Here is a 57,671-nt window from a genome sequence, read left to right on the forward strand (position 1 = left end):
CCACCCACCCCGGCGAGCACCCGCAGCCCGGCCACGATGTCGCCGGATCGGGCGGTGAGCGCGCCCTGCTGCTTGCGGTAGACCGATTCGGCCCGTTCCAGTCGGCGCAGCAGCGGGCCGACGACCAGCCCGACGGCGGGCACGCCCACCAGGATGCAGAGCGCGAGCATCGGGGAGATCGACCAGAGGACCACGGCGATGACCGCGTACGCGACGACCGCGCCGACCCCCGGCCCGGTCAGCGTCAGCACCTGGGCCGACCAGTCGATGTCGGAGCCGCCGATGGTGGCCACCTCGCCGGCGGCGACCCGGCGCGGCAGCACCGCGCCGATCCGGGACAGCTGCCGCAGCACGACGGCGGCTGAGCGGGCCTTGGCGTCCTCCCGGATGAAGGTCATCGTGCGGTGCCGCATGATGCCCAGGTAGGACAGGCCGACGCCCGCGACGATGATCGCCGCCACCCAGAGCGCCAGGGCCGGGGTGTCGCCCGCGCGCAGCCCGTCGTCGACGGCGCGCGCGATCAGGTAGGGCCGGACCGACAGCCCGATCATCCAGGCCGTTCCGAGCAGGCTGCCGCGCAGCACCCGCCAGGGCTGGCGGCGGACGAGCCACCAGAGGTACCGCATCGGACCCCCGATATCCGGAGTGCCAGGGTCGGAATGCGGAATCTGCGGGGGCACCCGGCCACGCTACCGAGCCCTTCGCGGGCCCATCGACCCGTTTCCCGGCAGGCGCCGAGATGTAAGCAAGGGCACCTTCCGTTCCTGTCAGAGGGGCGAGGCAGAATCGCATCTGTGCTGGTGGCGGTGGTGGCGGATGAGCGGGGTGGGGGAGAGCTGCGTCCGCTGGATGCCGCCGGCCGGCCCGTCGGCCCGACCGAGAGCGTCAGCGACCTGGCCGTGGCGGTGGCCGCGCGGGAGGCTGCCGAGCATCCACGCTGGGTCTGGCCGACCGCCGGCGCGATCTATCCCGCGTTGCTGCGAGCCGGGGTGCGCGTGGAGCGCTGCCACGACGTGGAGCTGACGGAGGCGCTGCTGCTCGGCCACGCCGGCCGCTGGGGTGAGCCGCGCTCGTTCGCCGCCGCCTGGGCCCGGCTCACCGGCGCGCCGGTGCCGTCGGACCCGCCGCCGCGTCCGGCCGCGCCGCCGGGCCACGGGCAGGGCGCGCTCTTCGACACGATGCCCGGCCCGGCGGGCCCGGGCATCGACGCCCTGACCCGGGTGTACGCGGACCAGCTCACCCGGATCGCCGCCGCCGAGCATCCGGGTCGCTTCCGGTTGCTGGTGGCCGCCGAGTCGGCCGGCGCGCTGATCGGGGTGGAGATGGGCGTCGCCGGGCTGCCGTGGCGGGCCGAGGTGCACGACGCCATCCTCGCCGAGCTGCTGGGCGAGCCGTCCCCGGTCGGCGGCCCACCGCGCCGGCTGGCCGAGCTGGCCGCCCGGATCGCCGACGCGCTCGGCGTCCGCCGGCTGCACGCCGATTCCCCGGCGGAGCTGCTGAAGGCGTTCGCCCGGGTCGGGGTGGAGCTGCCCAACACCCGGGCCTGGGTGCTGCGCGGGGTGGACCATCCGGCGGTGCCGCTGGTGCTGGAATACAAGGAGCTCTACCGGATCTGGACGGCGCACGGCTGGTCCTGGCGTGAGCAGTGGGTCCGCGACGGGCGGTTCCAGCCGGAGTACGTGCCCGGCGGGGTGGTCTCGGGCCGCTGGGCCACCCGGGGCGGTGGCGCGTTGCAGATCCCGAAGGTGATCCGCCGGGCGGTGGTGGCCGACCCGGGCCGGCGATTGGTGGTCGCCGACGCCGGCCAGTTGGAGCCTCGGGTGCTGGCGGCGGTGTCCGGCGACGCCCGGTTGGCGGCGGCGGGCGGGGCCGGTGACCTGTACGCCGCCCTCGCCCGGGACGCTTTCGCCGGTGATCGGGCCCGGGCCAAGGTGGCCCTGCTCGGCGCGATGTACGGGCAGACCGGCGGTGCGGCGGTGCCCGCGCTGGCGGTGCTGCGGCGCAGCTACCCGACGGCGTTCGGCTACGTCGAGGCGGCGGCGCGCACGGGTGAGGCGGGCGGGCTGGTGCGCTCGTGGCTGGGGCGCACCTGCCCGCCCGGCTCAGCCGGGTTCGGCGACCCGGACGAGGCCGCGACCGACCCGGATGGCATGGCTGATCCGCAGAGTCCCCGGGCCCGCGCCGCGCGGTCCCGGGGTCGCTTCACGCGCAACTTCGTCATCCAGGCCACCGCCGCGGAGTGGGCCTCGACGCTGCTGGCCACGCTGCGCACCGAGCTGGCCGGCACCGACGCCGAGCTGGTCTTCTTTCAGCACGACGAGGTGGTCGTGCACTGTCCGGCGGCGCAGGCCGAGGCGGTGGCGGAGGCGGTCGGTCGCAGCGGTGAGCGGGCCACCGCGCTGCTGTTCGGCGACACTCCGGTGCGATTTCCGCTGGATCTGTCCATCGTCGACTGCTACGCCGACGCGGCATAGCGCACGATTTTCCTATTTGCCCCGCTACCCGAGGCCGGCCGTACTCGTTGCATCCGGTGTCCGTAGGACGGGACGGACCGGGCACCGCCGTGCCCGGTCCGCTCCACGGTGGAGGGGGCGCAGCTGAACCGCATCGCAGGAATGATCATCGCCGCTGGCGGGGGGCGCCGCATCGGTGGTCCCGAGGCGCTGCTGCACCAGGGGGAGAAGCCCCTGGTCAACCAGATGATCGACACGATGACCGAGGCGGGCTGCGAGCAGATCGTGGTCGTACTGGGCGCCGCCGCCGAACAGGTCCGCGAGACCGCCGACCTGGGCAGGGCCACGGTGGTCATCAACAAGGCGTGGGGCACCGGGGTCGGCTCGTCCATCCGCGCCGGCCTGGCCGCCATGGACGACGAGGGGATCGAGGCGGTGGTGGTGGTCCCGGTCGACATGCCGGGCCTGACCGCCGCCGCGGTCCGGCGGGTAGCCGCACTGCCGTACCCGGACGTGCTGGTCTGCGCCACCTACGACGGGTTGCGCGGCTACCCGATGCTCTTCGGTCGCCGGCACTGGCCCGGTATCGCTACCCTGGCCAGCGCCGACGTGGGCGCCCGGCCCTACCTGCTGGCGCACAAGGACCAGATCGTCGACATCGGGTGCGACTCCGTCGCCGACGGCAGCCGGGTCGACACCCCGGAGCTGATGGCGCTCTACGGCCTGACCGTCCCGCCGCAGCGGATCGGCGTCTGAGCCACGGACCGCCCCAACCGCTCGCCCGCTGCGACACGTCGGCCGACCGACTGTCCGTTCCGGGTCGTAGGCTCGGCGAGATGGCCCGCCCTCCGCTCGACCTGGTGCCGGCCGACGTGCCGGCCGAGTCGCTGACACACAACACGCTCAACGGGGTGACCGGCGGCATCTGGCGTACCCGCCGCGGCGACCGCCCGGCGGTGCTGAAGCTCGTCGCCCCTCCGGGCCGCCCCGGCCCCACCCACTGGGCGGGCAGCGACGACCCGGGCCACTGGAACTACTGGCGGCGCGAGGTCGAGGCGTACCGCAGTGGTCTGGCTGGCGCGGCGTACCCCGGACTGGCCGCGCCGGCGCCGCTCGCGGTCGACGAGCGGCCGGACGGCACGGTGGCGCTCTGGCTGGCCGAGGCGGTCGGCCGACCCGGCACCACCTGCTCGGCGGCCGACCTCGGGGACGTGGCGGGCCGGCTCGGCGCCGCGCACGCCGGCTGGCTCGGCGACCCGTCGGGGTGGACCTGGCCGGGCGGCGGGCGCACGCCGCAATGGCTTGCTCGGGACTGGCTGCGTGACTACACGCTGAGCCGGCCGGTGCCCGGGCCGGTGCCCTGGGACCATCCGGTCGCCGTCGCCGCGTGGCCGGCGGCGCTGCGGGCCGGGCTGCGGGCGCTCTGGGAGCGCCGGCATGAGGTGGTGGCAGCCACGGACCGGCTGCCCCGCACCCTCTGCCACCACGACCTCTGGCCGATGAACCTGGTGTTCACCGCCGCGGGCCCGGTGCTGCTCGACTGGTCCGGCATCGGGCCGGGCCCGATCGGCGAGGACGCGGCCAACCTGGTGCTGGACACCTTCTTCGACGGGCTGGTCGACGTCGCGCTGCTCGACGAGGTGGCGGCGACCGTGGTGGACCGTTACCGAGCCGGCCTGCGCGGTCGCGTCGACCCGGCGACGGTCGCCCACGCGGTCCGGCTCACCGGGGCGGCGAAGTACGCCTGGCTGGCCCCGCTGATGATCACCCGGCTCGGCGGCGCGACCGGGCAGACGTACGACCGGCGCGACGAGGCGGAGATCATGGTCGGCCGCCGACCGGTGCTGGAGCTGCTGGTCCGCTGGGCCGCCACAGCCCTCGGCTGAGCCGACCGCGTGGTGGCCGGTCGGCGCCGGCAGGTGCCGCGAGCGTGATACCGCAGAGGCATATTGATGACTGTGTGGTATCACGCTCGCGATGGTTGGTGCCGCCCGACCGGGCGGGCACGCGCGGCGCCCGTCAGCCCGGCAGCTGGTCCAGCCGGCCGGTCTCGACCAGACGCCGGTACCAGTGCGCGCTGTCCTTCCAGGTGCGCTCCTGGGTGTCGTAGTCGACCCGGATGATCCCGAACCGCCGGTCGTAGCCGTAGCCCCACTCGAAGTTGTCCAGCAGCGACCAGACGAAGTAGCCCCGGACGTCCGCGCCCTGCTCGCGGGCATCCGCGATGGCGGCGATGTGCCGGCGCAGGTAGTCGACGCGCCGCTCGTCGTGCACCCGGCCGTCGGCGGACACGACGTCGTCGAACGCCGCGCCGTTCTCGGTGATCATCAAGGGTTGGCCCGGGTACTCCTGGCGCAGCCGCAGCAGCAGCCCGGTCAGCGCGGCCGGGTCGATGTTCCAGCCCATCGCCGTGTGCGGGCCGGGCTGGGGCAGGAAGTCGACGTCGTCGGCGCCGACCCACGGTGAGTGCGCCGAGGCGCCGTGACCGTCGGCGTCCGAGCGGGCCGACTGCCCGTCCCAGGCCCGGACCAGGGTGCTGGAGTAGTAGTTGACGCCGAGCACGTCCAGCGGCACGCCGGCCACCTTCTCGTCACCGTCCCGGACGAACGACCAGTCGGTGACGCTCGCCGTGTCGGCCAGCAGGTCAGCCGGGTACGCCCCGCCGAGCATCGGCCCGAGGAACGACCGGTTGGCCAACGCGTCGATCCGCCGCACCGCGTCGGCGTCCGCCGGCGAGTCCGACTCCGGCCGGATCACGTGCAGGTTCAGCGTCACCGAGAGCTCGGCGGTCGGCGCCAGCTCCCGGACCACCCGGCCGGCCAGGCCGTGCGCCAGGTTGAGGTGGTGCACCGCGGCCAGTGCGGCCGCCGGTTCGGTACGCCCCGGCGCGTGCACGCCGGAGGCGTAGCCCAGGTACGCCGAGCACCACGGCTCGTTCAGCGTCGTCCACGTGTGCACCCGGTCGCCGAGCGCGGCGACGATGCCGGCGGCGTACTCCTCGAAGCGCAGCGCGGTCTCCCGCACCGGCCATCCGCCGGCGTCCTCCAGCTCCTGCGGCAGGTCCCAGTGGTACATCGTGGCGACCGGGCGGACCCCGCGCTCCAGCAGGCCGTCCACGAGCCGGGAGTAGAAGTCCAGGCCCGCCTGGTTGAAGCGACCGGCGCCGCCCGGCTGCACGCGCGGCCAGGAGATGGAGAACCGGTACGCGCCCAGGCCCAGCTCGGCGACGTGGTCCAGGTCCTGCGACCAGCGGTGGTAGTGATCGGCGGCCACGTCACCGGTGTCACCGTTGTAGGTCCGGCCCGGAGTGTGGCTGTAGGTGTCCCAGATGGACGGACCCCGGCCGTCCTCGCGGGCCGCGCCCTCGATCTGGTACGCCGCCGTGGCCGAGCCCCAGACGAAGCTCTCCGGGAAGATGCGGGACGTCATCGCGCCGCCACCTCCGCCCCGGCCACCACGCACTGGTACGTCGACGAGACGCCCGCCACCAGTTCGGCGGTGGCGACCCCGTCGCGGAAACGCACCTCGAACTCCGCGCCGGGCCCGTTCCCGGGCGCCGGTATCCGTACCCGTTGACGTTGCCCCTCGGCCGGTGTGTAGAGCCGCAGCTGCACGCCGTCGGCCCAGTCGTAGTCGGGCCGGTCCGAGCGCGAACCGAACGGGATGACCGCGCCCGGCCGGGCGAGCACCGGCACGCTGTCGAACCCGTGCTTCTCGGTGACCCACGCCGGGCCGGTGAGCTGCGCGCCGGTGACCAGGTGCGTCCAGGTGCCGGCGGGCACGTAGAAGGTGACCTCCCCGTCGGCGCTGAGCACGGGCGCGACCAGCACGTCGGAGCCGAGCATGTACTGCCGGTCCAGGTGCGCGACGGCCGGGTCGTCCGGGAACTCCAGGATCATCGGCCGCATCATCGGAATGCCGTCGCGGTGCGCCTCCTGCGCCGCGGCCGCCAGGTACGGCATCAGGCTGAGCTTGAGCCGCGTGAAGTGCCGCAGCACGTCGACCGCCTCGTCGTCGTACGCCCACGGCACCCGGTACGAGCCGGAGCCGTGCAGCCGGGAGTGCGAGGAGAGCAGCCCGAAGGCGATCCACCGCTTGAACACCGCCGGGTCGGGGGTGCCCTCGAAGCCGCCGATGTCGTGGCTCCAGTAGCCGAAGCCGGACGCGGCCAGGGACAGCCCGCCGCGCAGCGACTCGGCCATCGCGACGAACGTCGACTCGCAGTCGCCGCCCCAGTGCACCGGGAACTGCTGCCCTCCGGTGGTGGCCGAGCGGGCGAACAGCACCGCCTCGCCCTCCCCGCGTTCGGTCTCCAGCAGCTCGAAGACCGCCTTGTTGTAGAGGTACGAGTAGTAGTTGTGCATCCGCTGCGGGTCCGAGCCGTCGTGCCACACCACGTCGGTCGGGATGCGCTCACCAAAGTCGGTCTTGAAGCAGTCGACGCCCATGTCCAGCAGCGCCTTGAGCTTGCCGGTGAACCAGCGGACCGCGTCCGGGTTGGTGAAGTCGACCAGCGCCATGCCGGCCTGCCACTTGTCCCACTGCCAGATGGACCCGTCCGGGTTGCGGACCAGGTAACCGGCCTGCCGGCCCTCCTCGAACAGGTACGAGCGCTGCGCGATGTACGGGTTGATCCAGACACAGACCTTCAGGTCACGCTCGTGCAGCCGGCGCAGCATCCCCTCCGGGTCGGGGAAGGTCGCCGGGTCCCAGACGAAGTCGACCCAGTGGAACTGGCGCATCCAGAAGCAGTCGAAGTGGAACACCGACAGCGGCAGGTCCCGCTCGGCCATCCCGTCGACGAACTCCGTCACCGTCTTCTCGTCGTACGAGGTGGTGAACGACGTGGACAGCCACAGCCCGTACGACCAGGCGGGAACCCGGGCCGGGCGGCCGGTCAGCGCGGTGTAGCGGCGCAGCACGTCCTTCAGGGTGGGCCCGTCGATGACGTAGTAGGTGAGCGACTGCCCCTCGACGCTGAACTGGGTCTGCGTGACGACCTCCGAACCGACCTCGAACGACACGTGCTCGGGGTGGTCCACGAAGACGCCGTAGCCGGCGCTGCTGAGGTAGAACGGCACGTTCTTGTACGCCTGCTCGCTGGCGGTACCGCCGTCGGCGTTCCAGATGTCCACGGTCTGGCCGTTCTTCACGAACGGGCCGAACCGCTCGCCCAGCCCGTACACGGTTTCGCCGACACCCAGCGCGAGCCGGTCGTGCACGTGCCGGCGGCCCTCACCGTCGGTGACGATGCCGACGCTGCGCCCGGTGGACGCGGTGATGAGCCGGTCGCCGTGCCGGAAGTCGACCCGCCATCCGTCGACGAGCGCGACGCGGGCGGTCAACTCGCCGGTGGTCAGCGAGGCGCTGATTCCGCTGATGTCGACGGCGACCGGGTGCTCCTCGTCGGTGCTCAGCCCGAAGTGGGGCTCGCGGGGCAGCCCGCCGCTGTGGTGGCCGATGGTCACGCCGACGACGCCGGGGGCGGGGGAGAAGAACCGGGCGGTGACGACGGGCCGGTTGAGGGTGTCGCCCCGTCCGTTGATCTGGCCGGCGGGCGCGAAGACGGTGAAGCCGCGCTCGTCCGGCTCGACCGATTCCACCGTGCCGGGTCGCAGCACGGTGACCCCCGGGCGCAGTTGCCAGTACCCGTCGGTGAACTTCACTTCTCGGCTCCTGCCGTGATGCCGCGCGCCAGAGTGCGCTGGAAGATGAGGAAGAAGATGATGGCCGGCACGAGGCTGATCAGGGCGCCGGCGTTGGTGGTCGGGGCGTCCATCAGTCGGTCGCCCTGCAACGACGCAAGCGCGACCGGGATGGTCTGCGTCTGGTTGTCGATGAGCATGACCAGCGGGATCAGGAACTCGTTCCAGGTCCAGATGAAGAAGAAGATGAGCAGGACCGCGAGGGTGGGCCGCAGGTTGGGGAAGACCACCCGCCACAGCACGGTCCACTTGCCCGCCCCGTCCAGCGCGGCGGCTTCGAGCAGCGACCGGGGGAACGTGCTCAGCACCGAGGCGAGCAGGTAGGTGCCGAACGCGCTCTGGATCACGGTGAAGATGATGATCACCGAGAGTCGGGTGTTGTAGAGGCCGATCTCCTTGGCCACGTAGTAGAGCGGGTAGATCAGCGCCTCCTGCGGCAACATGTTGGCCAGCAGGAAGAGCCCGACGATCCAGAGCCGGCCGCGGACCCGTCCGATGCCGAGCGCGTACGCGTTGAGCAGCGAGACGACGACGCCGAGCACCGCCACGGACCCGGCGATGAGCGCCGAGTTCCACAGCTTCAGCGGAAAGTTCACCGTGGTCCAGTACGTCCGCAGACCCTTGGTGTAGAACTCCGTCGGCCAGCTCAACGGACCACCCGACGAGTAGTCGGTCGGCGACTTGAACGCGTTGAGCAGCATGAACGCGAACGGCACCAGCATGGCGAGCGCGGCGAGCGTGACCAGGGCGAGCACCACCCAGCGGGCGGCGCCGCGGCGGTGCCGGTCGCGGCCCGGCCTGTTCCGCAGCGGAGTCACCACCGCGCCCTCGGTCGGGATGAGCGTGACGGCCATCTCAGAACCCCCGGTCCCGGCGCTCGCTGCGGGCCTGCATCCAGATGAAGACCACGGCCACCACCACGATGATCAGGGTGAGCACGGTGGAGATCGCGGAGCCGTAGCCGACCTGGAGCTTCTTGAAGAACGTGTAGTACGCGAAGTAGGACGGCACGTTGGTGGCGTTCTCCGGGCCGCCCCGGGTCAGGGCGAAGATCGGCCCGAACACCTTCAACGCGGCGATGGTGCAGGTCAGGGCCACCACGAAGGTCTCCGGCCGGATCTGTGGAAGGGTGATCGCCCGGAACCGGTGGACCCAGTTCGCGCCGTCGACCTCGGCCGCCTCGTACAACTCCGGGTCGACGCGTTGCAGCGCCGCCATGAAGACGACCACCGGGTAGCCGATCTGCACCCAGATCATCACCGCCATCACGGCGGGCAGCGCGGTGTCCGGGTCGCCGAGCCAGTCGTGGCGCAACGCGCCGAGACCGACCGCGTCGAGCAGGCTGTTGAACGCGCCGTCGGGGCGCAGGATCCAACCCCAGACGATGCCGGCCACCACGACGGGCAGCACCTGCGGGAGGTAGAACGCGGCCCGCAGCGCGGCGGCGGTACGCGGCCGGAACCGGCGGCCGATGACGTCGAAGAGCACCGAGGCGAGCACCAGCCCGAGCAGGGTGGGCACCACCACCATCGCGACGAGCATCGCGACGGTGTTCCGGAACGACGCCCAGAACACCTCGTCGTGCAGCAACTGCTGGTAGTTGTCCAGGCCGATGAAGGTGGGGTCGCCGACCCCGGACCACTTCGTCAGCGACAGGTAGCCGGTGCCGACCAGCGGCGCGCCGATGACCAGGATGAAGAGCACCGCTCCGGGGAGCAGGTAGAGCCAGTACGCCGCGTTGCGGCCGCGGCGACGTCCACGGGCGGGCGGCGGTTGGGTCGGGGTCGCCGCCGGGACGGCGACGGTCTCGGAGACTGCCATGGAGGATCCTTCCCGGTGGAGCGGGCGGGCGCCCCGGTCGTGCCGGTCGCGCCCGCCGCTCGCCGTGTCACTTGCCGGTGATCTCCTTGACGCCGTCGGCGTACGGCTTGGCGATCGAGTCGAGGACCTGGTCGGGCGACTTGGAGCCGTTGATCAGGCCCTGGAAGCCGGAGACCAGCACGTCGTAGTAGCCGGGAACCGGCCAGTCCGGGTAGAACGCCAGGCCGTCCTGCTTGCTCACCGTGTTGAAGTCCTCGATCAGCTTCCGGTCCTTGGGGTCGCTGATCTTCGTCGGGTCACCGGCGACCGGCACACCGCCGTTGTTGCCGATCAGGTCCTGGATCTCCGGACGCAGGGTGATGTCGATGAAGTCGTACGCCAGGCCCTTGGCCTTGCTGGTCTCCGGGACCACCCACAGGTTGCCGGACGAGCCGGCCTGCAACGTGTTGCCGGGGAAGAGGAAGGTGTCCCAGTTGGCCTTCATCTCGGCCTTGAACCGGCCGTACCACCAGCTACCGGAGACGATCATCGGGGTCTTGCCGCCGATGAAGGCGGTGCCCATGTCCTCGGCCTTCAGGCTCGCCGAGTTCTTCGCGATGTAGCCCTTCTGCACCCAGTCCGCGAAGGTGTCCGCCCCGTACTTCAGCGGGTCGGACGTGAAGTCCACCGGGTTCTTGTAGAGCTGGTAGTTGTCGACGAACTGCCGGTCCGCCTTGGCGAGCGCCAGTTGGTAGAAGAGCTGACCGGCCGGGTATTCGGCGCCGGCCATGCCCAGCGGGGCGACACCCTTGCCGACGAAGGTGTCCATCGCGGCGGTCATCTCCGCCATGCTGGTCGGCACCTTGACGCCGTACTTGTCGAAGAGGTCCTTGTTGTAGTAGACGGTGACGTACTCGCCGTAGTTCGGCACGCCGAACCAGTTGCCCGAGCCCATCACGCCCTTGTCGCTGTAGCGGGCGGTGGTCTGCAGGCTGGGGCTGAGCTTGCCGGCCCAGCCGCGCTTGTCGGCCTCGGCGCTCAGGTCGCTGAGCAGGCCCTGGGAGGAGAGCAGGCCGGCGGTCGCGTTGCCCTTGTTGTACTCCATGATGTCCGGGCCTTCGGACGAGTTGATGATCATGCCGGCGTTCTGCTGGATCTGCTCGAACGCCTTGCGCTCGAAGCGCACCTCGACGCCCGGGTGCTCCGCCTTGAAGATCTCGATCGCCCGGTCCCAGGCGACCCCCATCGCGCTGTTGGCGCTCTCGTAGTGCCAGAGCTTGAGGGTCTTGGCCCCGCTGTCGTCCCCGCTGTCACCACCGCCGCACGCGGCCACGGTGGTCGTCGCGGTCGCCGCCAGGGCGATCGCGGCGACGATCCGGCGGAATCGCTGCATTGCTATCCTCCTCGTTGAGTATCTAGCCGGTACTTCACTGGGCCCGTCGTCGCGTTGCAGCGCGGCGGCGGGCCGTTTTGGCAGGTCAGCCCCCACCGATCGGCGGTCGACCGGGTGCGTCCGGTGCTGGTCGTCGTGGCACGGCCGTCGATCCCCGGGTCTCCAACGCGCACGGCAGCAGTTGCTGGTGGCGCTCGTCGCCGGCACCGTCCAGGTGGCGCAGCAGCGCCTCGATCGCGATCCGCCCCAGGGCCGAACCGGGCGAGGTCATCGCGGTCAGCGCCGGGGTGGCCAGTTCGGCGACCTGCGGCGAGGTGACCATCGAGACGACCGAGACGTCGTCCGGCACGGAGAGCCCCCGGCCGGTCAGCTCGCCGAGGATGCCGAAGATCGCGGTCTCGTTCATGGCCAGCACGGCGGTCAGCTCCGGGGCCTGCGCGAACGCGGCGGCCAGGGCGGCCCGCCCACCGGCGGCGCTGTCCTCGGCCGGGATCATCACCGGCTCCAGGCCGTGCGCGGTCATCGCCGCGACGAAGGCGTCCCGGGTGCGCAGCGCGGGGCCGTAGCCGCTGGCCAGGGTGGCGGCCGAGTGGTTGACGTAGACGATGCTCCGGTGACCCAGGCCGACCAGGTGGGCGACGGCCTCGCGCACGGTCTGCTCGAAGTCGATGTCGACGTAGGAGAGCCCGCTGGTGTCGCCGGTGCGGCCGATCAGCACCAGCGGGACGCCGGCCTCCCGCAGGACGGTGACCCGCTGGTCGGCGAGCTGCACCTCCATCAGCACGACGCCGTCGAGCATCCGCTGGCTGGCCAGCCGGCGCAGGTCGTCGAGGTCGCCGCCACCGACGGGGGAGAGCACCAGGTGGTAGCCGGCCGCGCTGGCCGCGGCGGCGGCGCCGGTCACGAAGGCGGTCTCGGTCGCGCCCAGGCCGCGCTCGTCCATCGGCATCAGCAGACCGAGGATCCGGCTGCGCCGGCTGGCCAGGCCGCGGGCCATCGCGTTGGGCTGGTAGTCGAGCTCGGCCATCGCGGCGAGCACCTTGTCCCGGGTGGCCTGGGAGATCGGGCGGGTGCCGGTGAGCACGTACGACACGGTGCTGACCGAGACCCGGGCGAGGCGGGCGACGTCGTGCATGGTGGCCACCGCGCACCTCCTCCGGCCTGGCGTGGGATCGCTCCCGCGGAATCGTCGAAGCGTTTCGACGAAGCGTTTCGACAGACGCTAGGCCACCTGTTACGGCGACGTCAATAGCCGATGTCGCTCAGCCGCGGCCGTTCCGGCAGGGGCTCAGGGAAGGTCGAACAGGGTGGCGGCGCTGTCCCAGCACACCGCGCGCAGCCAGTCGTCGCCGAGGTCCAGTCGGGCCAGCCCGGTCAACTGGTCGGCGTACGGGTAGGGGATGTTCGGGAAGTCGCTGCCCAGCAGCACCTTGCCGGCCAGCCCCAGCTCGCGCAGCCGGGGCAGCTCGTCGGCGGGGAACGGCACGAACCGGTCGAAGAACGGGGTGAACGCCATCGTGGTGTCCAGCCGGACCCGCTCGTACCTCTCGGCGAGGTCGAGGAAGTCCCGGTAGTCGGGGGCGCCGAGATGCGCCACCACGGCGGTCAGCCGGGGGTGACGGGCGAGCAGGGCGGCGAACGGATCCGGCCCGGTGTGCGTGGTCCCCACCGGGGCGTGCCCGGCGTGCACCACCACCGGCACACCCGCGTCGGACAGCATCCCCCACACCCGGTCCAGTGCCGGGTCGGTCGGCGCGAACCCGCCGACCTGCACGTGCACCTTGAACAGCCGGGCCCCGCCGGCGAGCGCCTCCTCGACGTAGCCGGGAGCGTCCGGCTCTGGGAAGAAGGTGGCCGAGGGCAGGCAACCCGGGGTGGCGCGGGCGAACTCCAGCGTCCAGCGGTTCAACTCCGCGGCCATGCCCGGCCGGTGCGGGTACGCCAGCGCGCTGAACGCCCGCACCCCGAGCCGGCGCAGGTGCGCAACCCGGTCCGCGTCGCTCCACCGGTAGCGGATCGGCCACTTCGTGCCGACCAGAGGCCCGGCCGCGTCGAAGTACGCCCACACCCGGCGCAGCAGCCGCGGCGGCAGGAAGTGGACGTGCACGTCGGCCAACCCGGGCAGCCCCAGCGCGCGCCAGAACTCCGGCACCCGCTCGTCGGCCACCGGCGGTGACTGCGGCGCCGGGTCGGTCATACGTCGATGTTGAACCGGTGCAACACCGACGGGGCGATCAGGCCGGCGGTGGCCAGCACCGACACCACGGTCAGAACGGCACGCAGGACGATCACCTCGGTCTTGCTGCCGGTGCGCAGGGCGATGCTGTTCGGTAGGCCGATCATCGTCCACATGCGTCGGCGGATCGGGATCGGCCAGAGGATCGGCACCCCGGCTTTGGTGATCATGTCCCCGAGGATGTGCACGAAGCAGCCCACCCCCATGGCCACGCCGATCAGGGGGTACCCGCGTCCGCCCGGAAGGTTGGCGAAGGTGAACCACGCCGCTCCGGCCGACGCGAGGGTCACGATCACCCAGCCGGCCCGCTCCGCCCACTCGTCGAACAGCCCGCGCAGAGCCAGGCCGAACATGAAGAAGAGGATGGTGATCACCGCCCATTTGCCGTACGCGGTGCAGAGCGCGGTCGTGCCCCAACCGACGAGCAGCGTGAACGGGATGGTGTGGGTCAGTGTGCGGTGCCCGTTGTTGCGGCGGGGGTCCCTGCTGAGCTTCGTCGCGTAGTAGACCCCGAGGGAGATCTTCTCCATCACCTCGGCGACGAAGAGCGAGAAGACCCCGAAGGTACGGGCCACCGTGGCGCCGCCCTGGTTGCGGGTCACCTTGCCCGAGAGGTCGAGGTCGGGAAAGAGCGCCCCGCCCGCGCACACCGCCGTGCCCACCGCCAACGCGAGTGGCGACTGCTGGTAGTCGGCGAACTGGTCCAACGCCCAGGACCCGGCCAGCCATACCGCCGCGCCGGACAGCGCGTGCGACGGTCCCATCATGTCGGCTCACCCTCCCCAGGGATCTTGAGCGCCAAAACTACGCCACTGTAGTTAGCGTCGACGCCGCAGGGGCACCACCCGAACGGTCCACAACGGACGGTGTCAGAGCGCGGGGGTGAAGCTCTGCCGGATCATCGGCAAGTATGTCGCGTTGACCTGCCAGTCGAACTCTTTTGTCAACCACGAGACGGTGAAGGCGCGCCCGGCCGAGGTGTTGGCCAGCAACCGGAAACTGTGCACCCGCTCGCCGGCGGCGTTCTCCCAGCCGCACTCCCAGATCGCGCCGCCCTCGAAGAAGTCCAGCGCCGAGATGTCCACCTTGCGGTAGCCCGGTAGCGACCCGCCGCCGGTGAGCCGGGCCTCCTCGGCCTTCCAGTACGCCACCGGGTCGGGTCGGGACGGCCCCGCCTCGACGCTGAGCACCCGGGCTCCGTCGGACTCCCGGAAGCAGGTCGCCGCCCCGTCGGTCCAGCGCAGCCAGCCCACCGGCGCGGCGATCCGGAACCCGGCCGGATCGTCGTGCCACGTCCAGCCCTTCACGAGCCGGTACCGCGCGTCGGCCGGCGGCGGCACCGACGGCACCGGCGTGGCGGTCGGTGGCGGGGGCGCCGCGCAGGCGAAGGCGGCCGGTCGGGGAGTGGTCTCGCCGCCCCCGGCGCCGGACGGTGGCGTCCGCCCGTCGTTGCGGTTGACCAGCGCCAACGCGACACCGCCGGCGGCGACCAGCGCGGTGACCGCGCCGCACAGGGCCAGCAGCCGCCGACGCCGTCGACCCGGTCGCGCCGCCGGGTGGTCGGTCGGCGCCGCCAAGTGGTCGGTCGGCGCCGCCGGGTCGCCGGGCGGGGACGGCACCTCGACCGGTGCGGCCGGCGCGGCCGCGCGGCCCGCGTCGCGTACGGCTGCCACCGCCGCGGAGCGGGCCGGCCAGGTGGGCTGGTCACCGCCGGCCGCCGCGCTCCGCAGCAGCGGCTCCGCCTCGGCGGCGGTCAACCGCCGCCAGGGGTCGCGCTGCAACAGTCCGTTGAGCACGGGGCGCAACGGGCCGGCCCGCCGCATCGGGTCCGGCGGTTCGGTGGCCAGGGCGCTGAGCGTCGCCATCGCGCTGGAGCGGGCGTACGGCGAACGCCCCTCGACCATCGCGTAGAGCGTCGCGCCCAGCGACCACAGGTCGGTACGGGGGTTCGACACCCCTTCGCGGGCGCGTTCCGGGGCGACGAACTGCGGCGAGCCGAGCACGGTGCCCGGCCCGGTCATGGCCCCGTCGCCACCGTCGAACGTGGCCAGCCCGAAGTCGGTGAGCACCACCCGACCGTCGTCGGCGACCAGCACGTTGTGCGGCTTCACGTCACGGTGCAGCACACCCGCGGTGTGCGCGGCCCGCAGCGCGGCGAGCACGGCCAGCCCGATCCGGGCGGTGCGCTGCGGGCTCAGCGGCCCCTCCGCGCCGATGATCTGCTGCACCGACCGGGACGGCACGTACTCCATCACGATCCAGGGGCTGTCCCGGTCGTGCACCACGTCGTAGATGCGGACCACGTTGGAGTGGTTGAGCCGGGCCGCCGTACGCGCTTCACGCAGCGTCCGCAGTCGCAGCTCGGCTCGCTCGGTCTCAGCCAGCCAGGACGGTGGCACGACCTCCTTCACCGCGACGTCACGGTGCAACATCTCGTCGCGGGCCAGCCACACCCGGCCCATGCCGCCGGTGCCGACCAGGTCGAGCAGCCGGTACCGACCCGCGATCAGCAACTGCTGCACAGTCGCTCCCCCTCGGTCACCCCGTGTTACACGATAGCCACCGGTACGGCTTTCCTCATCCACTGAGTGGCCTCGATCCACGCCGGACGGCGGTCCGAGTCGGACCTGACGTGCAGGTCAGGGGGGTGGTCGGAAACTTGTTCGCACCGTCGTCCAGTCGGCGGCGGCTGCCGCCCAGTCCCGGTCGTCGGTGATCCAGCCCAGCGTCCAGCGGGCGCTCCCGACGGGTGTGCCGGCGACCTGTTGTCGGGCGTGCAGCCGGACGTCGTGGGGCGCCGACCACCGGGACTCCCACTCCGCCCCGCCGCCGCCCGCGGCGAGCCGGACCTCGTCGTACCCCGGTAGTGCCCCGGCCCTGGCCGCGGCGTCGCGGAGAGCCTTCAGCCGGGCCAGCGGATCGGTGGCGCCGCCCTCGGCGACGCTGAACGCCCGGCCGGTCGCCGGGTCCTGGAAGCAGGTCACCGCGCCGTCGCGCGAGTAATGCCAGGTCGCCGGCACGGAGACCCGGAAGCCGCTGGTGTCGGCGTGCCAGACCCAGCCGGGCGGCGGTCGGAACCGTTCGCCGCGAGGTGCCGACGCGGCCGGCACCGGCGCACCGACGGCATCCGGGCGGACACAGGGAAACGGTGGCGGGGGAACGGCGCCTCCGCCCCTGGGCGGGCCCCGCCGGTCGCGGTCGCGGTCGAACGGTCCGCCCGGGCCGCCGTCGGGTGGACGGTCGGGCGGCGGCGTGCTGGTGGACGGCCCGGCGGTGTCCGCCGGCTCGTCGTCGGTGACGGCCAGCGCGGCGCCGACGCCGGCGGCCGCCGCCACCAGCAACGCCGTGACGACCAGCGCCGCCCGGCGCGCTGTCCGCCCGCCCGGTCGTCCGACTGCCCGGGCGGGCGCGCCGGGGGCGACATCGCCGGTCGCCTGCCTGCCCGGGGCGTCGGCCCGCTCGGCGGCCTCTGCGGCGGCGGACTTCCCCGGGGCGTCGGCCCGACCGGCGGTGTCTGCGGCGGGCGGAGGCCCCGGGGCGCCGGCCCGATCGGCGGTGGTCTGGTCGGGCCCGGGCAGCGGGATGGTGGAATCCTGAGCGGCCAGGTCGGTTGACGCGTCGGGACGGTCGGCCGGATCCGCCGCCGGTTCTGTCCGTTCCGGCTCCGGGGGCGGGCCGGCGTGGCCGGTCGCGGCGGCGGTGAGCAGCCGGTGGGCCGCCTCGTGGTCGAGGCGGTCGCGCGGGTCGCGGCGCAGCAGCCCGTCGAGCACCGGCGCGAGCGCCCCGGCGTGCGGTGCCGGGTCCGGTGGCCCGGCCGCGAGCGCGCTCAACGTCGCCATCGCGGTGCTGCGGGCGTACGGGGAGCGTCCCTCCACGACGGTGTGCAGGGTGGCACCGAGCGACCACAGGTCGGCGGCCACCGTGGACACCCCCTCGGCGGCCCGCTCCGGGGCGACGTACTGCGGGGAGCCGAACACCATGCCGGGGCGGGTCATCAAACCGTCGCCGCCGTCGAACGTGGCCAGCCCGAAGTCGGCGAGCATCACCCGGCCGTCGTGTGCCATGAGCACGTTCTGCGGTTTCACGTCGCGGTGCAGCACTCCGGCCGTGTGCGCCGCCCGCAGCGCGTCGAGCAGGGCCAGGCCGATCCGGGCCGCCTCGGCCGGAGCCAGCGGCCCCCCGGCGTCCAGCACGTCCTGCAGGGTGCGGGACGGGACGTACTCCATCACGATCCACGGGCTGCCCTCGACGGGGACGACGTCGTAGAGCCGGACCACGGCGGGGTGGTTGAGCCGGGCCGCGGCGCGCGCCTCCCGCAGGGTGCGCGAGCGCAGCTCGGCCCGCTCGTGGTCGGCCAGCCAGCTCGGCGGCACGACCTCCTTGACCGCGACCTCTCGGTGCAACATCTCGTCGCGGGCCCGCCACACCCGGCCCATGCCTCCGCGACCCACCAGGTCGAGCAGCCGGTACCGACCGGCGATCAGCACCTGCGCACGCTCCTTCTCCGCCGCTGTCCGGGATACACCCTAACCAGCGGATCGGAAGCCACCTATCGGTCGTCCGCTTCGGCTCAGCAGGCGGCGTGGTCGGCCGCGGCGAGCAGATTGCCCTCCGGAATGGCGATCCGGGTACGTCCGCCCGCCAGTCGGGCGGCGGCCCGGTGGGCCTGAAGTGGGCCGTGCTCGCGTCGGGCGGTGGTGTAGCTGGCAGCGGTGCGGGCGGCGATGCTGGACCAGCCGTACCGTTCGACGACCATGGTCCGTGCCCGGCGGGCCACCCGCCGGGCGAAGACCTCGTCGCCGAGAAGGTGGCCCACCGCGCCGGCGAGGGCGTCCGGGTCGCTGTGCGGGAACGTCACGCCGGTCACGCCGCTCTCGACGATCTCGGCGAGCCCACCGGTGTGGGCCACCGCGAGCGGCGCACCGGCGGCGGCCGCCTCCAGGGCCACCATGCCGAACGGCTCGTAGAGGCTGGGCACCACGGTGGCGTCGGTGGCGCCGAGCACCGCCGGCAGCTGGGTGGCGTCGAGGAAGCCGGTGAAGCGGACGGTCGCGCAGAGCGCCAGCCGGCGGGCCTCCTCCTCCAGTTCGGGGCGGTACGGGCCGTCGCCGGCGATCACCACGCGCAGCCCGGGGTGCTGCTCGCGCAGGCGGGGCACCGCGTGCACCAGGTGCTGCACGCCCTTCTCGTAGACGAGGCGGCCGGCGTACCCGATCAGTGGGCCGTCCGCGGCGAACCGGGCCCGGGCCGAGGCGACCGCGCGCGGTCGGGCCCGCCAGGCCCGGTCGTCGACGCCGTTGGGCACCACGTCGACCTGGCCGGCTGGAAGGCCGAACAACGCGGTCACCTGGTCGCGCATGTACCCCGAGCAGGTGATCACCCGGGCGGACTCGGTGGTGAGCCACTGCTCGACGCCGTGGATGGTGCGGTTCATCTCCTCGGGCAGCCAGCCCTGGTGCCGGCCGGCCTCGGTGGCGTGGATGGTGGTCACCAGGGGGAGGTCCAGGTGTTCGGCGAGGGTGATCGCGGTGTGGGCGACGAGCCAGTCGTGGGCGTGGATGACGTCGTACGAGCCGGCTTCGGTGGCGCGTAGCGCGGTGCGGGTGAGGGTGTGGTTGAAGGCCATGGTCCAGGCCAGTAGTGAGCCGGTGGCCAGGGGGAAGGTGACGGGGTCTTCGGGGGCGCGCAGGATGCGCACGCCGTCGGCGTACTCCTCCAGGGGTGCGCCTTCGGCGTGGCGGGTGACGACGGTGACCTCGTGGCCGGCGGCGGCGAGGGCGACGGAGAGGGCGTGGACGTGTCGGCCGAGCCCGCCGACGAGCACCGGCGGATATTCCCAGGAGAGCATGAGCACCCGCAGGTGCCGGCTGGGGTGGATGTCGATCACGTGGGCGTCGGGTGACATGCGGCCCCCTTTGAATTGTCCCCGGGCGCGCGCCGACCGCACCGGAGCCGGTGCCCGCCGTCGCGTCTGGATCTCGAACCAATCCTGCCGGGGTCGAGATAACCAGCGGAGACGCCGCCGTTGCGGTCGTGTAAAGCGCTACTGGCCCTTTCGGCGCACCCGCAGCAGCTCGGCCACCGACCACGCCTGGAACGGGCAGCCGGTCGCGGCGTGCGGCGCGAGGCCGTCGGCCGTCTCGCTTACTGAGCCTAGCCCGAACTCGGTCAGATGTGTCTCAATACCGACTATAACGTCATCGACCGACATCTTGCCGCGGCGGCAGGCGTCCACGTATGGGCCGAGCAGCCACGGCCAGACGGTGCCCTGGTGGTAGCCGCCGTCCCGCTCGGCCGGGCCACCCCGGTGCCGGCCCACGAACTCCGGCGAATCCGGGGCGAGACTGCGCGGCCCGAGCGGGGTGAGCAGCCCGGCCGCGACCCGACGCAGCGTCGCCTCGTCCGGCTCCAGGGGCGCGAACGGAAGCGACCAGGCCAGCAGCTGGTTGGGGCGCAGCGAGTCGTCGTCGTGCAGGGCGGCCCCGCCCAGCGGGTACGCCGGCGCGGGAGCGTCCAGCACGTCGTGCAGCCAGCCGCTCGGCGCCGGGTAGCGGGCCCGGAACGAGGCGGTGGCCTGGTCATGCCGTCGCCGCAGCTCCGTCGCGTCCTGACCGGCCAGCTCGGCCAGCTCGGCGAGCCCGGCCAGTCCGTTGATCCACAGCGCGTTGACCTCGACCGGCTTGCCGGTGCGCGGGGTGACCGGCACCCCGTACACCCGGGCGTCCATCCAGGTCAGCGCGGTGCCGGGCGCGCCCTGGGTGAGCAACCCGTCGGCCGGGTCGACGGCGATGCCGTAGCGGGTGCCGGCCACGTGCGCGTCGATCACCGAGCGCAGCGCGGGCAGCAGCTCGTCGCCGAGGTCGGTGTCACCGGTGACGGTGACGTGCCGGTTCACCGCGTGCAGGAACCACAGCGTGCCGTCGACGGTGTTGTACTCCACCCGCCCGGTGTCGGCCGTGTTGGCCAGCATCCCCTCGGACAGCGTCGCCGCGTACGCCCGCAGCAGCTCCCGACCCTCGTCCGCGCGGCCGGTGCAGAGGAACAGCCCCTCGTACGAGATCATCGTGTCCCGCGACCAGGCCCCGAACCACGGGTACCCGGCCACCACGTCGACCGCCGTGCCACCGGTGCGCACCACGAACGCGTCGGCGGCCAGCGCGAGCGTCGCCTCCACCGGGTCCGCCGGCTTCGCCGTCGCCACCACCTGGCGGTTACGCCTCCGGGCGGTCGCCACGATCTCCGCGGCGGGCGGCGGCTCGTCGTCGAGCCGACCGGCCCAGGCCCGCACCGACACCGTGTCACCGGGGCGCTCCAGCTCGCCGGCGAAGCGGCCCGCGTACCAGACGTCCTCGTCGGGGTGCAGGCCCCGGCTCGCCTCCTCGCGGTGGTGCACGCCCAGCCACCACTGACCCTCCGGCGTCCAGCCCGGGCCGGCCAGCCGGTACGCCCCCTCCACCACCGCGCCGTCGGCCACCGCCTCGACCTGCGGCGTCGGGCCGTCGGCGCGCCGCTCGCCGTGCGCGTCGCGCCAGGTGCAGGCGGCGGAGAGTTCCAACCGGACCGGTCCGCCGGCCACCAGCCGGTGCACCACCGCCACGCAGGAGCGGCCGGGCAGCATCGCCAGCTCCCGCTCGATCACCACCGCGCCGATCCGCCACCGCCACCGGGGCAGCCCGTCGACCAGGTCGAAGCGTTCCAGCAGCTCGAAGCCGCGCGGGTCGACGTCGCCGGAGGACCACTGGTGCGCGCCGAGCCGGACCCGCGCGCCGGACGGCAGGGTGAGCGCCGGATCGAGGCTGACCAGTCCCACCCGGCGGGACGCCGGCGTCTCGCCGGGGACCACCAGCAGGCCGTGGTAGCGCCGGGTCCGCAGCCCGGCGACGGTGCCCATCGCGTACCCGCCGACGCCGTCGGGCACCAGCCACTCCCGGCTGGCCGCGCTGGCCAACTCGCCGCAGACCTGCGGACCGAAGTGAATGTCGATCAACTTTCCTCCACCGGCGGCGGGGTGTAACACGCCACGACGAGAATGGCCGCTGTGGTCAAGTACCCCGGGGGCGTCAAAGATGTGCACGTGATCACTGACGGTTCGTCCTCCGACGCCTCGCCACCCGACGCCGAGCGGCTCCGGCTCGCCCAGGCCGACTCGGGGGAGCAGGACTGGCGCGCATGGGGTCCCTATCTGTCCGAACGGGCGTGGGGGACGGTGCGGGAGGACTACAGCGAGCACGGTACGGCCTGGGACTACTTCCCGCACGACCACGCGCGGTCCAGAGCCTACCGCTGGAATGAGGACGGGATGGCCGGTGTCTGCGACGACCGGCAGACGTTCGCCTTCGCCCTGGCGCTGTGGAACGGCAAGGATCCGATCCTCAAGGAGCGGATGTTCGGCCTCGGCGGTGACGGCGGCAACCACGGCGAGGACGTCAAGGAGTACTGGTGGTACGAGGACTCCACGCCCACCCACTCCTGGATGCGCTGGCGTTACCACTACCCGCAGGCGGCCTTCCCCTACGACGAGTTGGTCGCGGTGAACGCGCTGCGCGGCCGGGACGACACCGAGTACGAGCTGGTGGACACCGGGATCTTCGACGACGACCGGTACTGGGCGGTGAGCGTCGACTACGCCAAGGCGTCCCCGACCGACCTGTGCATGGTGGTGACCGTGGCCAATCGGGGCGACCGGGCGGCCACCCTGCACGTGCTGCCCACCCTGTGGTTCCGCAACACCTGGGCCTGGGGCCTGCCCGGCGGCGACCGGATTCCCCGGCTGACCGGCGAGGGCGCCCGGCTGGTCGGCGAGCACCGGGTGCTCGGCCAACTGCTGCTGGAGGGCGACGGCGACCCGGTGCCGCTGCTCTGCGACAACGACACCAACGCCGAGCGGCTCTGGGACCTGCCCGGCCGGTCCCGCTATCCGAAGGACGGCATCAACGACCACGTGGTCAACGGCGCCGCCACGGTCAACCCGGCGCGGGAGGGCACCAAGGGCGCCCTGCACTACGTGCTCGACGTGCCGGCCGGCGGGCAGCGCCAGATCCGGCTGCGGCTGACCCGCACCGCGTCGCCGCCGGCCGCCGCCCCGCCGCCCCGGGCGGACCTCGGCGACGGCTTCGAGGCGGTGGTGTGGGCTCGGCGCGCCGAGGCGAACCGCTTCTTCGCCGGCGTGATCCCGGAGGCCGCCACGCCGGACGAGGCGCTGGTGGCCCGGCAGGCCATCGCCGGGCTGATGTGGGGCAAGCAGTTCTACCACTTCGACGTCAAGCGCTGGCTGGACGGCGACCCGGGGTCGACGCCGCCGGCCGGGCGTCGCCACGGGCGCAACAGCGCCTGGTGGCACATGACGAGCTTCGACGTCATCTCCATGCCCGATCCCTGGGAGTACCCCTGGTACGCGGCGTGGGACCTGGCCTTTCACTGCGTGAGCATCGCCCGGGTCGACCCGGGCTTCGCCAAGGCGCAACTGCTGCTCCTGCTGCGCGAGTGGTACCTGCACCCCAACGGCCAGATCCCGGCGTACGAGTGGGCGTTCGGTGACGTGAACCCGCCGGTGCACGCGTGGGCGGCGCTGAAGGTGTTCGAGATCGACGGCGGCCGGGACCACGACTTCCTGGCCCGGGTGATGCACAAACTGCTGCTCAACTTCACCTGGTGGGTCAACCGGAAGGACACCGGCGGCAACAACGTCTTCGAGGGCGGCTTCCTCGGGCTGGACAACGTCGGGCCGTTCGACCGGTCGGCGGCGCTTCCGGTGGCCGGTGTGCTGGAGCAGTCCGACGGCACCGGCTGGATGGCCATGTACGCGCTGAACATGCTGGACATGGCGATCGTGCTGGCCGAACACGACCGCACCTGGGTGGACACCGCCACCAAGTTCTTCGAGCACTTCGCGTACATCGCCGCCGCCGCGTACGAGCAGGGGCTGTGGGACGACGAGGACGCCTTCTTCTACGACGTGCTGCGGCTCGCCGACGGGACGAAGGTGCCGCTGAAGGTCCGGTCGGTGGTCGGGCTGCTGCCGCTGGCCGCCACCACCCGGCTCACCGCCCGGACCCTGCACCACCTGCCGGAGCTGGGCGCCCGGTTGCGCTGGTTCCTCGCCAACCGCCCGGAGTACGCCGAGGTGATCGGCACCCGCCGGCTGGGCCCGGACGGCCGCCAGCAGCGGCTGCTGTCCATGGTCGGGCCGGAGCAGGTGGTGCGGCTGCTCGCCCGGATGCTCGACCCCGACGAGTTCCTGTCCGACTTCGGCCTGCGGACGCTGTCCCGCGCGCACCTGGACAAGCCGTTCTCGGTCACCCTCGGCGGGCAGGAGTTCTGCGTCGGGTACGAGCCGGCGGAGTCGACCAGCGGGCTGTTCGGCGGCAACTCGAACTGGCGTGGGCCGATCTGGATGCCGACGAACTTCCTGCTGATCAGCGCGCTGCGCGACTACGCGGCCTTCTTCGGCGACGACCTCCAGGTGGAGTACCCGACCCGCTCCGGGGTGAAGCGGACCCTGGACGAGATCGCCGACGACCTCTCCGCCCGGCTGATCTCGCTCTTCACCCAGGACGACTGGGGCCGGCGGCCGATCTACGGCGCGTGCCGGATCTTCCAGACCCACCCGGACTGGCGGGACCTGATCGCCTTCCCGGAGTACTTCCACGGCGACAACGGGGCCGGGCTGGGCGCCTGGCACCAGACCGGCTGGACGGCCCTGATCGCCGACCTGATCCTCACGTTGCGCCGCTGACGTCCCCGCCGCCGCGCGACCGGTGGCGGCCTCGGCGCCGGCATGATCGTGCTCGATCGATGGTGTAGTGGCGTCCCGGGCTCCGGAGGGCACTCGATCCTGGTACGAGCACGATCATGCGGCCAAGGCAACAGCGAAGTGCAACCAAAGGTTGCGCCTCGCGTCGTGGTTGTTGTAGCTTTACGCAACCAAAGGTTGCGAAAGGTTGGAGTGGCATGGAGCAGGGATCGATCGAGCGGGACATTCATGTCGACGCGTCGCCCGAGGTGGTCTTCGAGGTGATCAGTCGGCCGGAGCACATGCGGGAGTGGTGGCCCGACGACGCGCGGTTCGAGCCCCTCGCGGGCGCACCCGGTGAGCTCGTGTGGCGTAACGATGAGACGGGGGAGACGACGACCGTCGCGTTCGCCGTCGTCGAGGTCGACCCTCCGAAGCGATTCTCCTTCCGGTGGTGCTACCCGGAACCGGACCGGAGCGGACCCTCGCTGCTGGTCACCTTCGAGCTGGTCCCGACCGGTGCGGGGACACGGATCCGCATGACCGAGACCGGGTTCCGCGAGATGGGCTGGGAGGTCGCTCTTCTGGAGCAGCAGTACCAGGACCACGTGAGCGGATGGGACCACTACATTCCCGCGCTGGGCACGTACGTCGCGCGGCTGGTCTCCACCCCATGAGCACCGCGGTCGACGACGACCTCTGGTCGGCCATCGGCGACCCCATCCGGCGCACGATGATCGACCTGCTGCTCACCGGGGGGCCTGGCACCGCCACATCACTGAGCGAACGACTACCCGTCACCCGCCAGGCCGTCTCGAAGCACCTGGCCGTCCTGGACCGGGTCGGTCTGGTGCACGCCGCGCCGGCCGGGCGCGAGCGGCACTACCAGGTCGACGAGGCGCAGCTCGCCCGGGCTGCCGCCCAGATGTCAGCGGTCGGTGCCACCTGGGACGCCCGACTCCGCCGGATCAAGCGGATCGCCGAGGCGATCGACCGCAACCGCACCGACAACAAGGGAGAGTGAAATGGTCGACATCCTGCACCGGGTCGGCGTCGTCGCTCCGCTCGACGACGTGTACCGAGCAGTGGCAACTCCGGAGGGCATCGCCGGCTGGTGGACGACCGACACCGTCGGCAAGGGCGAGGTCGGCGGACGCCTGGCCTTCCGGTTCGGCGACGTCGGCGGCTTCGACATGGAGGTCCTGGAGCTCGATCCCTCCGGCCGCGTGCGGTGGCGGGTCACCGACGGCCCCGAGGAATGGATCGGCACCGAGATCGGCTGGCGCCTCGACCAGCGCGGCGAGTACACGATCGTCCAGTTCACCCACGCGGGCTGGCGCGAGCCGGTCGAGTTCATGCACCACTGCAGCACCAAGTGGGCGACGTTCCTCCTGAGTCTCAAGGAGCTTGTGGAGACCGGGCGTGGCAGGCCGGCGCCGAACGACGTCCGGATCAGCGACTGGCACTGAGCCTCCGGCTCGGCAAGACGGGCACGTGCAGTCACCAATCTGTCATGGTGCGACTGCGGACGGTGTCTTCGACTTACGCTCGTGGGCGTGTCCGGACCTGCCGAGGGAGCCACCGAAGAGGACCGACGTGACCTCATCGTCACGGTCGCCCGGGAGTTGGCCGAGGTCGAGGGCTGGACGGGGGTGAGCCCTCGGCGGTTGGCCGAGCGTGCCGAGGTCGACGTGGGTGACCTCTACCGGTACTTCGCGGATCAGGAGGCGCTGCTCGCCGCCGTGGCGGTGTGCGCCTTCGCCGACCTGGCCGCCGACCTGGCCGAGGCCCACGCGGAGGCGACCGGCGGTCCGGAGCGGGTCTGGCCGGCGGTGGCGGGCGCGTACCTCGACTTCGCGTACGCGAATCCGGAGGTCTACGACGCGATGCTCGCGCTGACCCCCGACCTGGCCCTCGGCGTCGACGGCGTGCCGGCCGCGCCGCGCGGCGTGTTCGCCGAGCTGCGGGCGGCCCTGACCCCGTTGGCCGAGGGGCGTGACCCGGACACCCTGGCCGAGCTGGGCTGGAGCCTGCTGCACGGCATGGTGATGCTCACCCGGGGCGGCCGGCTGCGCCCGGAGGCGCAGGAGGAGCGGGAGACGATGATCGCCGAACGGCTGTTCCACTGGCCCTGCCCGCAGGCGGCCGAGTCGGACGGAAACCCGTTGGGTGCACCGCGCGTCATGCCCTAGGGTCCCGGACCGTCAGGGGCGTTGATCACGAAGGGGGCGGCATGACGGTGGACCAGGCGGCGCGTCGGCAGGCGCAGGTGCTGATCTTCGACGCGGACGACACGTTGTGGGAGAACAACGTCGTCTTCGAGCGGGTGATCGACGACTTCCTGGCCTGGCTCGACCATCCCACCCTGGACCGGGTGGAGCTGCGGGCCGTCCTCGACGACATCGAGCGGGCCAACACGGTGGCGCACGGCTACGGCAGCAAGGTCTTCCTGCGCAGCCTGGCGGAGTGCCTGGAGCGGCTGCGTGAACGACCGGCCACCGACGCCGAGCGCCAGGAGATCGAGCGGCTGGCGGTGGCCCTGGTCGAGCACCAGGTGGAGCTGATGCCCGGCGTGGCCGACGCGCTCGACGAACTGGCCGGCCGGCACGAGTTGCTGCTGCTGACCAAGGGGGACCAGGTGGAGCAGCAGCGCAAGCTGGACGCGTGCGGGCTGCTGCACCATTTCGGAGCAGCGCACATCGTCGCGGAGAAGAACGTCGACACCTACCGGTGGTTGGTGCGGGAGCACGGGTTCGAACCCACCGCAGCCTGGATGATCGGCAACTCTCCGAGGTCGGACATCCTGCCGGCCCGGGCGGCGGGGTTGAACGCGGTGTTCATTCCGAATGAGAACACCTGGGTGCTGGAGGACGACGAGCTGGACCCGACCGACGCAGGCGTGTTGCGGCTGGCCGCGTTCCGCGACCTGCTGGCGCACTTCTGACCGTTCCGAGCCCGAACAGCGTCTGACCGCTTCGAGCCCGAACAGCGTCGGCGATCATGGTCGCGTTACGCCGACATGCCGCTTTTTCCCCTTGAGATCAGTCACGCCGCCAGCGGTCCTGCCCCGCTTGTCCAGCCCCCGTGACCCGCCTAGCCTGGGTCGGCGCCCACGGTCGTTCGGGGTGTGCCGGGGGCGCACCGGCGTCCAGCGGGTGGGCACCGTGGAGCTGAGTGCAGGGCGGCCGGCCTTCCAGCCGAGTCGCGTGGGCGTCGAGCCACGCCCGCACGCGGCGGGGGCCGAAGCTGTCCGCTCCCATGCCGGACGACCGGGGGTCAGGGCCGGGTAGTTGCGGACCCGGTTCTGACCCGGCCCACGAAACGACGACCCGGGCGAGCGGGGCAGACCGCGCGCCCGCTCGACTGCCAGGATGGTGGAATGAAGCGCAGATCTCTCCTGTTCGGCGCCGCGGCGGGCCTGGCCGCGCCGACGCTGCTCAGCCCGGCGGCGCCGGCGCTCGGCGCGCCCAGGCCGGCGCCGGCCCGGGGGGTCGCGACCGTCTCCGCATCCACCGGCTCGGTCTGGCCGCGCCGCAACCTGGCCGCGCGGTTGACGACCCTGCCGGCGCAGACGAAGCAGGTGCTCATCGTCGGCACCACCAGCAGCACGACCACCTACGCGACCCTGGAGGCGTACGAGCGGGGTCGGAGCGGCTGGACGCCCGCCTCGGCGTTGGTGCCCGCCCGGATCGGCTCCAAGGGGTTCAGCGACAACCACGTGGAGGGTGTGCCGACCACGCCCACCGGCGTCTACTCGATCGGCGCCACCATGTACGGCATCGACGCGAACCCGGGCGTGCGGTACCCGTACCACCGGCTCGTCAGCGGCGACTGGTGGAACGAGAACCCGTCATCGCCGGGGTACAACACCTTCCAGCACAGCTCGACCAACCCCGGCGGGGCCAGCGAGGCGCTGTGGCAGGAGGTGCCCGCGTACACACACTTCGCGGTGATCACCTACAACATGCCGCCGAACGTGTCGAAGCCGGTGCCGAACGCGGGCAGCGGAATCTTCCTGCACCAGTTCAGCACCAGCGCCGGCAACGCCACCGCCGGCTGTGTGTCCCTCGCACACGATGACCTGGTCGACGTGCTGACCTGGCTGGACCCGGCGCTGTCGCCGCGCATCGTGCTCAGCCCGTACGCCGAGATGCGCCGCTACTGAGCCGAGCCCGGCGCCGGCCGGTGGATCAGGAGACCTCGCCGCCGCGGACGATCGCCACCGCCACCCGGCAGAACTCGTCCATGTCGGGGTTGAAGCCGGCCGCGATGTCGGGATGGAGCCCGGAGCGTGTCTCGTCCAACAGGCGCTGGCAGACCTGCTCGACCGGCTCGCCGGCGTAACCGGCGCGGACCCGGTCGGTGGCGGCCTGGAGCGCCGAGGTCAGCTGGTCCTCCAACGGGCCGCGCAGCTTCTGCTGCACCGGATCCAGCCCGCGCGGGTCGAGCGTGACGTGTGGCTCCGACATGGTGCTCCCTTCGTCGGCGTCGGCGGTACCCCACCGCGTCCGTCGGTCAAACCTCAGCCGGTACGGCGGCGACCCGCACCTGGTACGAGAAGTCCTCCGCCGGCTCCTCGTGGTACGACAACCGGCGGATCTGCCGGTCGTCGTCGAAGAGAGCGACGTCCACCAGGACGCCGAGGTGGGCCAGGCCGATGCTGGTCACCCGCTTCTTGTCCTGCAACACCGCACAGACGCCGCCGAGCAGGGTGCTGGCGTCGGCCGTACGGTGCCCGGGTGGGCAGCGCAGGACCAGGTCGACCTCGATCGGGCCTTGCAGCGGCGTCCAGCCGGTGTGCTGGGCCGCCGCCAGGGCGGCCTGGAGCAGGGTGCGGACCCTCGTCGCCTGCCGGTGCCCGGCGGCGAAGATGGACAACGCTTCGGTCTTGACCGGTGGCAGGCCGCTCACCTCGAACGTCAGGGCGAGAGCGCGGGTGTCCTGCACGACGGCACCTCCTCGTTGGGACGATCCTGCCGAACCGGGGAAATGGCGGTGGGACTTCCCGCGATTACCAACCGAACGGGCAGGCCGGGGTCGGCCGGAGGCGTGTCGACGTCGGCGGCGAACGCGCTGGCTGTGGCGCTAGGGAGACGCTAGCCGACCGCGCCCGCGCTGGGTAGTCGGTCGCTCACCCGATGGGACGCGGCGCGAAGGCGCAGAACTCGTTGCCCTCCGGGTCGGCCAGGACCCACCAACGGCTCTCCTCCTCCGGCTCGCGCAGCAGCGTCGCGCCCGCCGCGATCAGCGCCGTCGGCTCCGGGTCGACCAGGTCGACGTCCCAGTGCATCCGGTTCTTGACCGTCTTGGGCTCGGGCACCGCGTCGAACACCCAGTGCTCCCAGGGGAATCCGGAGGCGCCCACCACCGACGCGGTACCGGAGCCGTACTCGGCGGTGCCACCGACCACACCGGCCCACCAGGCTGCCTGGGCCGCCGGGTCGGCAGAGTCCACGACCAGTTCGAACGGGCCCGGCCGGGTGCCCTCGCGGGCCGGAAACCCGCAGAACGGGTTGCCCTCCGGGTCGGCGAGCACCCACCAGGTCACGTCCGCGGACGGTGCGCGGACCAGCCGGGCGCCGGCCGCGAGCAGCGCCGACGGCTCCGCGCCGGCCAGCCGCAGATCCAGGTGTACGCGAGTCTTGCCGGTACGCGGCTCGGGCACCTGGTTCACCCAGATCGATTCGGCGCCCGAGCGGGCGGCACGAGGATCGACGCGGGTGTCCTCGCCGCCGGCGTCGGCCACGTCCGCGTCGAGGATCCGGGCCCAGAAGGCACCCAGCATGCGGGCGTCGGAGGCGTCCAGGCAGAGGTCCTTGAAGCGTGCGATCACCGGCACAGCATGCCCGGTCTCCGGCCGTCGGGTGCGCCGCTGCGGCCGCCGTGCCGAAAGTGACGTCGCGCACACCGGGCCGCTCGTCGGGGTCCGCGTCGGCGTCAGGTTTCGCGACTTCGCAGCTCGGGCAGTGTGAAGGCCACGAAACGTCCGGGGTGGCCGTGCCGTTGGTCCTGAGCCCCGGCCGTCTCGCCGTGCGCCGGGGCGCGGTGCCCTTCCCCGGCTGCTGGCCGACAAGAGGGGAGGGGTGATGAGCGACCCTGACGAGGCCCGACGTCGACGGCGACCACGGGTACGCGCGGTGGCGGCAGCCGCCGCGCTGACGCTGGTGGCGCCCATGGCTGCCTGCGGTTCCGGTGACGCTGGTGGCCCACCGACGATCAACCTGTACTACCCGCCGGAGCAGAACCTGCAGAAGGTCGTGGACGACTGCAACGCGCAGGCCCAGGGGCGGTACGAGATCGCCTACCGGGTGCTGCCGCGACAGGCCGACGACCAGCGGGTGCAGATGGTGCGCCGGCTGGCTGCCGAGGACACCGGAATGGATGTGCTCGGCCTGGACGTCACCTGGACCCAGGAGTTCGCCAGCGCCGACTGGATCCGCGAGTGGACCGGCCAGGACAAGGCCGAGGTCGAGCAGGGCACCCTCGCCGGGCCGCTGGACACCGCCCGCTACGAGGACAAGCTCTTCGCGGCGCCGAAGAACACCAACGTCCAGCTGCTCTGGTACCGCAAGGACCTGGTGCCGCAGCCGCCGAAGAGCTGGGATCAGATGATCACCGCCGCCCAGCAGCTCAAGGACCAGGGCAAGCCGTACCAGGTGCTCACCATGGGCGCCCAGTACGAGGGCCTCGTCGTCCTCTACAACACCCTGGCCGAGAGCGCCGGCGGAAAGATCCTCAACGACGACGGCACGCAGGCCGTGATGGACGACGGCACCGTCCGGGCGCTGGAGCAGTTGCAACGCTTCGCCACGTCGGGCGTGACCTCGCCGTCGTTCACCAACGCCACCGAGGACCCGGTCCGGCTGGAGTTCCAGTCCGGTGCGGGCGCCTTCCAGGTGAACTGGCCGTTCGTCTATCCCGCCCTTCAGGAGGCGAACCCCGAGCTGGCGAAGCAGGTCGGCTGGGCCCGGATCCCGGGTGTCGACGAGAACACCCCCAGCAAGGTCACCATCGGTGGCGTGAACCTGGCGGTCAGCTCCTACTCCAGGCACCCGGAGCTGTCCTTCGAGGCGGCCCGGTGCATCCGCGACGCCGAGCACCAGAAGTTCTCCGCCATCAACGACGGCGTCCCGCCCACCATCGAGGCGGTCTACGACGAGCCGGAGATGACCGAGGCGTACCCGATGAAGGACACCATCCTGGAGGAGCTGAAGGAACCGGCGACCCGTCCGCTGACCCCGGCCTACCAGAGCATCTCCACCGTGCTGTCGGCGATCCTGTCGCCGCCGTCGGAGATTCGTCCGCAGCAGACCGCCGACGAGCTGCGCTCGGCCATCGCCGACGCCCTCCAGTCCAAGGGGGTCCTTCCGTGAGCGCGAGGAGTGCGCCGGTCCTGCGAGCCCCGCAGTCGCGAAAGAAGGTGGCACCGTGAGCATCAACGCCACGCCAACAGGTGCGGACACCGCCGTCGAGGAGACCGAACGGCACGCCACCGTCCCCGCCCAGCGCGGCAGCCGCCGCAAGGCGCCGCTGAGCGAGAACAAGAAGGCCGAACGGAAGCTCGGTTGGCTGCTCTGCGCGCCCGCCGCGCTGGTCATGGTCGCGGTGACCGCGTACCCGATCATCTATTCGGTCTGGTTGTCGTTGCAGCGCTTCGACCTGCGCTTCCCCGACGAACGCCAGTTCATCGGGCTGGAGAACTACGTCACCGTGCTCACCAACGAGTTCTGGTGGACCGCGTTCGGGGTGACCATGCTGATCACGGTGGTCACCGTGGCCGTCGAGCTGGTGCTCGGCATGGGCCTGGCGATCATCATGCACCGCACCCTGGTCGGGCGCGGCCTGGTCCGGACCTCGGCGCTCATCCCGTACGGGATCGTCACGGTGGTCGCCGCGTTCTCCTGGCGGTACGCCTGGACGCCCGGCACCGGCTACCTGGCCGACCTGTTCAGCGACGGCGCACCGCTCACCGAGCGGGCCAGCTCCCTGGCGATCATCATGCTCGCAGAGATCTGGAAGACCACCCCGTTCATGGCGTTGCTGCTGATGGCCGGGCTGGCGCTGGTCCCTGAGGACCTGCTCAAGGCCGCCTCCACCGACGGTGCCACCGCGTGGCAGAAGTTCACCAAGGTGATGCTGCCGGTGATGAAGCCGGCGATCCTCGTCGCGCTGCTGTTCCGCACCCTGGACGCGTTCCGCGTCTTCGACAACATCTTCGTGCTGACCGCCGGTGGCAACGAGACGTCGTCGGTGTCGATGCTCGCCTACAACAACCTGATCCGGGGTCTGAACCTCGGCATCGGCTCGACGATGTCGGTGCTGATCTTCATCACCGTGGCGATCATCGCCTTCGTCTTCGTGAAGTTGTTCGGCACCGCTGCTCCCGGCAGCGACGACGGGGAGAGGCGCTGACATGGCAACCGGTACCGAAACCACCACCCGCGCCCGGCTGCGCTGGGGCCTGCTGGACGTTCTCGTGGTCGTCTTCGCGCTGGTCCCCGTCCTGTGGATCGCGTCGCTGTCGTTCAAGACGCCGGCCACCATCACCGACGGGAACTTCATCCCGCAGGAGTGGACGCTGGACAACTACCGGACGATCTTCGACACCGACCAGTTCGTCCGGGCGCTGATCAACTCGATCGGCATCGCCCTGATCGCCACGCTCATCGCGGTGGTGCTCGGCGCGATGGCCGCGTACGCGATCAGCCGGCTGGACTTCCCCGGCAAGGGGCTGCTCGTCGGCGTATCCCTGCTGATCGCGATGTTCCCGCAGGTGTCGCTGGTGTCACCGCTGTTCGAGATCGAGCGGCAGCTCGGCCTCTTCGACACCTGGCCCGGCCTGATCCTGCCGTACATCACCTTCGCGCTGCCGCTGGCGATCTACACGCTGTCGGCGTTCTTCAAGCAGATCCCGTGGGACCTGGAGAAGGCGGCGAAGATGGACGGCGCCACCCAGGGGCAGGCGTTCCGCCGGGTCATCGCCCCGCTGGCCGCGCCCGGGCTGTTCACCACGGCGATCCTGGTCTTCATCTTCTGCTGGAACGACTTCCTGTTCGCCATCTCGCTGACCTCCACCGAGCGGTCCCGCACGGTGCCGGCCGCGCTGTCGTTCTTCACCGGCGCGTCGCAGTTCGAGGACCCCACCGGGGCGATCTGCGCCGCCGCCGTGGTGATCACCGTTCCGATCATCCTGTTCGTCCTCTTCTTCCAGCGCCGCATCGTGTCCGGCCTGACCTCCGGCGCAGTCAAGGGATAGGTGAGTAGTCATGGCTGACATCGTGCTCGACAAGGTGAGCAAGAAGTTCCCGGACGGGACCGTCGCCGTGCAGGACGTCGACCTGGAGATCGCCGACGGCGAGTTCGTGATCCTGGTCGGCCCCTCGGGCTGCGGCAAGTCCACCACCCTCAACATGATCGCCGGTCTGGAGGACATCAGCTCCGGCGAGCTGCGCATCGGCGGCCAGCGGGTCAACGACAAGGCGCCCCGGGACCGGGACATCGCCATGGTGTTCCAGTCGTACGCCCTTTACCCGAACATGACCGTGCGGGAGAACATGGCGTTCCCCCTGCGGCTGGCCAAGCTGGACAAGGAGACCATCAACTCCAAGGTCGACGAGGCGGCGAAGGTCCTGGAGCTGACGTCCCTGCTGGACCGCAAGCCGGCCAACCTGTCCGGCGGGCAGCGGCAGCGGGTGGCGATGGGCCGGGCGATCGTCCGGCAGCCGAAGGCGTTCCTGATGGACGAGCCGTTGTCCAACCTGGACGCCAAGCTGCGGGTGCAGATGCGCACGGTGGTGTCCCGGTTGCAGAAGCAGCTCGGCACCACCACCGTCTACGTCACCCACGACCAGACCGAGGCGATGACCCTCGGCGACCGGGTCGTGATCATGCGCGGCGGCGCGGTGCAGCAGGTCGGTCCGCCGCAGGAGCTGTATGACCACCCGCGCAACCTCTTCGTGGCCGGCTTCATCGGCTCGCCGTCGATGAACTTCCTGCACGCGGCCGTCCAGGACGGCAGCCTGCGGACCGCACTCGGCGACGTGCCACTCGGCGACCGGATCCGCCGTGAGCTGGAGGCGGCCGACGCGCCGCGCGAGCTGATCCTCGGCATCCGTCCCGAGCACTTCGAGGACGCGGAGCTCGTCGACGAGGACACCCGCCGCCGGGGCCTGGAGTTCGAGGCGCCGGTGGAGATCGTCGAGTCGATGGGTTCGGACAAGTACGTGTACTTCACCGTCGAGGGGGAGCGGGCCAGCGCCGCCGAGCTGGAGGAGTTGGCCGCCGACGCCGGCGCGTCCGACTTCAGCGGCGCGGGCAGCAACCTGGTCACCCGGCTGTCGGCCGAGTCGGCGGTGGCCGAGGGGCAGTCGCGCCGGGTCTGGTTCAACCTGGAGAAGATCCACCTGTTCGACCCGACCAACGGCCGCAACCTCACCCTGCACGAGGGCCGCGCGGCCGGCGCGCTCGCCGACTGAGCGGCGTCCATCGTGGTGGGGCCGGCGGGTTCGCCCGCCGGCCCCGTCATGTCCTGCGCCGCGTGCGCGGCCGTGGCAAGGTGGTCGAAGGTCGCGTCGTGAAGCGGGGTACGGATGAACCGACGACTGGCCGCGCTGGCCAACGCGCACGGCGTGTCCACCTGGTACGAGGACTGGCGGCACCGCCGCGTCGAGGTCGCGCCGGAGACCGTCGTCGGCGTGCTCGGGTTGCTCGGCGTCGACGCCACCAGCCCGGCGGCTGTCGCCGACGCGCTCACCGCCGCCCGCGCCGTCGACCGGGCCGCTCTGCCGGCGACCGTGGTGCTCACCCACGGCACCCGTCGGGCGCTGCCCGGCTCGGGCGTGGTGACCCTGGAGGACGGTGGTCGCCGCCCGGTCGACGGCGAGCTTCCGGCGGACCTGCCGCTGGGCTGGCACCGGTTGGCCTGCGCCGACCGGGAGGTGACGCTGGTGGTGGTGCCCCGCCGGCTGCCCGTGCCGCCGCGCGCCTGGGGCTGGATGCTCCAGCTCTACGCGCTCACGTCGGAACGCTCCTGGGGCATGGGCGATCTCGGCGACCTCGCCGAGCTCACCGGCTGGGCCGGTGCCACCGGCGCGGGCCTGGTGCTCCTCAACCCGCTGCACGCGGTCGGGCCGGCGCGCCCGGTGGCCGCATCGCCGTACTCGCCGGCCAGCCGGCGCTTCGTCAACCCGCTCTACCTGCGGGTCAGCGACACCGCCGCGTACCGGGCAGCCGATCCGGCGACCCGGGCGGTGGTCGACGCGCTGCGCCCCGACCGCGGCGACCTGATCGACTACGACGAGGTGTGGACCGCCAAGCGGCACGCGCTGGAGCTGCTGCACCCGTACGCCAACCCGGTGGACCTCGCCGCGGACCCGGCGCTGACCACGTTCGCCACCTGGTGCGCGCTGGCCGAGCGGCACGGCAACGACTGGCGGGCCTGGCCGCCGGAGCTGCACCAGCCGGACGCCCCGGCGGTCGCCGAGCAGCGCCGCCAGCTGGCCGACCGGGTGGCGTTCCACGCCTGGCTGCAACACCTCTGCGACGAGCAGCTCGACGCGGTCACGGCGGCGGCCCGGGCGGCCGGGATGCCGGTCGGGGTGGTGCACGACCTTGCCGTCGGCATCGACCCGGGCGGTGCGGACGGCTGGCAGCTCGCCGACGTGCTGGCCCAGGGGGTCCGGGTCGGCGCCCCGCCGGACGACTTCAACCAGCTCGGCCAGGACTGGGGCCTCGCCGCGTGGCGGCCGGACCGGCTCGCCGACACCGGGTACGCGGCCTACCGGGACATGCTGCGGCGAACCCTGCGGCACGCCGGTGGGCTGCGGGTCGACCATGTCGCGGGGCTGTGGCGACTGTGGTGGGTGCCGCCGGGCGCCGGCGCCGCCGAGGGCACCTACGTCCGCTACGACGCCGAAGCGATGCTGGGCATCCTCGCCCTGGAGGCGCACCGGGCCGCGGCGGTGGTCATCGGCGAGGACCTCGGCACGGTCCAGCCGGCGGTCACCCGGGGGCTGCGCGGGCGCAACATGCTCGGTTCGACCGTGCTGTGGTTCGCCCGGGACGACGACGGCGGCTTCGTCCCGCCGGCGCGCTGGCCACGCAACGCGCTGGCCACCATCTCCACCCATGACCTGCCGACCGCGCCCGGGTTCCTGACCGGTGAGCACGTCCGGGCGCGTGACGAGCTGAAGCTGCTCACCACCGACGTGGCGGAGGAGCGGGCACGCGCCGCCACGGAGCGGGAGCGCCTGCTGGGGATGCTGCGCGCCGAGGCGCTGCTGCCCGACGCGGGCGAGTCGGCCCGGCCGGATGACGACGAGGTGGTGGTCGCGATGCACGCCGCCCTCGCGGGCAGCCCGACCCGGTTGCTCGGCGTCTCCCTCTACGACGTGCTGGGCGAGGTGCGCCAGCCGAACATGCCGGGCACGGTGGACGAGTATCCGAACTGGCGGCTGCCGCTGCCGGCCACCGTGGCGGAGATCCGTTCGGATCCCCGGGTGGCCCGGATCGTCGAGTTGCTCACCGCGGCTCGCCCGCGACCGGCCAGTCGAACCGGGGTGCCAGACCGAGGAACTCCGCGTACCGATCCAGGGACTGCTCCACCCGGGCGCGTTCACCGGCGTTCAGCGGCGTCAGCGGCTGGATCGTCACCGTGACCGCGGCGCGGGCGATGCGCCGCTTCCACAGGCCCACGACCCGGCCGGCCCGCACCACGGTGGCCTGGAAGATGCCGTTGTTGCCGGGCACGACGGCCGCCTGGTGCGCGGGGTCGAGCATCAGGGCCCGGTCCCGGTAGCCGAGCAGGTATTCGTCGAAGCCGGGCAGCACCAGCACGTCGTCGATCGGCGTGCGCGGCGCGTCGGCCAACGCCGCGTCGACGTACATCTCCTCGCCGTCGACCCGCACCACGGTCAGCGTGTCGCCGGCGGCGGCCAACCCGCGCCGCGCGTCGGTCAGGGTGAGGCCGGTCCAGCCGGCGAACTCGCGGGCGGTGACCGGCCCGTGCCCCCGCACGTAGCGGTGGGCGAGCAGGGCCAGCGCCTCCTCCCGATCCAGCCGGCGGGGCCCGGGCGCCCACTCGTCGAGCAGCGCGAAGGTCTGCTCGGTACCGACGTTCGGCGCCAGGCAGGTCACCCCGCGCACGCTGGCGTACCACAGCAGGTGGTATCCGCGCTGGCTGTCGGTGTCCAGACCGGCGGTCCGCAGGGTGGCCAGGCACTGCGCCCGGGTGAGCCGGCCGCCGCCGGCCAGCGCCGTGCCGAGCACGTCCACCGCGCGGTCCGCGTCGGCGTCGGTGAGGCCGAGCTGCGCCCGGCGGGTCGCCGCGCTGGCCAGCGACCGGACGCCGGTCACCTCCAGCATCCAGCGCGCGTCGGCGGGCGGAACGAGATGCACGGTGCCGCGCATGGGCCACGTGCGCAGCGCCTCGCGCCGCTCCAGCGCCGCCTGCACGTCGGCCATGGTCCGCCCGGGCAGCCGCGCGCCGAGCGACCACAGCCCGCTGGCCAGGTCCTGCGCCTGCATCGCGCCGAACCACTCGACCACCTCGGCGACGGTGCCGGGTCGCGTGCTCGGGTGCGGGCGCAGCAGCAGGCTGGTCATCCGCAGCGCGAGCGCGTCGGCGGCGCCGAGGTCGGCAGGCATCGGTGCGGGCTCCTTCCGGTTGCCGGGCCGCCAGCCTAGGACCACCCACCGACGCCGGGGTCGGCGTGACACCCCGCAGCCCGCAGCCGCCCGGTCGCGGTTGGGGGCATAACGGCCGTGGCAGTGGGAAGGCGGCCGGCCGGAAGTGCGCGCGCCGCGCGTGCGGAAGGGAGTGTCATGACTGCCGCAAGCGAACCGGCCCGAGGCGCCGGGTCCCAGACTCACCGGGGGGCCACCGGTGCCAAGACCAGCGCGGCTGCGACCTTCGCCCTGGTCTTCGGGGTGTCCGGTCTGATCAGCGTATTGACCGCGATTCTGGCCTGGCTCGGCCTGGTGCTCGGGATCATCGGGATCATTCTGGGCATCGTCGGGCTGAAGATGGCCGCCCGACCAGGGGTGACCGGCCGGGGCGTGGCGATCGGCGGCCTCGTGCTGAGCATCCTGGCGGTGCTGATCGGCCTGGGCCTGGCCGCGGGCATCACCACCTTCATCAACAATGAGGGCGCGGTGGACCGCCTCCAGCAGCAGGTCGACGACCTGCGCGACAAGCTCGACTGACACCGGTGGCGGGCGCGGCGCCCACCGCGCGTGCGGTGGGCGAGGCGTCCTCCGCGAGCCTGCGGGGTACCTCGGCCCGTCACATCGGGTGACCTGAGGCGCGCTCCCAACCACGGCCCCATTCCCCTTTGCTCTGCTTACCCGGGCGCACCAGTTACTCAGGGTTCGGCCCTGTCGAGCACCTCCGCGACGTCATCCCTGCTCAACGGGGGTGTCGCGTCCGGGTAAGCAGAGCAAAGGACGAGCGTCATGGGTGGGGAGCCGTCCCGGACTTCACGGATTGTGACACCGCCTTCGGTAACAGGATGTGTCCGGCGGCGGGCGCGGCCGGAGATCACAGTAGGGTGGGCGAGTGCTCCGCCAGGTCACCGCGATCCGCTACGTCACCCCGCTCCGCGAGGGTGGCTCGCTGCCCGGCGTGGTCGAAGCCGACGACCTGGGCACGTACGTGGCGAAGTTCCGAGGCGCGGGGCAGGGGCCCAAGGCGCTGGTCGCCGAGGTGATCTGCGGTGAGCTGGCCCGCCGGCTGGAGCTGCGGGTGCCGCCGCTGGTGGTGCTCGACATCGACCCGGTGATAGGGCGGGCCGAGCCCGACCAGGAGGTGCAGGAGCTGCTGCGCAACAGCGGCGGGGCCAACCTCGGCATGGACTTCCTGCCGGGTGCGTTGGGCTTCGACCCGGTCGCGCACCCCGTCGACCCGATGCTGGCCTCCCGGGTGCTGTGGTTCGACGCTTACGTGGAGAACGTGGACCGGAGCTGGCGCAACCCGAACCTGCTGGTCTGGCACCGGGAGCTGTGGCTCATCGACCACGGTGCCTGCCTGTACTTCCACCACAACTGGCCGCGCGCCGCCGCTGCCGTGCACCGGGCGTACCGGGCCGAGGACCACGTGCTGGCGCCGTACGCCTCCCGACTGGCCGAGGCCGACGCCGAGCTGGCACCGCAGGTCACCCCGGAGCTGCTCACCGAGGTGCTGGCGCTGGTGCCCGAGGAGTGGCTGACCGCCGCCGACTTCGACTCGGCCGACGCGGCGCGGGAGGCGTACCTCGCGCACCTGTCCGCCCGGGTCGCCCGCCGCGCCGACTGGCTGCCGCAGGTGAGCGCGACATGAGGCAGCCATTCGAGTACGCCGTCATCCGGCTGGTGCCCCGCATCGAGCGCGGCGAGCAGATCAACGTCGGGGTGCTGCTCTACTGCCAGCAGCGCGACTTCCTGGCCGCGCGGACACACCTGGACACCGACCGGGTCCGCGCGCTGGCGCCCGACCTCGACCTGCCGGCGGTGGCCGCGGTGCTGGAATCCTGGGACCGGACCTGCGCCGGTGACGGACCGGCGACCCGGATGCGGCTCGGCGAGCGGTTCCACTGGCTGGCCGCGCCGCGCAGCACGATGATCCAGACCGGGCCAGTGCACACCGGGCTCACCGCCGACCCGGCGGCGGAACTGGAGCGACTGATGGCGGCCCTGGTCCGCTGAACGGGGCGTGACCGGCAGCGACCCCTGACCGCGCTACGCCAGCCCCGTTGCCGGCGGAGCGCGATCCCCCGTTCAGGCGCCCGGCGCGGGGCGGCGGATGGGCTTCCCGTCGGCGCCGGTGACATCAGGATCGCGGTCCGTGGCGGCCGGGGGACCGCGACGTTCGTGAACTTGCGCAGAATTTGAGCCGGGCGGTCGGCCCGTTGGCGGCAGCCGGCGCGCGCCGGCTGCCGTTTGGCGAGGCAGGCACGGGGTAGTCGCGGGCGCTGACTCAGACGAGAAGGGGAACATCTGATGGCTGCCCAGACGAAGGTAGCGGTGATCTACTACAGCGCCACCGGCACCACGTACCAGTTGGCGCAGGCCGTGTGCGAGGCCGCCGGGGACGCCGGCGCCGAGGTCCGTCTGCGCAAGGTGCGCGAGCTGGCGCCGGACGAGGCGATCCGCTCCAACTCCGGTTGGCACGCGCACCAACTGGAGACCCAGGACGTGCCCGAGGCAATGGTCGACGACCTGGCCTGGGCCGACGTGGCGATCTTCGGCGCGCCCACCCGGTACGGCATGATCGCCGCCCAGCTGAAGCAGTTCATCGACACCACCGGCCCGCTCTGGGGCCAGGGCGCGCTGGTGAACAAGGTCTACTCGGGCTTCACCTCGACGGGGACCGCGCACGGCGGGCACGAGACGACCCTGACCTCGCTCTTCAACGTCTTCTACCACTGGGGCGGGATCGTGGTCACCCCCGGCTACACCGACACCAGCCAGTTCATCGCGGGTAACCCCTACGGCGCCTCGCACACCAGCAACAACGGCGAGATCGCCCCGGACGACGTGGCGCTCACCGCCGCCGCGCTCACCGCTCGGCGGGCGGTGCAGATCGGCGCCGCGGTGAAGAAGGGCATGGCCGGCTGACCCAAGCCGGGGACCGGCTGATCGTGGCGGAGACCAGCTGACCGCGGCGGGGACCGGCGGCGCGGGCGGGGGCTCTCGGCCCGTCCGCGCCGCCGGTCGACTCAGCCGTACCCCTCTGGTGGGGTGACTATGCCCGCCCGCCGGCCGCGGACAGCTCGTCCGGGTGCGGCGCCGGCAGCAGGTCGCCCAACAGCTCGGTCAGCACGGCGACCCCGTCCGGGCTGAGCACCGACTCCGGATGGAACTGCACCCCGGCGAAGCGACGTCCGCGCAGGGCGTGCACGGCGCCGTCGTGCACGTCCCGGGCCAGCTCCACCGGCCCGTACGCGGTCTCCAGCCGGTCCGCTGCCGCGCGAGCGGTGAACGTGGAGTAGAAACCCACCCGGCGGGCTCGCCCGAACAGCGGCACCTCGCGTTGCAGACCCTGGTAGGGCAGCTCCCGACGGTGCAGCGGCAGCCCCAGCAGCCCGGCCAGCACCTGATGGCCGAGGCACACCGCGAGGGTCGGCCGGCCGCTCGCCAGCAGCCCGGTCAGCAGCCCCCGCAGCGCCACGATCTTCGGCTCGTCCGGGCTGCCCGGGTCGCCCGGTCCGGGCCCGGCCACCACCAGGTCGTAGGCGTCGACCGGGCCTTCGGCGTGCCACGGCCGCAGCGTGACCGCCAGACCCAACGCGCCCAGCTGGTGGGCCAGCATCCCGGTGAAGGTGTCCTCGGCGTCCACGATCAGCGCCCGGCGGCCGACCAGCCCGGGCAGCCCCGGCGCGTCCGGCGCGCGCTGATCCAGCCAGAACCGCGCCAGCGGGGCGTTGCGCGCGGCCAGCGCGTCGCGTACCGCCGGGTCGTCGGCCAGGCGCGCGACCGGCCCGCTGCCGCCACCGGGCGCCGCCGGGCCGAGACCGAGCGCGGCCAGCACCCCGGCGGCCTTGGCGTGCGTCTCAGCCACCTCGCCGGCCGCCGTCGAGTGCCGGACCAGGGTGGCGCCCACCGGCACCCGCAGCCGGCCGGTGGGGGAGATCTCGGCGGTACGGATCAGGATCGGCGCGTCCAGCGTCTGCCGACCGGCCTCGTCGTGACCGAGCAGGGCCAGCACACCCGCGTAGTACCCCCGGCCGACACGCTCGTGCCGCGCGATCACCCGGCAGGCGTTCTCCATCGGGCTCCCCGTGACGGTCGGAGCGAACATGGTCTCCCGCAGCACCTCCCGCACGTCCCGGGTGCCCCGACCGGCAAGCAGGTACTCGGTGTGCGCCAGGTGCGACATCTCCTTGAGGTACGGGCCGATCACCTGGCCGCCGTGCTCCGCGACGGTGGCCATCATCTTCAGCTCCTCGTCGAGCACCATGTACAGCTCCTCGACCTCCTTGGGGTCGGCGAGGAAGCGCAGCAGCGCCTCCCGGTCCGGCGTGCCCGCGACGGGCCGGAAGGTGCCGCTGATCGGGTTCATCATCACGAGCCCGTCGTCGACGCTGACGTGCCGCTCCGGGCTGGCACCGACCAGGGTCCGGGTGCCGGTGTGCACCACGAACGTCCAGTACGCGCCGCGCTCGGCGACCAGCAGCCGACGCAGCGCCGCCAGGGCGGCCACCAGCGGCGGACCCTGCACGGTGGCGTTCAGGGTGCGGTGGATGACGAAGTTGGCGCCCTCGCCGCGCCCGATCTCCTCCGCCAGCACCCGCTGCACCGTCCGCGCGTACTCCTCGTCGGTGACGTCGAACGCGGCGTCGACGGCGCGTACCGGCTCGTCGGGCAGGGCGGCCAGCGCGTCGGCCAGGGCGATCCGGTGCTGCTCGCGGACCTGGAGGCACTCCAGCGGGGCGCCGTCGTCGACGCAGGCGAAGCCGCGCTCGGTGATCTGCCGGTACGGCACGACGGCCAGCGTCCGCGCCCCCGGCGGACCCGGCGGCAGCGGGATGTCCGCCAGCCGGTCCACGGCGTCCATCGGGCCGGTGAACAGCTCCAGATCGTCGGCGCCGTCGCGGCGCAGCAGCGCGAAGGGACCGGGGTCGACGCCGCGGGCGACGGCGGCGAGCAGGTCGGTCAGGTGGGTCATCGGATTCTCCGTCGGGCCGGGCGCCGCCGGTGGGGCGGCCATCGGAGCCGGGAGATCCGGCGGCCGCCTCGAGGCGGCCGCGTGGATGGAGCTACGCGCGGTGGATGGCCGCCGGGTTGGCGGGCCACCAGCAGGTCAGGTGCGCGAGCATGCGACCCACCCTACGCGCCCGACGGCCGGCCGGGTAGCCGATCGGGCGTACGGGTGCGCCCGGCCCGACCAGCGTTCCGGCACGCCCGGTACCGGGTAACTTGACCGGCGATGAACATTCTCGCGCTCGATCTGGGCACCTCCTCGGTACGTGGGCTGGTGCTGGACGAGGACACCCAACCGCTGCCCGGCGCCCTGGCCCGGCGGAAGGTCAACCTCGCCCTTGGCGACGACGGCACCGGCACCCTCTCCGGTCCCGTCTACCTCGCGTGCCTGATCGAGTGCCTGGACGAGCTGGCCGAGGGCGGCCACCTGCGCGACGTCGAGCTGGTGGCCGTCTCCGCGCAGTGGCACTCGGTGGTCCCGCTGGACCGTGACGGCACCCCGTTGGGCCCGGTGATCACCTGGCTGGACACCCGGCCGGCGCCGCTCGACGGGGCGTCCGGGCCGGCCGACCCGGACGACTTCCACCAACGCACCGGCTGCTGGTGGCACCGCTCCTACTGGTCGATACGGCTGCCCTGGCTGCGCGAGATGTCCGGCACCCCGATCAACCGGTTCGTCGGCCTGCCCGAGTACGTGCTGGGCGAGCTGCTCGAGGCCGCGCCGATGTCGGTCTCCCAGGCCTCCGGCACCGGCCTGCTCGATCTGGGCAGCCTGCGCTGGGACGAGGAGGCGCTGGCGCTGGCCGGTACGCGACCGTCGGAGCTGCCGCCCCTGGGCGAGCTGGAATGGCACGGCCGGCTACGGCCCGACCGCGCCCGCCGCTGGCCGCAGCTGGCCGAGGCTCGGTGGTCGCCGCCGGTGGGCGACGGCGCGGCCTCGAACGTCGGCTCGGGCTGCGTCGATCCGAGCCGCGCCGCGGTCACCGTCGGCACCTCCGCCGCCGTACGCCTCATGCAGCGCGTCCCGGCCGGCGGGCCGCTGCCCCGGCTGCCCGAACGGTTGTGGCGTTACCGGGTCGACCACGACCACGTGGTGACCGGTGCGGCGTACTCCAGCGGCGGCAGCCTCTTCGCCTGGGCCGACCGGGAGCTGCGGCTGCCCCGGGGCGCCGAGCTGGACGCGGCCCTGGCGCTGGTGCCGGCGGGCGGTGGGCGACCGGCGGACCCCCGCTTCGGGGGTGACCGGGCGCCGGGGCTGGCCCCGGCGGGCACCGGCGAGGTACGCGGGCTCAGCTTCGGCACCACCGCCGTGGACATCCTGGCCGGGCTGATGCAGGGGCTCTGTGAGCTGGTCGCCGAGGACCTGACGGTGCTGGAGTCCACCGTCGACAAACCGGTCGAGGTGGTGCTGGGCGGCGGCGCGGTGGCCGCCTCGGTGTGGTGGCGGCAGGCGTTCGCGTCCGCGCTCGCGCCGCGACCGGTGTCGCACCAACGCAACCCGGAGATCGGCGCCACCGGCGCCGCACTGGTGGCGTTGGGCCGTTTCGGTGACGCGGTCGAGCTCGCCGACATCGGCCGGACGGACGAGCTGGTCTTGCCGACCACGACAGGACGTTCCCACCCGCAGTATCCTTCGTGAACTTCCTCCCCGTCCGGGCCGTTGACAGCGCTCCCGAGCCTGGTTGGATGGACTGCGCTCCCCGGACCGCGGTGGACGCGGCAGGACGGAGGAGGCAGGGTGGCGGTAGGTCCCGACCCGGTGAACGGCGCGGTGTCGAACCATCGCCGGAGTCGCTTCGATGTCCGGGTCGTTCCGCACCGGCGACGCTCGCCGTTCCGGCTGCGGGACTGGCGGATGAGCACCAAGCTGGCCACCGTGCTGGTGGTGCCGTCGGTGGCGTTCCTGGTGCTCGCCGGCGTGCAGACCAGCGCGCTGGTGGGGCGGACGACGGCGCTGAACGACTTCGCGCGGCAGGTCGGCATCGGTCGGCAGATCACCGCGGCCGTGCACCAGCTTCAGCAGGAGCGGGACCGCTCGGCGGGGGAGCTGGGCGAGCTGCGCAGGGGCGGGGACCGGGAGATCGCGTCCACCGCCCTGAAGCCGTTGCAGGCGGCCACCGATCGGGCCATCGTGGACCTGCGACGGGCGGCCGAGCCACTGGCCGACGCCGACGCGTCCTGGCGGGTCGCCTTCTCGGAGGTGCTGGAGGCGTACGACCAGGTGGTCGACATCCGGCCGTCGATTCCGCCCGCGGTGCTCAGCAGCGACACCATCCTGAGCAACTACCACCGAGCCGTCGACACGCTGCTCGACCTGCTCGCCGAGCCGACGCCGGGCCAGGAGCGGCCGGCGTTGAGCGACGCTGTCCTGCGCTACGTCCAGATCGCCCGGGTCAAGGAACTCTCCTCGCGGGTCCGGGGCCAGCTCTACGCCGCCGCCCGCGCCGGTCGGTACGGCACAGAGGACCGGGTGCTCCTCACCGACCTGCGGGCCCAGCAGTTGACCGCGCTGGGCGCGTTCCGGGTGGCCGCCACCACCGACCAGATCCGCCGGTACGACGAGACCTCGGTGGACCCGGTGTTCCTGGTCGCCACCCAACTGGAGGAGCGCAGCCTGCCCGTCGGCGACGCGACGCCCGAGGTGCTGCCCTCGGAGCAGTGGTGGGCGGCCAGCCAGCAGCGCCAGGAGCTGCTGCGCCAGGTTGAGGCGGGGGTGCTCGACGACGCTGTCCGGCAGGCCGACGGCGCCAGCAGCGGCCAGTTGAGGACCACCCTGCTGGTGGCCGGTGGGGTCGTCGCCGTGCTGCTGGTCGCCCTGCTGATCTCGCTGCTCGTCGGTCGTTCGGTCGCCCGGTCGATGCGGTTGCTGCGTAGCCAGGCGTTGCGAATCGCGCAGGTCGAGCTGCCGGACGCGCTGGACCGGCTGCGGACCGTCACCGGCGGGGTGCCGGGCATCGAGGTCGCGCCGGCGGTGGTCCGTTCGCTCGACGAGATCGGTGAGCTGGCGGAGGCGTTCGTCGCGGTGCACCGTAGCGCGGTCACCGTGGCCGTCGAGCAGGCGACGATGCGGCGCAACGTCAACGCGATGTTCGTCAACCTGGCCCGGCGCAGCCAGGTGCTCGTGGAGCGCCAGCTGGAGCTGTTGGACGACCTGGAGCGCGAGGAGAGCGACCCGGATCAGCTGGAGAACCTGTTCAAGCTCGATCATCTGGCCGCCCGGATGCGCCGTAACGACGAGAGTCTGCTGGTGCTCGCCGGCACCGAGTCGACCCGCCGGTGGAACCGGCCGGTCGGCCTCGGCCCGGTGCTGCTGGCGGCCGCGGCCGAGATCGAGCAGTACCAGCGGGTCCGCATCGAGTCGGTGGGCGACGTGCACGTGGTGGGGCATGCCGTCGGTGAGCTGGTGCACATGCTGGCCGAGCTGTTGGAGAACGCCACCGCCTTCTCCCGCCCGGACACCGTCGTGTCGGTGACCGCCCGGATCGAGGCCGCGGGCGCGCTGATCGAGATCACGGACCGTGGCCTGGGCATGAGCCCGGCGGCGCTGTCCGAGGCGAACGGGGTGCTGGCCAGCCCGCCGGCTGCGGACGTCGCGACGGTCGAGCGGATGGGCCTGTTCGTGGTCAGCCACCTGGCGGCCCGGCTCGGCGTGCGGGTGCGGTTGGAGGGCGGCGACAACGGCCTGGTCGCCCGGCTGGCGCTGCCCGCGGCGTTGCTGGCTCCGGCCGGCGCGGTGGAGCTGAATCCGCCGGCCTCGGCCCGGATGCTGGCGGCGGGCGCCGCGCGGGGCGTCGGTGTGCAGCGGATGTCCGGTGCCGCCCGGTCCGCGGGCTCGTCCGAGCCGGCCGTCGCGCCGCTGGACCTGCCGGTTGCGGGCCGCCCGCCCACGACCACCGTGCCGCGTCAGGCCCGCCCGGTGCCGGTCCGGGCCGAGGACGTGCTCGCCCCGGCGCCGTCGGGCGTCGGCGGCGGTTGGTGGTCGCGGGAGGGTCCGGCCGGACCGGCGGTGCCGGGGCCGGTCGTGCCGCCGGCCACCCCGGTGACGGCCGGCACGAACGAGCGGGGCCTGCCGATGCGGGTGCCGATGGCGCAGCTCTCCGCGGTCACGCGTTCGGCCCAACCGGGGTCGGCGCCCGCGCGTGACGACCTGGACCCGGAGGCGGTCGGTGGCATGCTTTCCCGGCTCTACAACGGGGTACGGCGTGCTGAGGCCGAGGACACCACCGAGATACCCGTGCCACCGTCCGGGGGGCACGATGAAGGGGGACGACGACAGTGACGACGTTGAGCCAGGAGGCACGGGACCTGAGCTGGCTGGTGAGCGCGTTCGCGGAGCGGGTGCCGGGTGTGGCGCACGCGGTGGTGGTCTCGTCCGACGGGCTGCTGGTGGCGATCTCCGACAACCTGCCCCGCGACCACGCGGACAAGCTCGCCGCGGTGACCTCCGGGCTGATGAGCATCACCGCCGGCGCGGCCCAGATGTTCGACGGTGACGTCGTCAAGCAGACGGTGGTCGAGATGGGCCGGGGCTACTTCCTGGTGATGCAGGTGCGGGACGGGTCGATCCTGGCCACGTTGGCCGCCGGGGACGCGGACATCGGCGTGGTGGGCTACGAGATGGCTCGGTTGGCGAAGCAGGCGGGGGAGATGCTCACTCCGGCGCTGCGGGCGGAGTTGCAGCAGGCGTTGCCCCGCTGACCGGGCCGGCCGTGCCCCGGACGGTCAGCGGCTCGTCGGAGCCGCGCGCCGGGGCCCGGCTGTCCGGGCGGGCGGTTTCAGAAGCCGCCGTCGGCGATGACCGCGCGGTACCAGTGTGCGCTGCTCTTGAGCACCCGGCGCTGGGTCGGATAGTCCACGTAGACCAGTCCCCACCGCTGGTCGTACCCCTCGGCCCATTCGAAGTTGTCCAGCAGTGACCAGACGTGGAAGCTCTCCAGCGGCACCCCGGCGGCGATGGCCCGGTGCGCGGCGGCCAGGTGGTCGCGCAGGAAGCTGATCCGGCCGGCGTCGTCGACGCTGCCGTCCGTGGCGAGGGCGTCCGGCGTGGGTAGGCCGTTCTCGGTGACGGTGAGCGGGATCGGGCCGTACTCGCGGGTGACCCGGGTCAGGATGTCGTACATCCCGTCGGGGTAGATCTGCTGCCACTCGGCCTCAGAGGTCGGCCAGCGGCGTTCGGTGCCGCCGTCGGCGGTGACGTAGATCGGCGTGTAGTACTGGACGGCGAGCAGGTCGACCGGCGAGGAGATGACGGCCAGGTCGCCGTCGCGGATGCCGCGGGCCATCCGGCTCTGCGGGCCCAGGTCGGCCAGTACGTCCTGCGGGTAGCTGCCCTTGAGCAGTGAGTCGAGGTAGAGGCGGTTCTCGTAGCCGTCGTAGAGCCGGGTCGCCGCGGCGGCCTGCGGGGAATCGTCGGCGGGGTAGCAGGGGTGCAGGTTGAGGGCGGGGCCGATCCGGCCGGTGCCGCCCGCGGCGCGCAGCGCGCGGACCGCGAGCCCGTGGGCGAGTTGCAGGTGGTGGGCGACGAGGTAGGCCGCGTCCGGGTCCTGGCGTCCGGGGGCGTGGTGGCCGCCGAGGTAGCCGTTCTGCACGACGGTCTTGGGCTCGTTGATGGTCAGCCAGGCCGGGACGCGGTCGCCGAGGGCGCGGAAGACCGCGTCGGCGTAGTCGGCGAAGCGGTGGGCGGTGTCGCGGGACTCCCAGCCGTCGGCGTCCTGCAGGGCCTGCGGCAAGTCCCAGTGGAACAGGGTGGCCATGGGGGCGATGCCGCGTTCGTGCAGGCCGTCCAGGAGCCGGCGGTAGAAGTCGAGCCCGCGCTGGTTGGGCTTGCCGCTGCCGTCGGGTTGGATCCGTGGCCAGGAGATGGAGAAGCGGTAGCTGCGCAGCCCGAGGTCGCGCATGAGGTCGAGGTCCTCGACGTACCGGTGGTAGTGGTCGGCGGCGACGTCGCCGGTGTCGCCGTTGCGGGTGCGCCCGGGGGTGCGGCTGAACGTGTCCCAGACCGACTCGCCGCGGCCGTCCTCCTTGGCGGCGCCCTCGATCTGGTACGCGGAGGTGGCCGCGCCCCAACCGAAGTCGCGGGGGAAGCGCAGCGGGCCGGCGGGCCCGGTAGGTATCGACATGGATTCTCCTCGTGGATACAGGGCAACCGCCGAAATTCGGGAGCGCTCCCAGGATAGGGCAGGGGCGGCCGCCCCGGTGAGCCGGCCGTCGTGCCGGCCGGCTGTGGCGGGTTGCGGCGGTGGGGGCCCCGGACAGCGAACGAGGCCGACCGGGCGGCGCGCAGCGCCTGTCCCGTCGGCCTCTTTTCCCATCGTGAACGGGGGTTTAGTGTGGGGACGGGGGAGGGCAACCCCCGTCCCCACCGTAACTGCACACACACGGGCGGATTGGGTCCTGCCGTGCGTGTCGCGCGGGAGCCGGGCCACGCGAGTGGCTCTGGTTCCACCTCCCTCCATGTGGCGGGATGATGGCTGACGGCGGCGTCCGGGCTGGCCCGTCGTCAGCCCTCGGGCTGGTTCCCCGGGCCCGTCAGAGGCGGTCCCGGTGATCTTCTAGTTGGAACCATCATCGATGGAAGCGCTCCCATCGATGATGCTGCGACTGTAACGCCCGTCACGGCTTTGTGAAAGCCCCAAAACGAGATCGAAACACGGCGTCGACGCGACCTGCCGTGCGCTTGTTGTGGGAGCGCTTCCATGGCACACTGTCGATTCGACGCGACAGGAGCCAGATCGCGCGAACGCGGGTCCGCCGAGGGCAACCGGTAGCACGACCTCCGGTCACGGCCACCCCACCGCAGCCGGCGGGACCTCCCGTGCGGGCCGCACCGCCGTACCCCCGGCCCGGGCCCGGGAGACCACCTTCCCGGCGCCTCGAATTCCCCGCGCACCACCACCCTCGCGGGCGGGCGCCCCGCCGGGCACACCCCCGGCCTGGTCCGAGGAGACACCGCGCTCATGAGACATCTGGCACGACGCCGTCGAGTGGCGATCATCGCCGCCGCCGCGCTCGCCGTCGGCGGGGTGACCCTGCCCGCCGGCGCCGCGCAGGCCGCACCGGCCTGCGACGTGGTCTACGCGACCAACGACTGGAACAACGGCTTCAGCGCCAACGTGACCATCAAGAACCTCGGCGACCCGCTCACCGGCTGGACGCTCACGTTCGCCTTCCCCGGCAACCAGCGGGTCACCCAGGGCTGGTCGGCACGATGGAGCCAGACCGGCAACCAGGTCACCGCCACCAACGAGTCGTGGAACGGCAACCTCGGCACCGGCGCCAGCACCAACATCGGCTTCAACGGTTCCTACACCGGCACCAACGCGAAGCCCACCTCGTTCGCGGTCAACGGGGTCACCTGCGGCGGCGCGCCGCAGCAGCCACCGACCGTCGGGCTCACCGTGCCGGCCGGCCCGTTCGAGGCGCCGGCCGACGTGCCGCTGACCGCCACCGCCAGCGACCCGGACGGGACCATCAGCAAGGTCGAGTTCTACCGCAACGGCCTGCTCGTCAACACCGACACCACGGCCCCGTACGGCTACACCCTCGAAGACCTGCCGGCGGGCGTCTACACCGTGCAGGCCAGGGCGTACGACAACGCCAACCTCAGCGCCATCGCCGAGCGGTCGTTCACCGTGACCGCAGCCTCCGGCCCGACGCTGATCGCCACGCCGTCCGCGGTCACCGTCGCCGAGGGCGGCAGCTCCACCGTCAACGTCAAGCTCAGCGCCGCTCCGACGGGGACGGTGCCGGTCAGCCTGGCCCGCACCGGCGACGCCGACATCACCGTCTCGCCCGCGACGGTCAGCCTCACCCCGAGCAACTGGAACACCGGGGCCACGGTCACCGTCGCGGCGGCGGAGGACGCCGACACCGCCGGTGGCACCGCCACCGTCACCGCCTCGGCGACCGGCTACGCCCCGCTCACGATCACCGCGACCGAAGTGGACAACGACACCCCCGGCGGCGGTGACAACACCTACGTCACGCGCTTCCTCGACCAGTACGGCAAGATCAAGAACTCGGGCTACTTCAGCCCCGAGGGCGTGCCCTACCACTCGGTCGAGACGCTGATCGTCGAGGCGCCCGACCACGGGCACGAGACCACCTCGGAAGCGTTCAGCTTCTGGATCTGGCTGGAGGCCCAGTACGGTCGCGTGACCCAGAACTGGGCGCCGTTCAACAACGCCTGGACGGTGATGGAAAAATATATAATTCCGAATCATTCAGACCAGCCGACGGCTGGGGCCGCCGGGACCCCGCAGTACGCCGCCGAGCACGACCTGCCCAGCCAGTACCCCTCGCAGTTGGAACCGTCGGTGTCGGTGGGTCAGGACCCGCTGCGCGGCGAGCTGCAGTCCACCTACGGCACCGGTGACATCTACGGCATGCACTGGCTGATCGACGTGGACAACACCTACGGCTTCGGCCGCTGCGGCGACAAGACCACCCGCCCGGCCTACATCAACACGTTCCAGCGGGGCACCCAGGAGTCGGTCTGGGAGACCGTGCCGCAGCCGTCCTGCGACACCTTCACCGCCGGCGGCCAGTACGGCTACCTGGACCTGTTCATCAAGGAGTCGGCCGCCCCGGCCAAGCAGTGGAAGTACACCAACGCCCCGGACGCCGACGCCCGCGCCGTGCAGGCCGCGTACTGGGCACTGACCTGGGCCAAGGCGCAGGGCAAGCAGGCCGACGTGGCGGCCACCGTGGCCAAGGCCGCCAAGATGGGCGACTACCTGCGGTACTCGATGTTCGACAAGTACTTCAAGAAGATCGGCAACTGCGTCGGAGCGAGCGCCTGCCCGGCCGGCAGCGGCAAGGACTCGGCGCACTACCTGATGTCCTGGTACTACGCCTGGGGAGGCGCGTACGAGACCAACCAGAACTGGTCCTGGCGGATCGGCTCCAGCCACAACCACTTCGGCTACCAGAACCCGTTCGCGGCCTGGGCGCTGACCAACACCCCGGAGCTCAAGCCCCAGTCGCCGACCGCGACCGCCGACTGGACCAAGAGCTTCGAGCGGCAGTTGGAGTTCTACACCTGGCTCCAGTCGGCCGAGGGCGGCATCGCCGGCGGCGCGACCAACAGCTGGGGCGGCAACTACGGCCAGCCGCCGGCCGGCACGTCCACCTTCTACGGCATGTACTACGACGTCGACCCGGTCTACAACGACCCGCCGTCCAACCAGTGGTTCGGCATGCAGGCCTGGTCGATGCAGCGGATCGCCGAGCTGTACCTGCAGACCGGCAACGCCAAGGCCAAGGCGCTGCTGGACAAGTGGGTGCCCTGGGCGATCGCCAACACCACCGTCGGCGCCAACTGGTCGATCCCGTCGGACATGAAGTGGACCGGCCAGCCGACCACCTGGAACCCCACCAACCCGCAGCCCAACACCGGACTGCACGTCGAGGTCACCGTCAAGGGGCAGGACGTCGGCGTCGCCGCCGCCTACGCCCGGACCCTGATCGCGTACGCGGCCAAGTCGGGCGACGTGGCGGCCAAGAACACCGCCAAGGGGCTGCTCGACGCGCTGCACGCCGCCAGCGACGCCAAGGGTGTGTCCACCACGGAGAAGCGCGGCGACTACCGGCGCTTCGACGACACCTACGACGCCGCCAGCGGGCAGGGCCTCTACGTCCCGCCGGGCTGGACCGGGAAGATGCCCAACGGTGACGCCATCGCCGCCGGCAAGAGCTTCCTGGACATCCGGTCCTTCTACAAGAACGACCCGGACTGGCCCAAGGTGCAGGCGTACCTGAACGGTGGCGCCGAACCCAGCTTCAACTACCACCGGTTCTGGGCTCAGGCCGACGTCGCCATGGCGTACGCCGATTACGGCAACCTGTTCCCGAACGGCTGACAGCGCGCCGGGGTGGGTGGCGCGCCGCCCACCCCGGTGTCCGGCCGGGTCCGGGGGAACGACGGGACCCGGCCGGCGGACGGCCTGACACCCACGGTCAGGCCGGGGTGGGCCGGCCATCCGGCCGACGCAGCGGGTCGGCCGGCCCACCCCACCGCCCAGACTGGAGGCTGCCGCGAAAAAGCCCAGAAATTCGGGCCGTCGCGGGATCACGCCGACGACCGGGACGGAGTAACGTACGTCACCGGAGAGGCCGCTCCCCCCGTGGCGGCCTCTCCACTTTTATGCCCTGTTCTCCCGGCCGGTCAGGTCACCGGGACGGGGTGGCGGGCTCCTCGACGACCGGGTGCCGCAAACCCGGGTGCCCGGGCGGCAGCGATCGACGCAGCACCACCCAGCTCACCGCCAGCGCCGCCGCGACCAGCGGCCAGGTCAGCGCGACCCGGGCCACCACCAGCGCGAGCACCTGCCCGCTCAGGTACAGCGGCACGAACACGGCCACCCGCAGCACGTACGTCGCCGTCCAGACCCAGCTCGCCCGGCCGTACGCGCGCAGCAGCGCCGGGTCACGCCGCCACCGGGAGCGCTGACCCAGCACCGCGCCGACCAGCACCCCCAGCAGCGGCCAGCGCACCGCGATGCTGACCGCCCAGGCCAGCGCGCTCGCGGCGTTGGAGAGCAACTGGATCAGAAAGAAGTTCTCGGCTCGGCCGGTGCGTACCGCGATCAACGCGGCGACGCAGACGGCGAGCAGCCCGATGAGCACCGAGCGCGGCCGGTCGCCCCGACGCAGGCGGACGCCGGCGACCACCGCGCCGACGGCCAGCGCCGCGCCGACCCCGGCCCAGATCGACTCGCCGCCGACCAGCCAGCCCACCGCGAACGCCACCGGCGGCAGGGTGGCGTCGATGGCGCCGCGCCGCCCGCCCAGCAGATCCGTCAGCGACTCGGTCCGGGCCGCCCCGCCAGCGCCCGCGCCGGCCCCGGTCCGCCGCTCCGAATCGGGCGTGACCTGGCCGGCGTCCCCCTCCGGTGTGCCGCTCACCGCCACCTCCTCGCCTCCGCCCCAACCTAACCGCCGTCGCTCGGTGGGCCACCGGCCGCCCGGCCGACACCGGCCGCTACGGTGTGCGGATGCGCGCGACGGCAAGGGGTTGGACCGCGGTCTGGTTGGTCGTCATGGCCCTCGTCCAGGTGGCCGCCTTTCTCGTCGTCTGGCGGGTGGCCGTGCACACCGAGATCGGCCAGTGGGTCGACACCGTCGCGTTGACCGGCAACCGGATCGGCCAGGACCGCATCGACGGCCCGGTGGACAAGCTCCTCAACGCGATGTCGGTGGTGTCCCTGCTCGCCGCCACCGCCGTGATCGGGTTCATCGCCCTCATCCGGGGGCGGATCGCCCTGGCCATCACCGCGACCCTGCTGATCGCCGGGGCGAACGTCTCGACCCAGCTGCTCAAGTACGGGCTGAACCGCCCGGACTACGGCCTCGACCCGGAGCGTGCCGCTGTGGGCAACAGCCTGCCCAGCGGGCACACCACGGTGGCCGCGTCGGTGGCCGTCGCGCTGATGCTCGTGCTGCCGGCCAAGGTGCGGGCGGTCGGCGCCTTCCTCGCCGCCGCCTACGCCGCGGCCGCCGGAGTGGCCACCCTCTCCGCCGGCTGGCACCGGCCCAGCGACGCGGTCGCCGCGTACCTGGTGGTGGGCGTCTGGGCGGCGCTGGCCGGGCTGGTCCTGCTGATCACCCAACGGGAGCAGGCGCAGGTCGCCCCCGGCGACGCGCACCGGCTCGCCGCCCTGCTGCTCGCCGCCGCCGGCGTGCTCGCCCTGATCGCCTCCGGGCTGGCCCTGTCCTGGTTGGTCGAGCTGCGCGGCACCGGGCCCGACGAGCTGAGCCGCCGACCGCTCTTCATCGGGTACGCGGGCAGCGCCGCCGGCATCGCCGGCACGATGGCGGTGGTGATGTCGCTGGTGCTCATCGTCGTGCACCGGCTGGTGCCCCGGGTGAAGGGCTGAGCACGCGCGTGGACCCGACCCGTGCGGCGTTCCGCGCCGAGTGCGCCCGACTGGCCGAGGTCCTGGCCGAACTGGACGACGCGGACCTCGACCGGCCGACCGGCTGCCCGCCGTGGACCGTGCGGGAGCTGATCGCGCACGTCCGCACCGGCATCGGCCGGGTGACCGACATGCTCGCCGCGCCGGCCCCGCCGGCCGCCGAGGTGGACGCGGCCACCTACTTCGGCGCGGCGAAGTTCACCCCCGAGGTGGACGCCGACCGGATCGCCGGCGGGCGGCGCGACGCGCGGCAGGTGTCCAGGGAGACGCTGCCGGAAGACCTCGACCGGGTCTGGCGGGCCGCCGACGTGGCCGTCGACGCGGCCCCGCCCGAGCGGGTGGTCCGGACCCGGCACGGCGACGCGATGCGCCTCGCCGAGTTCCTGCGGACCCGGGTCGTCGAGGTGGGTGTGCACGGCCTCGACCTGGCCGCCGCGCTGGACCGCCCGCCGTGGCTCACCGCGCCGGCGGCGGCGGTGATCGTCGACGTGCTCACCGGCGGGCGGCCGGCGCCGGCCGAGTTGCGCTGGGACCAGCTGACGCTGATCCGCAAGACCACCGGGCGGGCGGCGTTGACCGGCCCGGAACGCGCCGCGGTCGACGCCGCCGGCTTCCGCTGGCTCGCCTTCGGCGGCTGACCCGCTGCCGCTGGCTCGCCCTCGGCGAGCTGACCCGGTTCCGCTGGCTCGTCCTCGGCGAGCTGACCCGGTGCCGCTGGCTCGTCCTCGGCGAGCTGACCCGGGTCCGCTGGCTCGGCTTCGGAAGCTGACTGCGGTCAGCTCCCCGAGCGGGGCGCGGGCACGTGCGGGGCGACGCTGCGCAGGTGCGTGAGCACCACCGGGTCGATCCGCCCCGGCACCAGCCGCTCTTCCAGGTTCTCCAGCCCCGCCCAGGAGACCAGCGCGTCCTCCGGCCCGTCGTCGGCGACCGGGTGACCCAGGGCGGTGAGCAACGCCGCCACCTCGTCGGCCACCGCGCCGCTCAGCTCCAGCAGCGTGGCCGGGTCGGGCCGGCTGAACAGCAGGGTGTGCACGGCGAGCAGCCGACCCAGCTCGGCTACCGGATCGGGGTGGTCGTCGACGCGCAGGTCGATCAGCACGTCGCTCCTGCCGCCGTACCCCCCGCCGCGCTCGACCACCAGCAGGCCGGCGCTCTGGCGGCCTCGCCGGTCGCCGCCGGCCTCGTCACCGGCGCGCAGCGCGGCGACCAGCCGCTCGGCGAACGGCAGCGCCGTACCGGCCAGCCAGGCGTCGCCCAGCGCGTCGACGACCTCCGGGCCGGTGAGCACGTTGCCCTGCGCGGCCCAGCCGTCGCCGGTGCGCCCACCGGCCCACGGGTGGCAGGCCGGTCCGGTCCAGCTGGCACCCGGACCGCTGGCACCCACCACACCGAGCTGGCGGTGCTCCCGCTCGGTGTCGGCGGCGATCAGGCCGGCCACCACGTCGGCGGCCGGCACCCCGGTGCGCAGCAGGGTCAACCCCTGCGGGCGGTAGGCGAGGTTGACGTGCGCCTGGGTGGCCAGCGCGCCGACCTGGGCCTCCGCGGCCGGCACGAGCGCCCCGGCGGCGAGGAACTTGCTGGCCACGACGACGCCGTGCAACCGGCTGTCGGCAGAGCGGGCCACGAGGGAGAAGGTCACCCGCCGAGATTAACCTGCCCCGCCGACCTGACATTCACGTGAGTCGACTGGTCAGAACGGGGTGGCGGCCGCCTCCGGTGGGGTGCCGCGTGCCCGCCGGGCGTCGGCGACGGCAACGGCGGCCAGCACCAGCACCCCGGCGGCCGTCGCCACCACCCCGGGCAGGAACAGCAGCGGCACCGCCACCGCCGCGAGCGCCAGGATGGCGATCCACCGGGACGGGGAGACCCGCCCGAACACCTCGTACTCGAAGCGGGCCCGGCCGGCCAGGAACAGCGCCGGCCCGCCGAGCACCATGGCCAGCCACGACCCGGGGATCCGCTCCAGCGGATGCTCGATGATCAGCTCGTAGCCGACCGCGGTGGCGGCCAGGCCGAGCACCATCACCAGGTGGGTGTCGGCCGCCGACCGGCCGATGTTGGCCGGGTGCCGGGCCTTCGCGACGGCCTCACCCAGGATCTGCCCGGCGCGCTGGAAGTAGATCCGCCACAGCACGATCGTGGTGGCCAGCGCCAACGCGAACGCCACCGCGTGCCCCGCCTCGTACGGCCCCTTGCTGTACGCGAAACCGGCCACCAGGATCGTCTCGCCCAGCGCGATGAGGAAGAACTGCTGGTAGCGCTCGGCCAGGTGTTCGCCGGCGATGTCCCACTTCGAGATCGTCGACCGGCCCAGCCCCGGCACCGGCCAGCCAGCCCGCCCGGCCACGTACTCGATGGCCAACGCCAGCGTCCAGGACACCACCTGCATGTTGGTCGACAGCATCGACCCACCGATCCAGAACACGCCGCTGGTGCCGTACACCACCGCCATCCGCACCTTCAGCCGTCGGTACGGGTGCGGCCCCAGCGCGATCGACAGGATCAGCGGCCGGGACACCTGCGCGACCACGTACGCCACCGCGAACATCAACGCGGTCTGACTGAACGCGCGGGGGATCGCCACTCCCATCACCATGCTGCACACCAGCGCGGTCATCACGACGGACTGCAGCGGCACCTTGTACGGGTCGTACCGGCTGGTCGTCCACGCGGTGCCCTGCCAGAGGGCCCAGAGCGCGAGCAGCAACAGCAGGGTCTTTCCGCTCCCGGTGACCGCCGCCCACCCATGCGCCCGACCCGGG

At 72.6% G+C, this 57,671-nt stretch carries 45 protein-coding genes and 2 pseudogenes (1 of these 47 running past the window's edge); 25 read left to right on the top strand and 22 right to left on the bottom strand.

All coding sequences use genetic code 11. From position 1 onward, the window contains the following. A pseudogene (locus tag EAD89_RS20870) lies at nucleotides 1-626 on the bottom strand (ABC transporter ATP-binding protein); the annotation flags it as partial. Between the two features lie 138 nt (nucleotides 627-764). On the opposite strand from EAD89_RS20870, the gene EAD89_RS20875 reads away from it, so the two are divergent. From EAD89_RS20875 to EAD89_RS20885, 3 genes are all read left to right on the top strand, one after another. Next, on the top strand, nucleotides 765-2,474 hold the full coding sequence (locus tag EAD89_RS20875; protein ID WP_121676938.1) for a bifunctional 3'-5' exonuclease/DNA polymerase: 1,710 nt from the start codon (nucleotides 765-767) through the stop codon (nucleotides 2,472-2,474). Between the two features lie 141 nt (nucleotides 2,475-2,615). Then, the gene (locus EAD89_RS20880) at nucleotides 2,616-3,209 is read left to right on the top strand and encodes an NTP transferase domain-containing protein (RefSeq protein WP_121656449.1); all 594 of its coding nucleotides are present in this window, start codon (nucleotides 2,616-2,618) and stop codon (nucleotides 3,207-3,209) included. A gap of 80 nt (nucleotides 3,210-3,289) precedes the next feature. Beyond that, nucleotides 3,290-4,339 (top strand): phosphotransferase, encoded by a 1,050-nt coding sequence (locus tag EAD89_RS20885; RefSeq protein ID WP_121676912.1) that lies wholly within the window; start codon nucleotides 3,290-3,292, stop codon nucleotides 4,337-4,339. Nucleotides 4,340-4,472: 133 nt separating this feature from the next. On the opposite strand, the gene EAD89_RS20890 is transcribed toward EAD89_RS20885, so the two are convergent. The 12 genes from EAD89_RS20890 to EAD89_RS20945 form a co-directional block, all read right to left on the bottom strand. Continuing rightward, entirely contained in the window at nucleotides 4,473-5,882 is a 1,410-nt protein-coding gene (locus EAD89_RS20890) for a GH1 family beta-glucosidase (RefSeq protein ID WP_121676939.1), read from the bottom strand. Beyond that, nucleotides 5,879-8,119: an alpha-xylosidase gene (gene yicI / locus EAD89_RS20895; RefSeq protein ID WP_121676913.1), complete on the bottom strand. Its 2,241-nt coding sequence runs from the start codon at nucleotides 8,117-8,119 to the stop codon at nucleotides 5,879-5,881. Before yicI ends, EAD89_RS20890 begins: the two co-directional genes overlap by 4 nt. Then, nucleotides 8,116-9,012: a carbohydrate ABC transporter permease gene (locus tag EAD89_RS20900; protein WP_121656452.1), complete on the bottom strand. Its 897-nt coding sequence runs from the start codon at nucleotides 9,010-9,012 to the stop codon at nucleotides 8,116-8,118. Before EAD89_RS20900 ends, yicI begins: the two co-directional genes overlap by 4 nt. A gap of 1 nt (nucleotide 9,013) precedes the next feature. Next, complete coding sequence (locus EAD89_RS20905; protein ID WP_121676914.1) at nucleotides 9,014-9,979, bottom strand: carbohydrate ABC transporter permease; 966 nt, start codon at nucleotides 9,977-9,979, stop codon at nucleotides 9,014-9,016. A 67-nt stretch (nucleotides 9,980-10,046) separates the two neighbouring features. Continuing rightward, nucleotides 10,047-11,351 carry an ABC transporter substrate-binding protein gene (locus EAD89_RS20910; RefSeq protein ID WP_121656454.1) on the bottom strand — a complete coding sequence of 435 codons (1,305 nt, stop codon included), beginning with the start codon at nucleotides 11,349-11,351 and terminating at the stop codon, nucleotides 10,047-10,049. An 85-nt stretch (nucleotides 11,352-11,436) separates the two neighbouring features. Continuing rightward, nucleotides 11,437-12,486 (bottom strand): LacI family DNA-binding transcriptional regulator, encoded by a 1,050-nt coding sequence (locus EAD89_RS20915; protein WP_233578883.1) that lies wholly within the window; start codon nucleotides 12,484-12,486, stop codon nucleotides 11,437-11,439. Nucleotides 12,487-12,639: 153 nt separating this feature from the next. Further along, entirely contained in the window at nucleotides 12,640-13,548 is a 909-nt protein-coding gene (locus tag EAD89_RS20920) for an amidohydrolase family protein (RefSeq protein ID WP_121676916.1), read from the bottom strand. Beyond that, nucleotides 13,545-14,354 carry a metal-dependent hydrolase gene (locus EAD89_RS20925; protein ID WP_121656457.1) on the bottom strand — a complete coding sequence of 270 codons (810 nt, stop codon included), beginning with the start codon at nucleotides 14,352-14,354 and terminating at the stop codon, nucleotides 13,545-13,547. The genes EAD89_RS20920 and EAD89_RS20925 overlap by 4 nt, the downstream gene beginning before the upstream one ends. A gap of 102 nt (nucleotides 14,355-14,456) precedes the next feature. Next, the gene (locus EAD89_RS20930; RefSeq protein WP_121676917.1) at nucleotides 14,457-16,109 is read right to left on the bottom strand and encodes a serine/threonine-protein kinase; all 1,653 of its coding nucleotides are present in this window, start codon (nucleotides 16,107-16,109) and stop codon (nucleotides 14,457-14,459) included. A gap of 117 nt (nucleotides 16,110-16,226) precedes the next feature. Next, nucleotides 16,227-18,074: a serine/threonine-protein kinase gene (locus tag EAD89_RS20935; protein ID WP_199733576.1), complete on the bottom strand. Its 1,848-nt coding sequence runs from the start codon at nucleotides 18,072-18,074 to the stop codon at nucleotides 16,227-16,229. 83 nt (nucleotides 18,075-18,157) lie between these two features. Continuing rightward, nucleotides 18,158-19,492: a glycosyltransferase family 4 protein gene (locus tag EAD89_RS20940; RefSeq protein ID WP_199733577.1), complete on the bottom strand. Its 1,335-nt coding sequence runs from the start codon at nucleotides 19,490-19,492 to the stop codon at nucleotides 18,158-18,160. Between the two features lie 138 nt (nucleotides 19,493-19,630). Beyond that, the gene (locus tag EAD89_RS20945) at nucleotides 19,631-21,574 is read right to left on the bottom strand and encodes an amylo-alpha-1,6-glucosidase (RefSeq protein ID WP_121676919.1); all 1,944 of its coding nucleotides are present in this window, start codon (nucleotides 21,572-21,574) and stop codon (nucleotides 19,631-19,633) included. Nucleotides 21,575-21,616: 42 nt separating this feature from the next. Between EAD89_RS20945 and EAD89_RS20950 the strand changes: the two genes are divergently transcribed. From EAD89_RS20950 to EAD89_RS20980, 7 genes are all read left to right on the top strand, one after another. Further along, nucleotides 21,617-24,322 carry a glucosidase gene (locus EAD89_RS20950; RefSeq protein WP_121654935.1) on the top strand — a complete coding sequence of 902 codons (2,706 nt, stop codon included), beginning with the start codon at nucleotides 21,617-21,619 and terminating at the stop codon, nucleotides 24,320-24,322. A gap of 215 nt (nucleotides 24,323-24,537) precedes the next feature. Next, nucleotides 24,538-24,996, top strand: coding sequence for an SRPBCC family protein (locus EAD89_RS20955; protein WP_121676920.1), 459 nt, complete (start codon nucleotides 24,538-24,540; stop codon nucleotides 24,994-24,996). After that, nucleotides 24,993-25,343 (top strand): metalloregulator ArsR/SmtB family transcription factor, encoded by a 351-nt coding sequence (locus tag EAD89_RS20960; protein ID WP_121654937.1) that lies wholly within the window; start codon nucleotides 24,993-24,995, stop codon nucleotides 25,341-25,343. The genes EAD89_RS20955 and EAD89_RS20960 overlap by 4 nt, the downstream gene beginning before the upstream one ends. A gap of 1 nt (nucleotide 25,344) precedes the next feature. Next, nucleotides 25,345-25,788, top strand: a complete 444-nt coding sequence (locus tag EAD89_RS20965) for an SRPBCC domain-containing protein (protein ID WP_121676921.1) — start codon at nucleotides 25,345-25,347, stop codon at nucleotides 25,786-25,788. A gap of 87 nt (nucleotides 25,789-25,875) precedes the next feature. Next, nucleotides 25,876-26,511, top strand: coding sequence for a TetR/AcrR family transcriptional regulator (locus EAD89_RS20970; protein WP_233578876.1), 636 nt, complete (start codon nucleotides 25,876-25,878; stop codon nucleotides 26,509-26,511). Between the two features lie 41 nt (nucleotides 26,512-26,552). Beyond that, complete coding sequence (locus EAD89_RS20975; RefSeq protein ID WP_121654940.1) at nucleotides 26,553-27,263, top strand: HAD family hydrolase; 711 nt, start codon at nucleotides 26,553-26,555, stop codon at nucleotides 27,261-27,263. A gap of 435 nt (nucleotides 27,264-27,698) precedes the next feature. Next, complete coding sequence (locus EAD89_RS20980; protein WP_121676923.1) at nucleotides 27,699-28,484, top strand: L,D-transpeptidase family protein; 786 nt, start codon at nucleotides 27,699-27,701, stop codon at nucleotides 28,482-28,484. 25 nt (nucleotides 28,485-28,509) lie between these two features. Here EAD89_RS20980 and EAD89_RS20985 read toward each other — a convergent pair whose 3' ends face one another. The 3 genes from EAD89_RS20985 to EAD89_RS20995 all read right to left on the bottom strand — a co-directional run bounded on the left by EAD89_RS20985 (nucleotide 28,510) and on the right by EAD89_RS20995 (nucleotide 30,152). Further along, nucleotides 28,510-28,788, bottom strand: coding sequence for a hypothetical protein (locus EAD89_RS20985; RefSeq protein WP_121655610.1), 279 nt, complete (start codon nucleotides 28,786-28,788; stop codon nucleotides 28,510-28,512). A 46-nt stretch (nucleotides 28,789-28,834) separates the two neighbouring features. Continuing rightward, nucleotides 28,835-29,266, bottom strand: a complete 432-nt coding sequence (locus tag EAD89_RS20990; RefSeq protein ID WP_121655609.1) for a hypothetical protein — start codon at nucleotides 29,264-29,266, stop codon at nucleotides 28,835-28,837. A 184-nt stretch (nucleotides 29,267-29,450) separates the two neighbouring features. Next, complete coding sequence (locus EAD89_RS20995; RefSeq protein WP_147458843.1) at nucleotides 29,451-30,152, bottom strand: VOC family protein; 702 nt, start codon at nucleotides 30,150-30,152, stop codon at nucleotides 29,451-29,453. Between the two features lie 253 nt (nucleotides 30,153-30,405). Between EAD89_RS20995 and EAD89_RS21000 the strand changes: the two genes are divergently transcribed. The 5 genes and pseudogenes from EAD89_RS21000 to malQ all read left to right on the top strand — a co-directional run. Further along, a complete protein-coding gene (locus EAD89_RS21000) occupies nucleotides 30,406-31,692 on the top strand; it encodes an ABC transporter substrate-binding protein (RefSeq protein ID WP_121676925.1) in 1,287 nt (428 codons plus the stop codon). Nucleotides 31,693-31,747: 55 nt separating this feature from the next. Next, nucleotides 31,748-32,731, top strand: a complete 984-nt coding sequence (locus tag EAD89_RS21005; RefSeq protein WP_121655606.1) for a carbohydrate ABC transporter permease — start codon at nucleotides 31,748-31,750, stop codon at nucleotides 32,729-32,731. Between the two features lies 1 nt (nucleotide 32,732). Further along, a complete protein-coding gene (locus EAD89_RS21010; RefSeq protein ID WP_121676926.1) occupies nucleotides 32,733-33,575 on the top strand; it encodes a carbohydrate ABC transporter permease in 843 nt (280 codons plus the stop codon). 10 nt (nucleotides 33,576-33,585) lie between these two features. After that, nucleotides 33,586-34,794 carry an ABC transporter ATP-binding protein gene (locus EAD89_RS21015; RefSeq protein ID WP_121655604.1) on the top strand — a complete coding sequence of 403 codons (1,209 nt, stop codon included), beginning with the start codon at nucleotides 33,586-33,588 and terminating at the stop codon, nucleotides 34,792-34,794. Nucleotides 34,795-34,908: 114 nt separating this feature from the next. Beyond that, nucleotides 34,909-36,828 (top strand): annotated as a pseudogene (malQ, locus tag EAD89_RS21020) (4-alpha-glucanotransferase); the annotation flags it as partial. A gap of 10 nt (nucleotides 36,829-36,838) precedes the next feature. On the opposite strand, the gene EAD89_RS21025 reads toward malQ, so the two are convergent. Further along, nucleotides 36,839-37,963 carry a winged helix DNA-binding domain-containing protein gene (locus EAD89_RS21025; protein WP_121676927.1) on the bottom strand — a complete coding sequence of 375 codons (1,125 nt, stop codon included), beginning with the start codon at nucleotides 37,961-37,963 and terminating at the stop codon, nucleotides 36,839-36,841. A gap of 177 nt (nucleotides 37,964-38,140) precedes the next feature. Between EAD89_RS21025 and EAD89_RS21030 the strand changes: the two genes are divergently transcribed. The 4 genes from EAD89_RS21030 (at nucleotide 38,141) to wrbA (ending at nucleotide 40,909) form a co-directional block, all read left to right on the top strand. Beyond that, nucleotides 38,141-38,521, top strand: a complete 381-nt coding sequence (locus EAD89_RS21030; protein WP_121655602.1) for a hypothetical protein — start codon at nucleotides 38,141-38,143, stop codon at nucleotides 38,519-38,521. 352 nt (nucleotides 38,522-38,873) lie between these two features. After that, a complete protein-coding gene (locus EAD89_RS21035; RefSeq protein WP_121676928.1) occupies nucleotides 38,874-39,632 on the top strand; it encodes a HipA family kinase in 759 nt (252 codons plus the stop codon). Continuing rightward, nucleotides 39,629-39,997 carry a DUF3037 domain-containing protein gene (locus tag EAD89_RS21040; RefSeq protein ID WP_121655600.1) on the top strand — a complete coding sequence of 123 codons (369 nt, stop codon included), beginning with the start codon at nucleotides 39,629-39,631 and terminating at the stop codon, nucleotides 39,995-39,997. The genes EAD89_RS21035 and EAD89_RS21040 overlap by 4 nt, the downstream gene beginning before the upstream one ends. A gap of 294 nt (nucleotides 39,998-40,291) precedes the next feature. Continuing rightward, complete coding sequence (wrbA, locus tag EAD89_RS21045; protein WP_121676929.1) at nucleotides 40,292-40,909, top strand: NAD(P)H:quinone oxidoreductase; 618 nt, start codon at nucleotides 40,292-40,294, stop codon at nucleotides 40,907-40,909. A 127-nt stretch (nucleotides 40,910-41,036) separates the two neighbouring features. Here the strand turns inward: wrbA and EAD89_RS21050 are convergent, their stop codons facing one another. Beyond that, nucleotides 41,037-42,959: an anthranilate synthase family protein gene (locus EAD89_RS21050; protein ID WP_121676930.1), complete on the bottom strand. Its 1,923-nt coding sequence runs from the start codon at nucleotides 42,957-42,959 to the stop codon at nucleotides 41,037-41,039. Nucleotides 42,960-43,220: 261 nt separating this feature from the next. Here EAD89_RS21050 and EAD89_RS21055 point away from each other — a divergent pair, with 261 nt between their 5' ends. The 3 genes from EAD89_RS21055 (at nucleotide 43,221) to EAD89_RS21065 (ending at nucleotide 47,692) form a co-directional block, all read left to right on the top strand. Beyond that, nucleotides 43,221-44,633, top strand: a complete 1,413-nt coding sequence (locus EAD89_RS21055) for a gluconokinase (protein WP_121676931.1) — start codon at nucleotides 43,221-43,223, stop codon at nucleotides 44,631-44,633. A 99-nt stretch (nucleotides 44,634-44,732) separates the two neighbouring features. Then, nucleotides 44,733-47,273 (top strand): nitrate- and nitrite sensing domain-containing protein, encoded by a 2,541-nt coding sequence (locus tag EAD89_RS21060; RefSeq protein ID WP_233578877.1) that lies wholly within the window; start codon nucleotides 44,733-44,735, stop codon nucleotides 47,271-47,273. A gap of 5 nt (nucleotides 47,274-47,278) precedes the next feature. Then, nucleotides 47,279-47,692 (top strand): roadblock/LC7 domain-containing protein, encoded by a 414-nt coding sequence (locus tag EAD89_RS21065; RefSeq protein ID WP_197701306.1) that lies wholly within the window; start codon nucleotides 47,279-47,281, stop codon nucleotides 47,690-47,692. 77 nt (nucleotides 47,693-47,769) lie between these two features. Here the strand turns inward: EAD89_RS21065 and EAD89_RS21070 are convergent, their stop codons facing one another. Continuing rightward, nucleotides 47,770-49,113 (bottom strand): GH1 family beta-glucosidase, encoded by a 1,344-nt coding sequence (locus tag EAD89_RS21070; RefSeq protein ID WP_121652583.1) that lies wholly within the window; start codon nucleotides 49,111-49,113, stop codon nucleotides 47,770-47,772. Between the two features lie 846 nt (nucleotides 49,114-49,959). Here EAD89_RS21070 and EAD89_RS21075 point away from each other — a divergent pair. After that, nucleotides 49,960-52,854: a glycoside hydrolase family 48 protein gene (locus EAD89_RS21075; RefSeq protein WP_199733579.1), complete on the top strand. Its 2,895-nt coding sequence runs from the start codon at nucleotides 49,960-49,962 to the stop codon at nucleotides 52,852-52,854. A 310-nt stretch (nucleotides 52,855-53,164) separates the two neighbouring features. Here the strand turns inward: EAD89_RS21075 and EAD89_RS21080 are convergent, their stop codons facing one another. Further along, nucleotides 53,165-53,797 (bottom strand): DUF3159 domain-containing protein, encoded by a 633-nt coding sequence (locus EAD89_RS21080; RefSeq protein ID WP_121676941.1) that lies wholly within the window; start codon nucleotides 53,795-53,797, stop codon nucleotides 53,165-53,167. Nucleotides 53,798-53,982: 185 nt separating this feature from the next. On the opposite strand from EAD89_RS21080, the gene EAD89_RS21085 reads away from it, so the two are divergent. Together EAD89_RS21085 and EAD89_RS21090 are read left to right on the top strand one after the other, a co-directional pair. Continuing rightward, a complete protein-coding gene (locus EAD89_RS21085) occupies nucleotides 53,983-54,870 on the top strand; it encodes a phosphatase PAP2 family protein (protein ID WP_199723262.1) in 888 nt (295 codons plus the stop codon). Nucleotides 54,871-54,878: 8 nt separating this feature from the next. Then, a complete protein-coding gene (locus EAD89_RS21090) occupies nucleotides 54,879-55,547 on the top strand; it encodes a maleylpyruvate isomerase N-terminal domain-containing protein (RefSeq protein WP_233578879.1) in 669 nt (222 codons plus the stop codon). A 137-nt stretch (nucleotides 55,548-55,684) separates the two neighbouring features. Here EAD89_RS21090 and EAD89_RS21095 read toward each other — a convergent pair whose 3' ends face one another. Together EAD89_RS21095 and EAD89_RS21100 are read right to left on the bottom strand one after the other, a co-directional pair. Then, nucleotides 55,685-56,548: a DUF1028 domain-containing protein gene (locus EAD89_RS21095; protein WP_121676933.1), complete on the bottom strand. Its 864-nt coding sequence runs from the start codon at nucleotides 56,546-56,548 to the stop codon at nucleotides 55,685-55,687. Between the two features lie 51 nt (nucleotides 56,549-56,599). Continuing rightward, nucleotides 56,600-57,671, bottom strand: the 3' portion of a protein-coding gene (locus EAD89_RS21100) for a low temperature requirement protein A (RefSeq protein ID WP_233578881.1). 149 nt of this gene lie beyond the right edge of the window; 1,072 of the gene's 1,221 nt are visible here — the last part of the coding sequence; its start codon lies off the right edge, out of view; it ends in the stop codon at nucleotides 56,600-56,602.

Origin of the sequence: Micromonospora sp. BL4 (assembly GCF_003667505.1) — a bacterium.
Taxonomy (GTDB): Bacteria; Actinomycetota; Actinomycetes; order Mycobacteriales; family Micromonosporaceae; genus Micromonospora.

Bases quoted from the DNA above. Each gene is read 5' to 3' on its own strand.
- EAD89_RS21050 (WP_121676930.1), bottom strand. From the start codon at position 42,959: ATGACCCACCTGACCGACCTGCTCGCCGCCGTCGCCCGCGGCGTCGAC.
- EAD89_RS21015 (WP_121655604.1), top strand. From the start codon at position 33,586: ATGGCTGACATCGTGCTCGACAAGGTGAGCAAGAAGTTCCCGGACGGG.
- EAD89_RS21055 (WP_121676931.1), top strand. From the start codon at position 43,221: ATGAACATTCTCGCGCTCGATCTGGGCACCTCCTCGGTACGTGGGCTG.
- EAD89_RS20960 (WP_121654937.1), top strand. From the start codon at position 24,993: ATGAGCACCGCGGTCGACGACGACCTCTGGTCGGCCATCGGCGACCCC.
- EAD89_RS20985 (WP_121655610.1), bottom strand. From the start codon at position 28,788: ATGTCGGAGCCACACGTCACGCTCGACCCGCGCGGGCTGGATCCGGTG.
- EAD89_RS20975 (WP_121654940.1), top strand. From the start codon at position 26,553: ATGACGGTGGACCAGGCGGCGCGTCGGCAGGCGCAGGTGCTGATCTTC.
- EAD89_RS20965 (WP_121676921.1), top strand. From the start codon at position 25,345: ATGGTCGACATCCTGCACCGGGTCGGCGTCGTCGCTCCGCTCGACGAC.
- EAD89_RS20940 (WP_199733577.1), bottom strand. From the start codon at position 19,492: ATGTCACCCGACGCCCACGTGATCGACATCCACCCCAGCCGGCACCTG.
- EAD89_RS20900 (WP_121656452.1), bottom strand. From the start codon at position 9,012: ATGGCCGTCACGCTCATCCCGACCGAGGGCGCGGTGGTGACTCCGCTG.
- EAD89_RS21030 (WP_121655602.1), top strand. From the start codon at position 38,141: ATGACTGCCGCAAGCGAACCGGCCCGAGGCGCCGGGTCCCAGACTCAC.
- EAD89_RS20980 (WP_121676923.1), top strand. From the start codon at position 27,699: ATGAAGCGCAGATCTCTCCTGTTCGGCGCCGCGGCGGGCCTGGCCGCG.
- EAD89_RS20920 (WP_121676916.1), bottom strand. From the start codon at position 13,548: ATGACCGACCCGGCGCCGCAGTCACCGCCGGTGGCCGACGAGCGGGTG.
- EAD89_RS20880 (WP_121656449.1), top strand. From the start codon at position 2,616: ATGATCATCGCCGCTGGCGGGGGGCGCCGCATCGGTGGTCCCGAGGCG.
- EAD89_RS20905 (WP_121676914.1), bottom strand. From the start codon at position 9,979: ATGGCAGTCTCCGAGACCGTCGCCGTCCCGGCGGCGACCCCGACCCAA.
- EAD89_RS20950 (WP_121654935.1), top strand. From the start codon at position 21,617: ATGGCCGCTGTGGTCAAGTACCCCGGGGGCGTCAAAGATGTGCACGTG.
- EAD89_RS20885 (WP_121676912.1), top strand. From the start codon at position 3,290: ATGGCCCGCCCTCCGCTCGACCTGGTGCCGGCCGACGTGCCGGCCGAG.
- EAD89_RS20910 (WP_121656454.1), bottom strand. From the start codon at position 11,351: ATGCAGCGATTCCGCCGGATCGTCGCCGCGATCGCCCTGGCGGCGACC.
- EAD89_RS21070 (WP_121652583.1), bottom strand. From the start codon at position 49,113: ATGTCGATACCTACCGGGCCCGCCGGCCCGCTGCGCTTCCCCCGCGAC.
- EAD89_RS20955 (WP_121676920.1), top strand. From the start codon at position 24,538: ATGGAGCAGGGATCGATCGAGCGGGACATTCATGTCGACGCGTCGCCC.
- EAD89_RS21000 (WP_121676925.1), top strand. From the start codon at position 30,406: ATGAGCGACCCTGACGAGGCCCGACGTCGACGGCGACCACGGGTACGC.
- EAD89_RS20915 (WP_233578883.1), bottom strand. From the start codon at position 12,486: ATGCACGACGTCGCCCGCCTCGCCCGGGTCTCGGTCAGCACCGTGTCG.
- EAD89_RS21010 (WP_121676926.1), top strand. From the start codon at position 32,733: ATGGCAACCGGTACCGAAACCACCACCCGCGCCCGGCTGCGCTGGGGC.
- EAD89_RS21025 (WP_121676927.1), bottom strand. From the start codon at position 37,963: ATGCCTGCCGACCTCGGCGCCGCCGACGCGCTCGCGCTGCGGATGACC.
- wrbA (WP_121676929.1), top strand. From the start codon at position 40,292: ATGGCTGCCCAGACGAAGGTAGCGGTGATCTACTACAGCGCCACCGGC.
- EAD89_RS21040 (WP_121655600.1), top strand. From the start codon at position 39,629: ATGAGGCAGCCATTCGAGTACGCCGTCATCCGGCTGGTGCCCCGCATC.
- EAD89_RS20925 (WP_121656457.1), bottom strand. From the start codon at position 14,354: ATGATGGGACCGTCGCACGCGCTGTCCGGCGCGGCGGTATGGCTGGCC.
- EAD89_RS20890 (WP_121676939.1), bottom strand. From the start codon at position 5,882: ATGACGTCCCGCATCTTCCCGGAGAGCTTCGTCTGGGGCTCGGCCACG.